45 protein-coding genes, 1 tRNA gene and 1 riboswitch (1 of these 47 only partly in view) are annotated in these 56,466 nt (G+C 67.7%); of the genes, 30 read left to right on the top strand and 16 right to left on the bottom strand.

Annotated features, from left to right (window positions below; translation table 11 throughout):
* The 7 genes from TSB10GB4_RS05700 to phoB all read left to right on the top strand — a co-directional run.
* Positions 1-554, top strand: the 3' portion of a protein-coding gene (locus tag TSB10GB4_RS05700) for an ATP-binding protein (RefSeq protein WP_186394935.1). Its footprint begins 859 nt before the window's first position; only the last 554 of its 1,413 coding nucleotides appear in the window; the start codon falls outside the window, past its left edge; its stop codon occupies positions 552-554.
* Positions 555-663: 109 nt separating this feature from the next.
* Entirely contained in the window at positions 664-1,695 is a 1,032-nt protein-coding gene (locus TSB10GB4_RS05695) for a substrate-binding domain-containing protein (RefSeq protein WP_186394934.1), read from the top strand.
* An 83-nt stretch (positions 1,696-1,778) separates the two neighbouring features.
* A complete protein-coding gene (pstC, locus tag TSB10GB4_RS05690) occupies positions 1,779-3,248 on the top strand; it encodes a phosphate ABC transporter permease subunit PstC (protein ID WP_186394933.1) in 1,470 nt (489 codons plus the stop codon).
* Positions 3,245-4,597, top strand: coding sequence for a phosphate ABC transporter permease PstA (pstA, locus tag TSB10GB4_RS05685; protein ID WP_186394932.1), 1,353 nt, complete (start codon positions 3,245-3,247; stop codon positions 4,595-4,597). The genes pstC and pstA overlap by 4 nt, the downstream gene beginning before the upstream one ends.
* 16 nt (positions 4,598-4,613) lie before the next feature.
* The gene (pstB, locus tag TSB10GB4_RS05680) at positions 4,614-5,411 is read left to right on the top strand and encodes a phosphate ABC transporter ATP-binding protein PstB (protein WP_186394931.1); all 798 of its coding nucleotides are present in this window, start codon (positions 4,614-4,616) and stop codon (positions 5,409-5,411) included.
* A 92-nt stretch (positions 5,412-5,503) separates the two neighbouring features.
* Positions 5,504-6,214, top strand: coding sequence for a phosphate signaling complex protein PhoU (gene phoU / locus TSB10GB4_RS05675; RefSeq protein ID WP_186386860.1), 711 nt, complete (start codon positions 5,504-5,506; stop codon positions 6,212-6,214).
* Between the two features lie 133 nt (positions 6,215-6,347).
* On the top strand, positions 6,348-7,046 hold the full coding sequence (gene phoB / locus TSB10GB4_RS05670) for a phosphate regulon transcriptional regulator PhoB (RefSeq protein WP_186386859.1): 699 nt from the start codon (positions 6,348-6,350) through the stop codon (positions 7,044-7,046).
* Between the two features lie 157 nt (positions 7,047-7,203).
* On the opposite strand, the gene TSB10GB4_RS05665 is transcribed toward phoB, so the two are convergent.
* Complete coding sequence (locus TSB10GB4_RS05665; RefSeq protein ID WP_186386858.1) at positions 7,204-7,746, bottom strand: GcrA family cell cycle regulator; 543 nt, start codon at positions 7,744-7,746, stop codon at positions 7,204-7,206.
* A gap of 488 nt (positions 7,747-8,234) precedes the next feature.
* Here TSB10GB4_RS05665 and TSB10GB4_RS05660 point away from each other — a divergent pair, with 488 nt between their 5' ends.
* From TSB10GB4_RS05660 to TSB10GB4_RS05650, 3 genes are read left to right on the top strand one after another with little or no spacing between them, the layout of a single operon-like run.
* Positions 8,235-9,434 carry an aspartate aminotransferase family protein gene (locus TSB10GB4_RS05660; RefSeq protein WP_186386857.1) on the top strand — a complete coding sequence of 400 codons (1,200 nt, stop codon included), beginning with the start codon at positions 8,235-8,237 and terminating at the stop codon, positions 9,432-9,434.
* Positions 9,434-10,366: an ornithine carbamoyltransferase gene (gene argF / locus TSB10GB4_RS05655; RefSeq protein ID WP_186386856.1), complete on the top strand. Its 933-nt coding sequence runs from the start codon at positions 9,434-9,436 to the stop codon at positions 10,364-10,366. Before TSB10GB4_RS05660 ends, argF begins: the two co-directional genes overlap by 1 nt.
* A gap of 7 nt (positions 10,367-10,373) precedes the next feature.
* Positions 10,374-11,363, top strand: coding sequence for an Hsp33 family molecular chaperone (locus TSB10GB4_RS05650; protein WP_186386855.1), 990 nt, complete (start codon positions 10,374-10,376; stop codon positions 11,361-11,363).
* Positions 11,364-11,372: 9 nt separating this feature from the next.
* Here TSB10GB4_RS05650 and TSB10GB4_RS05645 read toward each other — a convergent pair whose 3' ends face one another.
* Positions 11,373-11,675: a hypothetical protein gene (locus tag TSB10GB4_RS05645; RefSeq protein WP_186394930.1), complete on the bottom strand. Its 303-nt coding sequence runs from the start codon at positions 11,673-11,675 to the stop codon at positions 11,373-11,375.
* 307 nt (positions 11,676-11,982) lie between these two features.
* On the opposite strand from TSB10GB4_RS05645, the gene TSB10GB4_RS05640 reads away from it, so the two are divergent.
* The gene (locus TSB10GB4_RS05640) at positions 11,983-13,374 is read left to right on the top strand and encodes an efflux RND transporter periplasmic adaptor subunit (protein WP_186394929.1); all 1,392 of its coding nucleotides are present in this window, start codon (positions 11,983-11,985) and stop codon (positions 13,372-13,374) included.
* Positions 13,375-13,377: 3 nt separating this feature from the next.
* Positions 13,378-16,791 (top strand): efflux RND transporter permease subunit, encoded by a 3,414-nt coding sequence (locus tag TSB10GB4_RS05635; protein WP_186394928.1) that lies wholly within the window; start codon positions 13,378-13,380, stop codon positions 16,789-16,791.
* Between the two features lie 71 nt (positions 16,792-16,862).
* On the opposite strand, the gene TSB10GB4_RS05630 is transcribed toward TSB10GB4_RS05635, so the two are convergent.
* Complete coding sequence (locus TSB10GB4_RS05630) at positions 16,863-17,513, bottom strand: alpha/beta family hydrolase (protein WP_186394927.1); 651 nt, start codon at positions 17,511-17,513, stop codon at positions 16,863-16,865.
* 109 nt (positions 17,514-17,622) lie between these two features.
* Here TSB10GB4_RS05630 and TSB10GB4_RS05625 point away from each other — a divergent pair, with 109 nt between their 5' ends.
* Entirely contained in the window at positions 17,623-18,498 is an 876-nt protein-coding gene (locus TSB10GB4_RS05625) for a sterol desaturase family protein (RefSeq protein ID WP_186394926.1), read from the top strand.
* On the opposite strand, the gene TSB10GB4_RS05620 is transcribed toward TSB10GB4_RS05625, so the two are convergent.
* Positions 18,492-19,241: a transporter substrate-binding domain-containing protein gene (locus tag TSB10GB4_RS05620; RefSeq protein ID WP_208984469.1), complete on the bottom strand. Its 750-nt coding sequence runs from the start codon at positions 19,239-19,241 to the stop codon at positions 18,492-18,494. The two genes, TSB10GB4_RS05625 and TSB10GB4_RS05620, sit on opposite strands and share 7 nt — an antisense overlap.
* A gap of 503 nt (positions 19,242-19,744) precedes the next feature.
* Here TSB10GB4_RS05620 and TSB10GB4_RS05615 point away from each other — a divergent pair.
* The 4 genes from TSB10GB4_RS05615 (at position 19,745) to TSB10GB4_RS05600 (ending at position 27,654) form a co-directional block, all read left to right on the top strand.
* The gene (locus TSB10GB4_RS05615) at positions 19,745-21,544 is read left to right on the top strand and encodes a glycosyltransferase family 2 protein (RefSeq protein ID WP_186394924.1); all 1,800 of its coding nucleotides are present in this window, start codon (positions 19,745-19,747) and stop codon (positions 21,542-21,544) included.
* Positions 21,545-21,587: 43 nt separating this feature from the next.
* Positions 21,588-22,832 carry a DNA repair exonuclease gene (locus TSB10GB4_RS05610; RefSeq protein WP_186394923.1) on the top strand — a complete coding sequence of 415 codons (1,245 nt, stop codon included), beginning with the start codon at positions 21,588-21,590 and terminating at the stop codon, positions 22,830-22,832.
* Between the two features lie 5 nt (positions 22,833-22,837).
* Positions 22,838-26,347, top strand: coding sequence for a YhaN family protein (locus tag TSB10GB4_RS05605; RefSeq protein ID WP_186394922.1), 3,510 nt, complete (start codon positions 22,838-22,840; stop codon positions 26,345-26,347).
* 98 nt (positions 26,348-26,445) lie between these two features.
* Positions 26,446-27,654, top strand: a complete 1,209-nt coding sequence (locus TSB10GB4_RS05600; RefSeq protein WP_186394921.1) for an NAD(P)/FAD-dependent oxidoreductase — start codon at positions 26,446-26,448, stop codon at positions 27,652-27,654.
* Positions 27,655-27,674: 20 nt separating this feature from the next.
* On the opposite strand, the gene TSB10GB4_RS05595 is transcribed toward TSB10GB4_RS05600, so the two are convergent.
* Positions 27,675-27,962 (bottom strand): YciI family protein, encoded by a 288-nt coding sequence (locus tag TSB10GB4_RS05595; RefSeq protein ID WP_186394920.1) that lies wholly within the window; start codon positions 27,960-27,962, stop codon positions 27,675-27,677.
* 28 nt (positions 27,963-27,990) lie between these two features.
* The gene (locus TSB10GB4_RS05590) at positions 27,991-28,566 is read right to left on the bottom strand and encodes a TetR/AcrR family transcriptional regulator (RefSeq protein ID WP_186394919.1); all 576 of its coding nucleotides are present in this window, start codon (positions 28,564-28,566) and stop codon (positions 27,991-27,993) included.
* Between the two features lie 596 nt (positions 28,567-29,162).
* On the opposite strand from TSB10GB4_RS05590, the gene TSB10GB4_RS05585 reads away from it, so the two are divergent.
* From TSB10GB4_RS05585 to TSB10GB4_RS05575, 3 genes are read left to right on the top strand one after another with little or no spacing between them, the layout of a single operon-like run.
* Positions 29,163-29,555 carry a hypothetical protein gene (locus tag TSB10GB4_RS05585; protein WP_186394918.1) on the top strand — a complete coding sequence of 131 codons (393 nt, stop codon included), beginning with the start codon at positions 29,163-29,165 and terminating at the stop codon, positions 29,553-29,555.
* Positions 29,552-30,859 (top strand): KGGVGR-motif variant AAA ATPase, encoded by a 1,308-nt coding sequence (locus TSB10GB4_RS05580; protein WP_186394917.1) that lies wholly within the window; start codon positions 29,552-29,554, stop codon positions 30,857-30,859. Before TSB10GB4_RS05585 ends, TSB10GB4_RS05580 begins: the two co-directional genes overlap by 4 nt.
* A complete protein-coding gene (locus TSB10GB4_RS05575) occupies positions 30,856-32,355 on the top strand; it encodes a hypothetical protein (RefSeq protein ID WP_186394916.1) in 1,500 nt (499 codons plus the stop codon). Before TSB10GB4_RS05580 ends, TSB10GB4_RS05575 begins: the two co-directional genes overlap by 4 nt.
* 287 nt (positions 32,356-32,642) lie before the next feature.
* Here the strand turns inward: TSB10GB4_RS05575 and TSB10GB4_RS05570 are convergent.
* Positions 32,643-32,716 (bottom strand) — tRNA-Gly (locus TSB10GB4_RS05570).
* 226 nt (positions 32,717-32,942) lie between these two features.
* Between TSB10GB4_RS05570 and TSB10GB4_RS05565 the strand changes: the two genes are divergently transcribed.
* Positions 32,943-33,737 carry an ion transporter gene (locus TSB10GB4_RS05565; RefSeq protein ID WP_186394915.1) on the top strand — a complete coding sequence of 265 codons (795 nt, stop codon included), beginning with the start codon at positions 32,943-32,945 and terminating at the stop codon, positions 33,735-33,737.
* A 22-nt stretch (positions 33,738-33,759) separates the two neighbouring features.
* Here TSB10GB4_RS05565 and TSB10GB4_RS05560 read toward each other — a convergent pair whose 3' ends face one another.
* Together TSB10GB4_RS05560 and TSB10GB4_RS05555 are read right to left on the bottom strand one after the other, a co-directional pair.
* Positions 33,760-35,727: an adenylate/guanylate cyclase domain-containing protein gene (locus TSB10GB4_RS05560; RefSeq protein WP_186394984.1), complete on the bottom strand. Its 1,968-nt coding sequence runs from the start codon at positions 35,725-35,727 to the stop codon at positions 33,760-33,762.
* Between the two features lie 396 nt (positions 35,728-36,123).
* Positions 36,124-37,215 carry a 2'-deoxycytidine 5'-triphosphate deaminase gene (locus tag TSB10GB4_RS05555; protein ID WP_186394914.1) on the bottom strand — a complete coding sequence of 364 codons (1,092 nt, stop codon included), beginning with the start codon at positions 37,213-37,215 and terminating at the stop codon, positions 36,124-36,126.
* A 201-nt stretch (positions 37,216-37,416) separates the two neighbouring features.
* Here TSB10GB4_RS05555 and TSB10GB4_RS05550 point away from each other — a divergent pair, with 201 nt between their 5' ends.
* The 4 genes from TSB10GB4_RS05550 (at position 37,417) to TSB10GB4_RS05535 (ending at position 42,760) form a co-directional block, all read left to right on the top strand.
* Positions 37,417-37,617: a DUF2892 domain-containing protein gene (locus tag TSB10GB4_RS05550; protein WP_186386837.1), complete on the top strand. Its 201-nt coding sequence runs from the start codon at positions 37,417-37,419 to the stop codon at positions 37,615-37,617.
* 11 nt (positions 37,618-37,628) lie between these two features.
* Complete coding sequence (locus tag TSB10GB4_RS05545; RefSeq protein WP_371328863.1) at positions 37,629-38,603, top strand: efflux RND transporter periplasmic adaptor subunit; 975 nt, start codon at positions 37,629-37,631, stop codon at positions 38,601-38,603.
* On the top strand, positions 38,600-41,833 hold the full coding sequence (locus tag TSB10GB4_RS05540) for an efflux RND transporter permease subunit (RefSeq protein ID WP_186394913.1): 3,234 nt from the start codon (positions 38,600-38,602) through the stop codon (positions 41,831-41,833). The genes TSB10GB4_RS05545 and TSB10GB4_RS05540 overlap by 4 nt, the downstream gene beginning before the upstream one ends.
* Positions 41,834-42,007: 174 nt before the next feature.
* Positions 42,008-42,760 (top strand): WecB/TagA/CpsF family glycosyltransferase, encoded by a 753-nt coding sequence (locus TSB10GB4_RS05535; RefSeq protein ID WP_186394912.1) that lies wholly within the window; start codon positions 42,008-42,010, stop codon positions 42,758-42,760.
* A gap of 43 nt (positions 42,761-42,803) precedes the next feature.
* Here the strand turns inward: TSB10GB4_RS05535 and TSB10GB4_RS05530 are convergent, their stop codons facing one another.
* Positions 42,804-44,471 carry a lysine--tRNA ligase gene (locus tag TSB10GB4_RS05530; RefSeq protein ID WP_186394911.1) on the bottom strand — a complete coding sequence of 556 codons (1,668 nt, stop codon included), beginning with the start codon at positions 44,469-44,471 and terminating at the stop codon, positions 42,804-42,806.
* Between the two features lie 225 nt (positions 44,472-44,696).
* Here TSB10GB4_RS05530 and TSB10GB4_RS05525 point away from each other — a divergent pair, with 225 nt between their 5' ends.
* A complete protein-coding gene (locus TSB10GB4_RS05525; RefSeq protein WP_186386833.1) occupies positions 44,697-45,110 on the top strand; it encodes a tellurite resistance TerB family protein in 414 nt (137 codons plus the stop codon).
* A gap of 113 nt (positions 45,111-45,223) precedes the next feature.
* On the opposite strand, the gene TSB10GB4_RS05520 is transcribed toward TSB10GB4_RS05525, so the two are convergent.
* Positions 45,224-47,329: a bifunctional diguanylate cyclase/phosphodiesterase gene (locus TSB10GB4_RS05520; RefSeq protein WP_186394910.1), complete on the bottom strand. Its 2,106-nt coding sequence runs from the start codon at positions 47,327-47,329 to the stop codon at positions 45,224-45,226.
* A gap of 295 nt (positions 47,330-47,624) precedes the next feature.
* Complete coding sequence (gene apaG / locus TSB10GB4_RS05515; RefSeq protein WP_186394909.1) at positions 47,625-48,017, bottom strand: Co2+/Mg2+ efflux protein ApaG; 393 nt, start codon at positions 48,015-48,017, stop codon at positions 47,625-47,627.
* A 137-nt stretch (positions 48,018-48,154) separates the two neighbouring features.
* Between apaG and TSB10GB4_RS05510 the strand changes: the two genes are divergently transcribed.
* On the top strand, positions 48,155-48,757 hold the full coding sequence (locus TSB10GB4_RS05510; protein WP_186394908.1) for a CDP-alcohol phosphatidyltransferase family protein: 603 nt from the start codon (positions 48,155-48,157) through the stop codon (positions 48,755-48,757).
* On the opposite strand, the gene TSB10GB4_RS05505 is transcribed toward TSB10GB4_RS05510, so the two are convergent.
* The 4 genes from TSB10GB4_RS05505 to TSB10GB4_RS05490 all read right to left on the bottom strand — a co-directional run bounded on the left by TSB10GB4_RS05505 (position 48,754) and on the right by TSB10GB4_RS05490 (position 53,859).
* Entirely contained in the window at positions 48,754-49,950 is a 1,197-nt protein-coding gene (locus TSB10GB4_RS05505) for an O-succinylhomoserine sulfhydrylase (RefSeq protein WP_186394907.1), read from the bottom strand. The genes TSB10GB4_RS05510 and TSB10GB4_RS05505 overlap by 4 nt on opposite strands.
* Before the next feature lie 42 nt (positions 49,951-49,992).
* A riboswitch (SAM riboswitch) is annotated at positions 49,993-50,072 on the bottom strand.
* Positions 50,073-50,214: 142 nt separating this feature from the next.
* Positions 50,215-51,921 (bottom strand): methyl-accepting chemotaxis protein, encoded by a 1,707-nt coding sequence (locus TSB10GB4_RS05500; protein ID WP_186394906.1) that lies wholly within the window; start codon positions 51,919-51,921, stop codon positions 50,215-50,217.
* A gap of 244 nt (positions 51,922-52,165) precedes the next feature.
* Positions 52,166-53,155, bottom strand: a complete 990-nt coding sequence (locus TSB10GB4_RS05495) for a thermonuclease family protein (RefSeq protein ID WP_186394905.1) — start codon at positions 53,153-53,155, stop codon at positions 52,166-52,168.
* A 38-nt stretch (positions 53,156-53,193) separates the two neighbouring features.
* Positions 53,194-53,859, bottom strand: coding sequence for a helix-turn-helix transcriptional regulator (locus tag TSB10GB4_RS05490; protein ID WP_186394904.1), 666 nt, complete (start codon positions 53,857-53,859; stop codon positions 53,194-53,196).
* A 283-nt stretch (positions 53,860-54,142) separates the two neighbouring features.
* Between TSB10GB4_RS05490 and TSB10GB4_RS05485 the strand changes: the two genes are divergently transcribed.
* From TSB10GB4_RS05485 to TSB10GB4_RS05475, 3 genes are all read left to right on the top strand, one after another.
* Entirely contained in the window at positions 54,143-54,484 is a 342-nt protein-coding gene (locus TSB10GB4_RS05485; protein WP_186394903.1) for a DUF952 domain-containing protein, read from the top strand.
* Entirely contained in the window at positions 54,484-55,596 is a 1,113-nt protein-coding gene (locus tag TSB10GB4_RS05480; protein ID WP_186394902.1) for a quinone-dependent dihydroorotate dehydrogenase, read from the top strand. Before TSB10GB4_RS05485 ends, TSB10GB4_RS05480 begins: the two co-directional genes overlap by 1 nt.
* A 227-nt stretch (positions 55,597-55,823) precedes the next feature.
* On the top strand, positions 55,824-56,300 hold the full coding sequence (locus TSB10GB4_RS05475; protein WP_186394901.1) for a Panacea domain-containing protein: 477 nt from the start codon (positions 55,824-55,826) through the stop codon (positions 56,298-56,300).
* The last annotated feature ends 166 nt before the right edge of the window (positions 56,301-56,466 follow it).

The raw sequence follows: 56,466 nt of genomic DNA, 5'->3' as shown, positions 1-56,466 counted from the left end.
CCGTACTGGATCTCGAGGCCTTGCTGCGTCTCGCCTGCGACGCCTTGAAGCCCGTTGCCGACGAGGCCGGCGTCGTTCTCGACATCGAGACACCGCCTGCGCCCTGCCTGGTGAGGGCGGATCGGGACGAACTGATCGAAGTGATCGAGAATCTCGTCGAGAACGCCATCAAGTATGGCGCCAGCGGCAAGCGGGTGGAAATCCGCCTGGTGCCGGTTCCGCCGGCGGGCAGGGAGGCGTCGTGCGGGCCAGGCACCTTCGTCCTCAGCGTGCGCGACTTCGGCCCCGGCATCGCGGCGGAGCACCTGCCGCGCCTGACTGAGCGCTTCTACCGGGTGGATGCGTCGCGTAGCCGGGAAACCAGGGGCACCGGCCTCGGCCTTGCCATCGTCAAGCACATCCTGACCCGGCACAAGGCGCGGCTCGAGATTGACAGCACCCCCGGCGAGGGCGCGACCTTCACTGTTAGGTTTCCTGTCGCAAAAGACGCCGTGGCGACTGTTTTCGAGAAAAAAGACGTTTCAAGTCAAAGGCTTGAATTGTCACAAAAGTGATACCTGATCTTCATATAAGCATCACGGGCCAGGACTAGGGTGCCCTCGACCTCGCGGGAATAAGTCTGCGAGGTAACGTGAGAAATCCTGAAATCCAGGGAGAGGTCAGGTGAACATCAAAGCTCTTCTCAGCGCGACCGCGGTCGCTTCGGTCGCCTTCACTGGCGCCGCCATCGCTCGCGACCAGATCCAGATCGCCGGCTCCTCAACGGTTCTTCCCTACTCCTCGATCGTTGCCGAGGCGTTTGGCGAGAACACTGATTTCCCGACCCCGGTGGTTGAGTCGGGTGGTTCGTCTGCCGGTCTCAAGAAGTTCTGCGACGGTGTCGGCGAAAACACGATCGACATCGCCAACTCGTCGCGCCCGATCCGTGAAGGCGAGGTCAAGGCCTGCGCCGAGGCCGGCGTGACCGACATCATCGAGGTTCGTATCGGCTACGACGGCATCGTCTTTGCTTCCGACATCAACGGCGCTGACTTCGTCTTCACCCCGGTCGACTGGTACAAGGCGCTCGCCGCCGAGGTCGTCGTGGACGGCAAGCTGGTTCCGAACACCGCGACCACCTGGAGCCAGGTGAACGACGCGCTGCCGAACCAGGAGATCCAGGCCTTCGTTCCGGGCACCAAGCACGGCACCCGTGAAGTGTTCGAAGAGAAGGTCATGATGCACGGCTGCGAGGACAGCGGCGCGCTGAAGGCCATGGTCGATGGCGGCATGGACAAGAAGGATGCCGCCAAGAAGTGCCTGGTGCTGCGCACCGACGGCCGTTCGGTCGACATCGACGGCGACTACACCGAGACGCTTGCCCGTCTCGATGCCAACAAGGCCGGCATCGGCGTGTTCGGTCTCGCCTTCTACGAGAACAACACCGACAAGCTCAAGGTCGCGACCATGTCGGGCGTGACCCCGTCGACCGAGACCATCGCGTCCGGCGAATACCCGGTGTCCCGTCCGCTGTTCTTCTACGTCAAGAAGGCCCACATCGGCGTGGTTCCTGGCCTGAAGGAATTCGCCCAGTTCTTCGTCTCCGACGAACTGGCTGGTCCGGACGGCCCGCTGGCCCAGTATGGCCTGGTCTCCGATCCGGAGTTGGCCAAGGTCCAGGAAGCGGTTGCTGCCGAGACCACGCTCACGCACTGAGCCGGTCGGAAATAGCAAGGGGCGGCGAGCAGTAACGGCTGTGCCGCCCCTTTTTTCTTCCCCGAGGTCCGGATTTCAGTCTCATGTCCTTGCCGCTGATTGCTCTTGTGATATTCGCCCTTGCCGCGGCCGGTTTCGTCCTGGGGCGTGTCCGTGCAATGGCCAGCGCTGGCGGCGATATCCGCCTGCTGCATTCCCTGCCGGGCTACTACGGATGGAACGTCGCGCTGGCCGCGACAATCCCGTCGTTCCTGGTTCTCGTTCTGTGGCTCGCCATCCAGCCTATGGTCATCAACGGCCAGGTGTCGTCGATGATCTCCCAGGAAACGAGCGGCAGGAGTTCGCTGGACCTGGTGATGAGCGACGTGCGCCGTGTCGCCCGCGGTCTCGATACCGCCGTTGCCGCCGGAGCGCTCTCCGCCGAGCAGGCCGACTCGATCCGCACAGAGTTCACCGACGTGCGTGAGCGTCTCGGCCGGGTCGGCGTCGCTCTCGGCTCCGGGGTCACCTCCGAGATCTTGCGCGCCGCGCAGCGCTACCGCGCGCTGTCCGCGATTGGCGATCTGGGTCGAGCTCTCGTCGTGATTGGCGTCGCCGTTCTTGGGGCTGCCTTCGCGTGGAGCCGCTCCGGCAAGGACTTCCGGGCCCGCAACTCGGTGGAGCGGGTGGTGCGTTGGATTCTCATTGCCGCCGCCTCCATCGCGATCCTGACGACGCTCGGCATCGCGTTGTCGCTGGTGTTCAACACCTTCGAGTTTTTCCGCCTCTATCCGGCGGCCGACTTCTTCTTCGGCCTGACGTGGAGTCCGAGCTTTGGCGGGGGCTCTCAGCTCGGCATCGTGCCGCTGCTCTGGGCGACCCTCTACATCTCGCTGATCGCGCTGATAGTGTCGGTGCCGATCGGCCTGTTCGCCGCGGTCTATCTGTCCGAATATGCCAGCCCGGCGGTGCGCTCGGTGGCCAAGCCGATGCTCGAAGTGCTCGCCGGCATTCCGACCATCGTCTACGGTCTGTTCGCACTTCTCACCGTCGGCCCGCTGCTGGTCAGCTTGTTCGGCAACGGCGGTCTGTTCGGTGTCAACTGGATGGCCGGCGGCACGGCGGTCATCACCGCCGGACTGGTCATGGGCATCATGCTCATTCCCTTCGTCAGTTCGTTGTCGGATGACATCATCAACGCCGTACCGCAGGCCCTGCGCGATGGCTCTCTCGGCCTCGGCGCCACCCATTCGGAGACGGTCAAGCAGGTCATTCTGCCAGCGGCCCTGCCGGGTATCGTCGGTGCCATCCTGCTGGCGGCCTCGCGGGCGATCGGCGAGACCATGATCGTGGTGCTCGGCGCCGGCGCCGCTGCCAAGCTCAGCCTCAATCCCTTCGAGGCGATGACCACCGTCACCGCCAAGATCGTCAGCCAGCTCACCGGCGACGCCGACTTCGCCTCGCCCGAGGCGCTGGTCGCCTTCTCGCTCGGCATGACCCTCTTCGTGGTCACGCTGGGGCTGAACATCTTCGCGCTCTACATCGTGCGCAAATACCGGGAGCAGTACGAATGACCGAGACGGCCACGACCTATCCCGCGGGCAAGGAGACCGGGCAGGCTGTCCGCCGGAAAACCTCGCTGCTCAAGACGGATGCCCTGACCCGCCGCCGCAATGCAGCCGAGAGCCGGTTTAAGGTCTATGGCGTCCTTGCCATTCTGATCGGCCTGTTCTTCCTTGTGGCGCTGCTCTACGCGATCTTCAGCAACGGCCTGACCGCGTTCAATCAGACCTTCATCTCCGTTCCGGTGACGCTGGACCGCGAGGCGGTGGAAAAGGCCGAGGCCTCGGTCGTCAAGACGTCCGGGTACAACGCGATGATCGATACGGCGCTCGTCGCCGAACTCGATCGGGCGGGCATCGCCACCGACATGCGCCCTGCCGATCTGCGCAAGATGCTTTCGTCCGGCGCCGCCGCCCAGATCCGCAGCTTCGTCCTCGCCAATCCTGGCAGGATCGGCCAGACAGTAACATTCGATCTGCTGGCCTCGTCCCGCGTCGACGGTTACCTGAAGGGCCGCGTCACCCGTGAGGCGCTGGTCAACGACCGGAACCTCGACGCTGCCCATCTCGACTTGGTCGATGAAATGCAGACCAAGGGCATCGTTGAGAAGCGCTTCAACGTGGACTTCATCACTGGGTCCGATGCTTCCGACTCCCGGCCGGAGCAGGCGGGCATCGGTGTGTCCATGCTCGGCTCGCTCTACATGATGCTGGTGGTGCTGTTCCTGTCGCTGCCGATCGGCGTGGCCGCGTCGATCTACCTTGAGGAGTTCGCTCCCAAGAACCGCTTGACCGACCTGATCGAAGTCAACATTTCCAACCTGGCGGCGGTGCCATCCATCGTCTTCGGCATTCTCGGCCTTGCGGCCTTCATCCAGTTTGCCCATCTGCCGCAGTCCGCTCCTATCGTCGGCGGCCTGGTGCTGACGTTGATGACCCTGCCGACCATCATCATCTCGACCCGCGCTTCGCTGAAAGCGGTGCCGCCGTCGATCCGCGATGCGGCACTCGGCGTCGGCGCCTCGAAGATGCAGTCGGTGTTTCACCACGTCCTGCCGCTGGCGATGCCCGGCATCTTGACCGGCACGATCATCGGCCTTGCCCAGGCACTGGGCGAAACCGCGCCGCTGCTGCTCATTGGCATGGTCGGGTTCATCGCCTCCAACTATCCGAGTGGTATCGCCTCCGGCTTCCTGGATCCCAATTCGGCAATGCCGGCGCAGATCTACGAGTGGGCCAAACGCGCGGACCCGGCCTTCTACGAGCGGGCATGGGGCGGAATTATCGTCCTTCTGTTCTTTCTGATGACCATGAACATCGTCGCGATCATCCTGCGCCGTCGTTTCGAGCGCCGCTGGTAAGGGGGCTCTCCAAGCCATGAACCAAATGACCAATCCCGAGAAAGTCGCCGCCATGAATGACGCCAAGATCGAAGCAGAGAAGGTCCAGGTCTTCTATGGCGATACCCACGCCATCAAGGATGTCAGCATCCGCATCGAGGAAAAGACCGTTACCGCCTTCATCGGCCCATCGGGCTGCGGCAAGTCGACCTTCCTGCGCTGTCTCAACCGGATGAACGACACGATCGACATTTGCCGCGTCGAGGGGCAGATCCTGATCGACGGCGAGAACATCTATGACCCCAAGGTCGATCCGGTGCAGTTGCGCGCCAAGGTCGGCATGGTGTTCCAGAAGCCGAATCCGTTCCCCAAGTCGATCTTCGACAACATCGCCTATGGGCCGCGCATCCACGGACTTGCGCGCAACAAGGCGGCGCTGGAGGAGATCGTTGCGTCAAGCCTGCAAAAGGCCGGCCTGTGGAACGAGGTCAAGGACCGCCTCGACGAGCCGGGCACCGGCCTGTCCGGCGGCCAGCAGCAGCGTCTGTGCATCGCCCGCGCCATCGCGGTCAGTCCCGAGGTCATCCTGATGGACGAGCCCTGTTCGGCGCTCGATCCCATTGCCACCGCCAAGGTGGAGGAACTGATCGACGAGTTGCGCGAGAACTACACGATCGTCATCGTCACCCACTCCATGCAGCAGGCCGCCCGCGTGTCGCAGCGCACGGCCTTCTTTCACCTCGGCAATCTCGTCGAGGAAGGGGCGACGAAGGACATCTTCACAAATCCCAGGGACAAGCGCACCCAGGACTACATCACCGGCCGCTTCGGCTAATCTGGATCTGGTCGAGAACGGGCGGGAGGTTGCGTCCTTTGCGGCGCACCCCGCCGGAAGGGGCGACCGCCGCCCCCGGATGGAGACGAGACATGAGTGAACATACCGTATCCTCCTTCGACGAGGAACTGAAGGAGATCGCCGGCCGGGTGTCGGAGATGGGTGGCCTTGCCGAGGTCATGCTGAGCGATGCCGTGTCGGCGCTGGTGCGCATGGACAAGGACCTCGCCCGCCGGGTCATCGGCCAGGACAAGCGGGTCGACGTCCTGCAGTTCGAGATCGAGGAGCAGGCGATCCTGATCATCGCCCGCCGCCAGCCGGTGGCCAGCGACCTGCGCGACGTCATCTCGGCGATGCGCATCTCCAACGACCTGGAGCGCGTTGGCGATCTTGCCAAGAACATCGCCAAGCGCGTCATCGCCATCGAGGGGACCTTCGATTCCAAGAAGTTCGCCCTCGGCGTCGAGCACATGACCGAACTGGCCCAGGCGCAGTTGAAGGACGTGCTGGATGCCTATGCCAGCCGCGACAGCGAGGCGGCGGCCGCGGTGCGCGACCGTGACGACGAGGTCGACGCGCTCTACACCTCGATCTTCCGCGAACTCCTCACCTATATGATGGAGGATCCGCGCCAGATTTCGGTCTGCGCCCATCTGCTGTTCTGCGCCAAGAACATCGAGCGGATCGGCGATCACGCCACCAACATCGCCGAGAACGTCATCTACATGTCGACTGGCGTTCTGCCGACCGACGAGCGCCAGAAGGTCGACGAGACCGGCGTCGAAACCGACATCGTGCCCTGACGCGGCTGCGGTCGAGACTTGCGCGGGCGATCGGATCGCCCGCTGCTGCTGACAACGAAAGCCGGCAAGGCGGTGCGAGTGAAAAGCCGCACCAAGGCCTTCCGGCCGGGTCGATAGGACAAGGGTAAACATCATGCCGAAGGTCCTGATAGTGGAGGACGAAGAGCCTCTCATCATGATGCTGCGCTACAATCTCGAGGCCGAGGGCTACACGGTCGAGACCTGCATGCGCGGCGACGAGGCCGACCTGCTGCTGCGCGAAAGCCAGCCGGACCTGCTGCTTCTCGACTGGATGTTGCCGGGCCTGTCCGGCATCGAACTGTGCCGCCGTCTGCGCTCGCGCGCCGAGACCGAGCGCCTGCCGGTGATCATGCTCACCGCCCGCGGCGAGGAGCAGGAGCGCATCCGGGGCCTTGCCACCGGCGCCGACGACTATGTGGTCAAGCCGTTCTCGATCCCCGAGCTGATGGCGCGGGTGCGCGCCATGCTGCGCCGGGCAAAGCCCGAGGTCGTGTCCTCGCTGCTGCGCGCCGGTGATCTGGAACTCGACCGCGAGACCCACCGGGTGCGCCGCTCCGGCCGCGAGGTTCATCTCGGCCCGACCGAGTTCCGACTGCTTGAATTCCTGATGACCTCGCCCGGCCGCGTCTTCTCGCGCGAACAACTGCTCGACGGGGTCTGGGGCCACGATGTCTATGTCGACGAGCGGACGGTCGACGTCCATGTCGGCCGCCTGCGCAAGGCGATCAATCGCGGCAAGGTGCAGGACCCGATCCGCACCGTGCGTGGTGCCGGCTACGCCTTCAACGACCAGTTCGCCGTCGCCTCCTGAGGCGGGCCACCGATATGGAAGGAGCCGGAGTGCCTGGCACGGCGCTCCGGCGATCCCCGTCGCGGACGCTCCACCGATGCAGACGCGAAAAGGCCCGCCGCGGAAACCGCTGGCGGGCCTTTCTCGTCAGAGCCGCCCCCTGGAGGGGGACGCTGCCTCAGCCGTTGGCGACGTTGCGGTCGCGGCGGCGATCGCTCGCCGGCTGATAGGCGATGCGGCAGTGATAGGGGCAGTAGGGCACGCCCGGGTTCGACGGGTGGCCGCAGAAGTAGAAGTCTTCCTTGGTGGGGTCGCCGATCGGCCATTTGCAGGTCCGCTCGGTCAGCGTCAGGATCGTTGCCCGCTTGGCGATCGGCACCAGTTCGGCGACGGGCTTGGCTTCCGGCGCGGGGGCGGCCACCGGCGCGGCCTCGATCTTCAGCGCGGTGGCGCCGATGGTCTGCGGTGCGGACGGGGCGCCGCCGCCCTGCTGCTGCGCCGCCGACGCGGCCGCCTCCTCGGCGCCGCTCCGGGCCGGCTTGCTGCGCGCCTTCTGGGCGGCCGCCGGCGCCTTGGCGCGGCCTGACAGGCCGAGGCGATGCACCTTGCCGATCACCGCATTGCGGGTGACGCCGCCGAGCTCCGCTGCGATCTGGCTGGCGCTCAGTCCATCGGTCCAGAGCTTCTTGAGAAGGTCGACGCGTTCGCTTGTCCAGGACATGCGCTCAACTCCGTGTTGGATCGGGCCCCGACATCTGGTTAATAAAAGGTTATCGGCACACCGTAAGGGGCGCCCCGCTCATCGCCGGATTTTGAGGCTATTGTGAGTCGGATACACGAGATGTCGTATTTCTTGACTGGGAAGCTACAATATGCCGGCTTTCCGGTTCAAGGTGAGGGGGCGATTCACCTGGGGATTGATCCGGTTTTCCCCAGAAAAGGCCGCTTTCGGCCGCGTTGCGGGTGCGCATGCCGCCCGCCAATTCCGTTGACTTTTCCGCGTCCGCGCGGTGTATAACGGGGCTTCCTCGCCGTGCCGCCTCTCGTGGGCGGCATAATTGCTTTCGGGAGCGCCGTCCGCATCCTTCGCAGCCCTTTGCGGCAGCGGGAGGGCAGCGGTTCGCAAGGCATCGCGCGGGGCTCGGGGCGGGTTCGCCCGCCAAGGCATCTCGCCGGTCGATGGGACCGGTCAATGGGAGCAGGAAGGACATGGAAGGCTCATCTCTCTATCAGACCTACAGCCGCGCGAACCTGGAGTTCGTGCGTGGCGAGGGTGTGTGGCTGGAGACTTCCGATGGCCGACGCTTTCTCGATTGCGCCGCCGGCATTGCCGTCAACTCGCTCGGCCATTCCCATCCCGGTCTCGTCAAGGCATTGAAGGACCAGGCCGACAAGCTCTGGCACGTGTCCAACGTCTATGCCATCGAGGGCCAGGAGACGTTCGCGCGCAAGCTGACGCAGGCGACCTTCGCCGACCGCGTGTTCTGCACCAATTCCGGCGCCGAGGCGCTGGAATGCGCGATCAAGACGGCGCGGCGCTACTTCTATGCGAAGGGCGAGCCGGAGCGGATCGACATCATCACCTTCGAGGGCGCCTTCCATGGCCGCACGCTGGCGACCATCGCCGCCGGCGGCCAGGAGAAGTATCTGGAAGGCTTCGGCCCCAAGGCGCCGGGCTTCATCCAGGTGCCGTTCGGCGACCATGAGGCGCTGCTCGCCGCCATCGGCGACACCACCGCCGGCCTGTTGATCGAACCGATCCAGGGCGAGGGCGGCGTACGTCCCGTGCCGACCGAGTACCTGCGCGAGATGCGCCGCCTGTGCGACGAGCACGGCATCCTGCTGATCCTCGACGAGGTGCAGACCGGCGTCGGGCGTACCGGCAAGCTCTTTGCCCATGAATGGGCCGGCATCACGCCGGACATCATGGCGGTTGCCAAGGGCATCGGCGGCGGGTTCCCGCTCGGCGCCTGCCTTGCGACCGAGGAAGCGGCCTCCGGCATGAAGCCGGGCACCCACGGCACCACCTATGGCGGCAATCCGCTGGCCATGGCCGTGGGCAATGCGGTGCTCGACGTGGTGCTGGCCGACGGCTTCCTTGAGAGCGTGCAGAAGAAGGGCCTGCTGCTGAAGCAGAAGCTGGCTGCCGTTGTCGACGGCCATCCGGCGATCTTCGAGGAGATCCGTGGCAAGGGCCTCATGCTCGGCCTCAAGTGCCGGGTTACCAATACCGAGCTGCTGTCGCATTTCCGCGAGGCCGGCGTTCTGGCCGTGGGCGCGGGCGACAATGTCCTGCGCATCATGCCGCCGCTGACCATCACCGAGGCGGAGATCGAGGAGGCCGTGGCCCGCATCGACCGGGCCGCCGGCGCCATGGAAGCCGGGCTCGAACGGGGAGCGGCAGAGTGATGACCATCCAGCCGCGCCACTTCCTCGACCTCACCGACGTCGACGCCAGCGAGCTGCGCTTCATCCTCGACGGCAGCCGCCGCATCAAGCAGGCGCGCGGTCCCGTGCGTGTGTCCGGCGGCGGGCCGCTCGCCGGCCGCGTGCTGGCCATGGTGTTCGAGCAGCCCTCGACCCGCACCCGCATCTCCTTCGATGTCGGCATGCGCGAGCTTGGCGGCGAGACGTTGATGCTCACCGGCGCAGAGATGCAGCTCGGCCGCGGCGAGACTATCGCCGACACCGCGCGCGTGCTGTCGCGCTATGTCGACGCCATCATGATCCGCATCCTTGACCATGATGCGCTGACGGAACTCGCCGAATACGCCACCGTCCCGGTGATCAACGGCCTGACCAAGCGCACCCATCCCTGCCAGATCATGGCGGACGTGCTGACCTTCGAGGAGAAGAAGGGCAAGATCGCCGGGCGCAGCGTCGCCTGGACCGGCGACAGCAACAACGTTCTGGCCTCCTGGGTGCATGCGGCGACGAAGCTCGACTTCGCCCTCAACATCGCCACCCCGTCGGAGCTGGCGCCGCCGGCCGACCTCATCGCCGCCGCCCGCAAGGCGGGAGCAGAGATCCGCATCACCGACGATCCGTTCGAGGCGGTGAAGGGTGTCGACTGCGTCGTCACCGACTGCTGGGTCTCCATGGGCGACGACGACGGCGATCGCCACAATCTGCTGCGCCCCTACCAGGTCAACGAGCGTCTGATGGCGGAAGCCGACCGGGACGCCATTTTCATGCATTGCCTGCCTGCCCATCGCGGCGAGGAGGTGACGTCGCAGGTGATGGACGGCCCGCAGTCCGTCGTCTTCGACGAGGCGGAAAACCGGCTCCATGCACAAAAGGGCATCCTCGCCTGGTGTCTTGGGGCCCTGCAGAACGCATAGGACCGACATGAGCGTTCAGGACGAACTGGAACGGCTGGGCGTCACCCCGGCCGGGCGCGACGCCGTGCTTCCCTTCGCTGTGGAGCCGCTGGACGTGCGCGGCCGCGCCGTGATGCTCGGCCCGGTGCTGGACCGCATCCTGGAGCGCCATGCCTATCCGGCATCGGTCTCGCGCCTGCTCGGCGAGGCGGCGACGCTCGTCGCCCTGCTTGGCACCTCGCTGAAGTTCGACGGCCGCTTCACCCTGCAGACCACCACCGATGGCCCGGTTTCCATGCTGGTCGTCGATTTCCAGACGCCGGACGGCTTGCGCGCCTGCGCCCAGTTCGACGCGGAGGCGGTGGCGGCGGCGGAGGCGGCCGGGCGCACCGACACGCCCTCGCTGCTCGGCCATGGCCATCTCGCCATGACGGTCGATCAGGGCGCCGCGATGAATCGCTATCAGGGCATCGTCGCGCTGGACGGCATCACGCTGGAGGAGGTGGCGCATCGCTACTTCGCCCAGTCGGAGCAGATCCCGACCGTGGTGCGCCTTGCCGTCGGCGAGGTTCTCGACCGCCGGGCCGGCGACAAGCCCCGCCACTCCTGGCTGGCCGGCGGCGTGCTGGCCCAGTTCCTGCCCGAGGCGCCGGAGCGCATGCGCCAGGCCGACCTGCCGCCGGGCGATGCGCCGGAGGGCGCGATGGAACACGAGTTCGAGGAAGACGACGCCTGGCGCGAGGCCCGCGCCCTGGTCGAGACCCTGCGCGACGACGAACTCGGCGATCCGGATATGACCGCCGAGCGGCTGCTGTTCCGCCTGTTCCACGAGCGCGGTGTGCGCGTCTTCGCGCCGCAGCCGCTCGCCGACCGCTGCCGCTGCTCCGACGAACGCATCCGGGCCATGCTCAAGGGATTCACCCTGGAGGAGCGCGACGACATGACCGTCGGCGGTCGCATCGAGGTGACCTGCCGCTTCTGCAACACCCGCTACGACTACAGCCCCGGCGAGTTCTGAGCTCTCGCGTCAGTCGTCCTTGGGCACGGTCTGAGTGCCCGACGCCAGATCGCCAGTACCGGAGCCGACATCGGGCGTGCCCGACCCCACGTCCGGCGTGCCGGATCCGATATCGGGCGTGCCGGAACCGATGTCGGGTGTGCCGCTCGCCGGTGGCGGCGGGGGAGGAGGCGGCGGATCCGGGTAAAGGATGGGATCGGGACCGACCGGATTCATCCAGCCGAGCGCGACTTCCGGTACGGATGTATCAGTGATCACGGGCGGCGTGCTTGTGTCCGGGTTGCCGGGTTCGTTTTCGGGCTGGGACGTCATGACTGGCTGAACTCCCTGCTGCAGATCCCCTTAAGATTGCGGGATCAGCGTGGCACACCTCGAACGGGCGGGTGTTGACGTACATCAAGCCGGCCTGCCGTCGTTGGCGGAAACGGAGCGAAAATCGCGCTCTCCTGTCGCCGTCTGTGGCAGGAGTCGCCCTGGGCACAATTTGATACACTCTTCATCTTGCAAGCGCGTTGCGCCGCTAGAATAGTTCGCACCTGCGGTATTTGCGTCCGCGAAGCAATCCAGTCCGCGCCGGAATGCCTATAGGGCATGAGGACGCGCGCAAGAGAGCATTCGAGTGGAAAAGAGTGTCATGCTGAAATCGGTCGACGAGGCGAACCGCACTCCCAGGGGCGAGGTGGCGTTCGAGCGCCCGGCAGACCGCCCCCGCTCGGCCCGCCGCACCGGCATCCTGGCCGTCAAGCTTGCGTTGCAGGCGGCCATCGCGCTGGCGATCCTTCTGGCCGCCTATGTCGGCATGAACCGGCTGATCCTCGCCAAGGACCCGGTGCCGGTGCGCCCGGCCCGGGAGACCTCCTATATCGTCCAGACCATGCCGGTGGAGGTGCGTGACCACGCGCCGATGCTCTCCCTCTATGGCGAGGTGACGGCGGCACGCACCGCCGAATTGCGCGCCCTGGTGGCGGGCGAGATCGTCCGCGTCAACCCGGCGCTGGAGGCCGGCGCCATCATTTCCGCCGGCGAGGACCTTGTCGCCGTCGATCCCTTCCAGTACCAGGGCGCGGTCACCGAGGCGCGCGCCAATCTTGCCGAGGCCCGCGCCGCCCTTGTCGAGGCGCGGGGCCGCGTTTCCACCGAGGAAGGCAATGTCGAGCGCGCCCGCGAGCAGCTCGAGTTCGCCGAGCGTGACCTGCAGCGGGCCGAGCAGTTGATGGGCTCGGGCGCCGTCACCGAGCGCGCCGTCGACGAGCGCCGCCTGCTGGTGTCCCAGCGCGGCCAGGCGCTCGAGCAGCGCCGCTATGCGCTCGATGTCGAGAAGGCCCGCGTCGAGCAGCAGCAGGCCGCCATCGAGCGCCTGCAATGGCGCCTGTCGCAGGCCGAGAAACACCTTGCCGACACCGTGCTGAAGGCACCCTTCGACGCCGTGGTGCGCTCCGAGAATGCCGCGATCGGCCGGCTCGTCGGCGTCAACGACGTGGTCGCGACCCTTTATGCGCGCGACGCGCTGGAGGTTCGCTTCACTCTCTCCGATAATCAGTATGGCCGCATCCTGGCCGACAGCGGCACCGTCGTCGGCCGTCCCGTCGAGGTGCTGTGGTATATCGGCGGCGAGCCGGTCGCCTATCGCGGCGAGATCCGCCGGGTCGGCGCCGAGGTGGCGCTGGCGCGCGGCGGCATCGATGTCTATGCCAGCGTCGAGGTGGAGGAGGGGCAGCCGGCGCTGCGGCCCGGCGCCTTCGTCGAACTGCGCCTTGCCGACCGCACCTATCCGGCCTCGGCGCGCATACCGGAAGGAGCCATCTACGGCACCGACCATGTCTTCGTGGTCGATGCCGACAACCGCACCCGCCGCCGCGACGTGCGCCTGCTGGCCTTCGACGGCACGCATGTGATCGTGTCGGGCGAGCTTGCCACCGGAGACCGACTTGTCTCGACCCGGCTGGACAAGGCGGGCGAGGGGCTTCTCGTTTCCGAACCGCGCCAGCGCGGCGCCAACAGGGGCGGCTGAGCCATGCGTGATACCGGCTTCGTTCCGCGCGGCATCATCGGCCATTTCCTGCGCCATCCCAATGCCGCCAACCTGGTCATGGTGCTGATGATCCTGTTCGGCGCCTTCGGCCTTGCCCGGCTGAACGCCGAGTTCTTCCCGCAGATCGTCATCGACCGCATCTCAGTCTCCGTCTCCTGGCCGGGGGCCAGCGCCGAGGACGTGGAGAAGAACATCCTCCAGGCCATCGAGCCGGAACTGCGTTTCCTCGACAATGTCGATGAGATGATCTCCTACGCCCGCGAAGGTTCGGGAACGATCCGCCTCGAATTCCTCAAGGGCGCCGACATGCAGAAGGCGATGTCGGACATCGAGCAGGCGGTCGCCGGCGTCACCACGCTTCCCGAGGATGCTGAGCGGCCGGTCATTTCCCTGTCCAACTGGTTCGACCGGGTCGCCCGCGTCGCGCTGCGCGGGCCGTTCAGCGAGGAGGCGCTGAAGGCCTTCGCCCGCCAGATCCGCGACGATCTGATCGACCGCGGCATCGACAAGGTCTCCTTCAACGGCTTTCGCGACACCGAATATGTGATCAAGGTGCCGGAGCGCGAGCTGCGCCGCCTCGACATGACGCTTGCCGACATTTCCGAGCGCGTGGCCGCTAACACCCGGGACCTTCCGTCCGGCGACCTGCAGGGCGGGGTCGAGCGGCAGGTGAGGGCGGTCGCCGACACCACCTCGCCGGAGGCGATCAGCCGCATCGTCGTCAAGTCCTTCCCGACCGGCGAGAAGACCCAGCTCCGCGATGTCGGCGAGGTGTCGCGCGGCTATGACCGCACCCAGGTCATCGGCTATTCCGACGGCATGCGCGCGGTGGAGATCAATGTCGAGCGCTCGGCCCGCGCCGACCAGTTGAAGGTCAACGCCATTCTCGACCGCTACCTGGCCGAGATCGCGCCGCAGCTTCCCGCCTCGCTGGAACTGGTCAAGTACGAGGTCCGCGCCGAGGCGCTCACCGACCGCATCATGATCCTGGTGCAGAACGGCATCTCCGGCCTTTTCGTCGTGGTGATCGTGCTGTTCGCGTTCCTCAACGGCCGCATCGCCCTGTGGGTGGCGGCCGGTATTCCGGTCGCGATGATGGCAACGCTCGGCTTCATGTGGATGTCCGGGCAGACCATCAACATGTTCTCGCTGTTCGCGCTGATCATGACGCTCGGCATCATCGTCGACGACGCCATCGTCGTCGGCGAGCACACCGCCACCCGCATCGCCATGGGCGACAGCCCCTATCTGGCGGCGGAGGAGGGCGCCGGGCGCATGCTCTGGCCGATCATCGCCGCCTCGACCACCACCATCGCCGCGTTCATGCCGATCACCTTGATGGGCGACACGATCGGCCAGCTCATGGGCGTGCTGCCGCTGGTCGTCGTTGCGGTGATCGCCGCCAGCATCATCGAGTGCTTCTTCGTCCTGCCGGGGCATCTTGCCCATTCGCTGGCACGCCCGCCGTCATGGAACTGGTGGCGGGTGGTGCTGCTGGCCGGCGTGCCGGGCCTGTTCGTCATCGGCCTTGCCGGGCGCGAGGACATCACCGTGCCGGTCTGGCTCGACTGGCTCGCCGTTCCGGCCCGTGGCGGCCGCGAGGCGCTCAGTGAGATCGTCTTCGATGTGGCCGTGCTGGTGGCGCTGTTCCTGGTGGCCTCGGCGCTGGAATTCCTGCTGCTGCTGATGCGCCGGGCGCGCAAGCAGCGGACCTTCGACGAGCAGCCCGGCTGGTTTCGGCGCAATTTCGACGCGGGCTTCGGCTGGTTCCGCGACGTGCCGTTCCGTGCGTTCGTGCGCTCGGCCTATGGCTGGCGCTATGTCACCGTCGCCATTGCCGTGGCGATGCTGCTGCTGACCGCCGGCCTGATGCGCGGCAACCATGTCGGCTTCCGCTTCTTCCCCTCGCCCGAGGCGGAAAACATCCGCGCCACCATCGATTTCGTCGCCGGCATTTCCGTCGAGGATGCGGAAAAGGCCTTGCTGCGCATCGATGGCGCCCTGCGCGAGGCCGAGACACGGCTGACGGCCGACAATGGCGAGACGCTGGTCGTCGCCTCCTATGCAACGCTCGGCCAGTCCGGCAACAGCCGCGGCAACAATGTCGCCAGCATCGACGTGCAGCTCACCACCTCCGAGCAGCGGACGATCCGCACCCCGGAGATCGTCCAGGCCTGGCGGCGTGCCATTCCCGAGATCGCCGGCACCAAGCGTGTCGCCGTCTTCGAACGGCGCGGCGGCCCTCCCGGGCGCGATCTCGACATCCGTCTCGTCGGCGACGACACGCGGGCGCTGAAGGAAGCCTCGCTGGAGCTGCAGGAACTGCTCACCTCCTATCCTGGTGTCGATGGCGTCGCCGATGACCTGCCCTATGGCAAGCCCGAACTGGTGATCGAACTCAGCCCGCGCGGCAAGGCGCTCGGCTTCACCGTGGAGAATGCAGCCCGCCAGATCCGCTCGGCCCTCGAAGGCTCGATCCCGCGGCGCTTTGCCCGTGGCGAGGAGGAGATCACCATCCGCGTCATGCAGGAGGTGGCGCTTGGCGGCGGTGCCCTGCGCGAGCTGTCGCTGCGGGCTCCGAGCGGCGAGTTCGTGCCCTTGAGCGAGGTGGTGACGCTGGACGAGCGCGAGAGCTTCTCGGTGATCCAGCGCCGCGACGGGCGCGTCACCGTCTCCGTCTCGGCCGATGTCGATGCGGATGTCACCTCCAACATCGAGATCGTCCGCGACCTTGAGACCGGCAAGATGCAGGAACTCGCCGGCAAGCACGGTGTCGGATACCGCTATTCCGGCCGCGAGGAGGAGCGTCGCGCCGCCTTCTCCGACCTGCAACTCGGCATGGTCGCCGCCCTGTCGATGATCTATCTGATCCTGGCCGCGATCTTCGCCAGCTATTTCAAGCCGCTGGCGGTGATGTCGATCATCCCCTTCGGCGTCGTCGGGGCGGTCTCGGGCCACTACCTGATGGGCTACGACCTGACCATCCTCAGCTTCGTCGGTCTGCTCGGCCTGTCGGGCATCCTGGTCAACAACTCGATCATCCTGGTCGACCGGTTCGAGGATCATATCAAGGATGGACGCAGCATCGCCGAGGCGGCGGTCGCCTCCGCCCAGGACCGTCTGCGCGCGGTGCTGCTGACCTCGCTGACGACGATCGGCGGCCTCGCGCCGCTGCTGTTCGAGACCAGCCTGCAGGCCCGTTTCCTAATGCCGATGACCATCACCATCGTCTTCGGCCTGGCCACCGCCACGCTTCTCGTGCTGGTGCTGGTGCCGGCGCTGATCGGTATCGGCGACGATTTGCGGCGGATGGTCAGCGTGCAGCGCGACCCGCATCGCGATGGCGGTGGCGACACCGGCCGCTCCGGCCCGCCGGCGCAGGTGCCGGCGGAATAGGCGGCCGCATTTTCAAGCGGGCGCACAGCGCCGCGTCGTGAAAATGCGGCAGGGAAAAAGGCGCGTCGGCCCTACGCATTCGCGAGCCGTCTTGCGAAGTCGGCAGCGGCTTGCGCGGCCAATGCGAGATTGCCGTCCCAGGTGGCCGGCGACGCCCCGCGCGGGGCAAGATCGTGGTTGCCATCCTCCAGCCAGACAAGCTCGACATGGGCCGGCAGGCTGACCTCGGCGAGCTCAGCGGCATTGCCGAAGCCGTCGCGGTCGCCCTGCGCGATCAGCACCGGCCGGCGCGCGCCTTCCAGCGGGGCCATCCGCCAGTCGTCCGGCTTGCCCTGCGGATGGAAGGGATAGCCGAGGCAGACGACGCCCAAGACCCGTTTCGGCAGCGAGCCGCCGGCGGCCAGCATGGCGGCGACGCGCCCGCCCATCGACTTGCCACCGACCAGAACCGGACCCTCGACGCTCTTCAGCACCTCCTGCAGCGCGGTCTGGTACTCTCCGACCAGCAGATCTGCCTTGGGCGGCGGCCGCTTCGCCCCGCCGTTGCGCCGTCCCGCCATATAGGCGAACTCGAAGCGGGCGACGGCAAGGCCGGCCGCCGCATGCCCGGCGAAGCGGTTCATGAAGCCGGAATCCATCGCCGCGCCGGCGCCATGGGCCAGCAGCAGCGTCGCCGCGCGCGGTGTATCACCTTGCGGGAGGGTCCAGAGTAGCTCGGTCATCCGTGGCCCTTGGTCGCGATCTGTTGATTGAGGTTCGGTCGCTCCTGTCTCACGGGATGGAGTAGGGTGCAAGCGCCGTTCTCAACCGGCGAAGAAAGATGAGGAGCCAATGAGCGAGGCAACCGTCAGGCTGCTGCTGTTTCTCGGCGTCTTCGCCGTCATGGCGGGGGTCGAACTGGTGTTGCCGCGCCGCGAGCGGCTGTTCTCGCGGGCCCGCCGCTGGACCACCAACCTTGCCATCGTCGGCACCGACACGCTCGTCCTGCGCATCGTCTTCCCGATGGCCGCCGTCGGCGTCGCGCTGTGGGCGAGCGAGCGTGAACTCGGGCTCTTTCCCGCGCTCGGCCTGCCGCTGTGGCTGGCCGGTTTGCTCGGCTTCATCCTGCTGGACTTCGCCGTCTGGGCCGCACATTGGGCCTCGCACAAGGTCCCGCTGCTGTGGCGCCTCCACCGGATGCACCACGCCGACCGCGATTTTGACGTGACCACGGCGCTTCGCTTCCATCCGCTGGAAATCATCCTCTCGATGCTGTGGAAGGCGGCGATCGTCCTCGTCTTCGGCATTCCGGCGGTTGCCGTGCTGGTTTTCGAGGTGGTGCTGAACGGCGCGGCCATGTTCAACCACGCCAATGTTCGCCTGCCGCTGGCGCTGGACCGCTGGTTGCGGTTGCTGGTCGTCACGCCGGATATGCACCGGGTCCACCATTCGGTGATCCGGACGGAGACGGATTCCAACTACGGCTTCAACCTGTCCGTCTGGGACCGGCTGTTCCGCACCTATGTCGACCAGCCGGCCGACGGGCACGAGGCGATGGTGATCGGCCTCGACGAATACCAGCACGACGGGCCGACCCGCTATCTGTGGTCGCTCGCCCTGCCGTTCACGCGCCTTTATCCCGACAGCGGCCTGCGGCCCCGGATATCCCGGCCGGCGGCGGAGCCCGAACCGTGCCGCGAGGCGCCGCCCCGCGATGCCGCTCAGTAGAAGCTGACGGGGAAGTAGCGCAGGTACAGTTCGCCATAGACGCCCTTCACCTGCAGCCGATAGAGCGCGTGGTTCACCGCCTCCTGCCGCAGCGCGTCCTCTTTGCGGAAGGCGATGGTCATGCCGCGGTCGAAATAGCCCGGCTCGATCCACGGCTCGCCGACGAAGGCGCAGCAGTCTCCCGAGGTCTTGCCGTTCAGCCAGAACGACAGGGATAGCCCGTCGCCGAAATGCACCACCGCTTCCTCGGTGCCGAGCGCCGCGCGCGCTTCCGTTGCGCTGTCGAACGGGAGGATCTGCGCATCGGAAAAATAGGCGCGCAGAAAGCGCTCGTGCACCGTGCCGGCGACGACGGAGATCTTGCGTCCCGCCAGCGCCTCCGGCGTTGTTTCGATCTCGACGTCCTGCAGCGCCACGAACCGCGCCGGCAGGCCGATATAGGGATCGGAAAACAGCAGCGTCTTGACGTTGGCCGGGTTCATGGCGAGGCCGGAGATGACGGCGTCGCCCTCCTCGCGCACCAGGGCCGGCACCAGGGCGTCGAAGGACTTGATGCGCAGAGAGCAGGCCGCGTCTAGTTCCTCGCAGATCGCCCGCGCCAGGTCGATGTTGAAGCCGGTCAGCCGCCCCGTCCCGTCGCGAAACGAGAAGGGTGGGAAATCGTCGCTGGCAAGGAAGCGGATCGTCTCTGGCGGCACCGCCGGCCGGTCGCCGCCGCTGCGCGGATCCCAGAAATTCGGCACGGTGACCGTAGGAGGCCCGTCCTGCGCCGCGGCCGGGCAGGCGAAAGGTCCGGCGAAAAGGGCGAATCCTGCAACCGAAATGAAAGCAAAGGTTGCAATTCTCAAGGTCCTGCTATCAAATCGCATCACTGTCTTGGCCGTTTGTCGGGGGGCGAACCGCAATGAAGACCAGAGGCTTGCGCCTCCACCGTGCCGCGCCGCCGGCCTGTCCGTCGCCGCTGCGCTCTCCGGCGGGCCATGGCGCGCCCGCATGCCGTCGTCTCCGCTCTCTCATGCCTGCCTGTTGACGGGCCTGCACCTTGGTGGCCGACGGGCAGTTTCCCGATCCCGCGCTTCCTCAGGTCGCCCGCGCCGCCGCGATCCTATCACATCGATCCGTGTCCGCGTCCAGCCATCCGTTGCGCGTGGTCAGACCTCGGCCCTCCGCTTCGCCGAGCCTGGTCGGCCAGATCGTTCGGGCTCTGCCGGCCTCGGCGCGGGCGCTCCCGGAGGAGCTCGAGCTGTTGCGCGGACGCGGCCTTGCCGATGCGCATATGGTGGCGCTCGCCCGCCGGGTCGGTCCGCGCGAAGGCGCATTGGCGCGGCTGCTGATGGAGGAGGGGCTGGTGGCGCCCGAGGCCTATTACGCCGCGCTCGCCCAGTCGCTCGGTCTTCCTTTCCTGCCACGGGGCAGTTTCCGAGCGGATGCGCAGCTTGAGCTTCTGCCGCCGCCCGGCTTTTCCGGCCCGCTCTTCTGCGGGCGCACGCCGTCCGGCGAGCGGCTGGCGGTGTTCGCGCCGCTGCCCGAGACCGTGCCGGCGATCCGCGCCCTGCTGGCGCGGACCCCGTCCTTGCGGACCCGGCTGGCCATTGCCACGCCGGCGGCGCTCGATCTGGCTGCCCGCGCCGCCGTGCCCGGCCTGCGGCTGGCGAGCGAGCGGCCCGAGGTCAGCGCCCGCGCGGTGCTGACGCGCGGACAGATCGCCGTCGCCGGCCTTGCCTTTGCCGCCTTCTGCCTCGGGCGGCTGCTCAGCGTCGAGGCGCTGGTCATCTTCGTGTCGGTGCTGGTGACGTTGCTCGGCATGCTGCTCGGCGCACTGCGGCTTGCCGCCGGCCTCAGCCAGACGCCGAGCCCACGCCCCAGGCGCCTGCTGCCGCCGGGCCGGCTGCCGCGTTACTCCGTGCTGGTGCCGCTCTACCGCGAGGCGCGGGTGGCGGCGAGCCTGGTCCGCCATCTGGAGGCACTCGACTATCCGCGCGATCGGCTGGAGATCCTGTTCCTGCTGGAGGAGGACGACAGCGAGACCCGCGCTGCGCTGGAGCCGCACCTGGCGCCCTGTATGCGCGTGCTGACGGTGGCCGGCGCGGGGCCGCGCACCAAGCCGCGCGCGCTCGTCCATGGCCTTGACCATGCGCGCGGCGAACTGATCGCCATCTATGATGGAGAAGACCGGCCGGAGCCGGACCAGTTGCTGTTGGCCGCTGCCCGCTTCGCCGAACTGCCGCCCACCGTCGCGGTGCTGCAGGGGCATCTGGCGATCGACCATCGCGGCCATCGCTTCTTTCCGCGCCAGTTCCTGCTGGAATATGCCGGTCTCTTCGACTGCCAGTTGCCCTGGTTCTCGGCGCGCGGCCTGCCGTTTCCGCTCGGCGGCACGTCGAACCACTTCCGCCGCGCGGCGCTGGAGGCGGTGGGAGGCTGGGACCCCTACAACGTCACCGAGGACGCCGACCTTGCCGTGCGGTTGGTGCGCGCCGGCTGGTCGATGCAGGTGCTTGCCTCCACCACTTTCGAAGAGGTGCCGCTTGCCTGGCGCGCCTGGCACGGCCAGCGCAGCCGCTGGCTCAAAGGCTGGCTGCAGACCCTGCTGGTGACGCTGCGCGACCCCTTCCGCCTTGCCGGCGAGGTGCGGTGCACGCGCCTTGCGGTGCTGCTCGTCTACCTGCTGGCGATGGTGGTGACGCTGGCCGCTCACCCGTTCTTCGTCGCCATCCTGCTGCTCTACGGCTCGGGCATTGCCGGCCTGCTGCCGCGCTTCGACGTGCTCGGCGGCGTGGTGCTGACGCTGGCCGGCGCCAGTGTCGCACTCTGCTATGCCAGCATGACGCTGCTGGCGATCGCCGGGGCGGCGGCCCGCTCGCGCCTGCCCTCGCTGCTCGACCTGCTGCTCATCCCGGCCTATTGGCTGGCCCAGAGCTGCGCCTTCTATGCCGCCGTCGTCGACCTGGTGCGCCGGCCGCATCGCTGGCAGAAGACCGAGCACGGCCTTGCCCGTCGCCCCTCCGGCCTGCCGGGCGTTCAAAGCGGCGGCAAAACCCACTAACCTGACTTTTCGTTTCCCTCGTGATTCCCGACTGGTGCGCGACGTGTCGTCCTTTTCCTTCGTTCATGCGGCGGACCTGCATCTCGGCAGCCCCCTGACCGGGCTCGCCCTGCGCGACCCCGCCATCGCCCGGCGCTTCGGCGAGGCGACCCGCACCGCGCTGTCCACCCTCGTCACCCGCACCATCGAGGCGGGGGCGGCCTTCATGGTCATCGCCGGCGACGTCTATGACGGCGAGTGGCGCGACAATTCCGTCGGCCTGTTCTTCGCTCGCGAGATGGCGCGGCTGCAGCGCGCCGGCATTCCGGTCTTCATCCTGCGCGGCAATCACGACGCCGAAAGCGTCGTCACCCGCGCCGTTACCCTGCCGGACAACGTCACGAGCTTCGGCACCCGCCGTCCGCAGACGCATGTGCTGGCGGACCTGCGCGTCGCCCTGCACGGCCAGAGCTTCCCCGACCGGCAGGTCGGCGAGAACCTCGCCGCCGCCTATCCAGCGCCGCTGCCGGGTCATTTCAACATCGGCGTGCTGCACACCTCGCTGACGGGCCGCCCGCCTCATGCCGACTACGCGCCCTGTTCCCTCGCTGATCTTGCCGCGCGCGGCTACGGCTACTGGGCGCTCGGTCATGTCCATGCCTTCGAGGTGGTGAGCGAAGACCCGCCGGTGGTCTTTCCCGGCAACATCCAGGGCCGCTCGATCCGCGAGACCGGCGAGAAGGGCGCCGTGCTGGTCACGGTCACCGACGGCGAGGTGTCCGGCATCGAGCGAATGATCGTCGACGAAGCGCGCTGGGCGCGCGTCGAGATTGCGGCCGGCGGGGCGGAGGATCTCGCCTCCCTCGTCGCTGCGGCCCGCGAGGCGCTGCGCCCGCATGTGGCGGCGGCCGAAGGGCGCCCGCTCGCCCTGCGCCTGCGGCTTTCCGGCGAGAGCCCGCTCCATGGCTGGGCACTCGCCAACCGGGCGCTGCTGATCGACGAGATGCAGAACGCCTGCCATCAGGCCGATGCCGAGGCCTGGCTGGAGAAGCTGGAACTGGACCTCGCCCCGCCCGCCGATGCCCGCCCGGTCGTGCCGCTCGATCCCTCGCTCGACCTTGCCGCGCTGCTTGCCGAGGCGGCCGAGGATCCGGCCTTTCGCGAGGAGGCGGCCGGCCAGGTCGCCCTGCTCGTCAACAAGCTGCCTGCCGGCCTGGTCGATCCGGCCGCTCCCTTTGGCGAGGAACTCGACACGCTGGTCGCCGAGGCGCGGGCGCTGCTCGCCGAGCGCATCGCGGCAGGGAGCTGAGCGCCATGCGGATCGAGCGGCTGCACCTCTTGCGCTACGGAAGCCTGACCGACCGGGAGCTGTGCTTTCGCCCCGGCGCCGGCCTGCATCTCGTCTACGGTCCCAACGAGGCCGGCAAGAGCTCGGCGCTCGCCGCCATCTGCGACCTGCTGTTCGGCTTCAGCGAGAAGCGGCGAGCGGCGGACGGCGCGGAGGAGCGGCGCTACGATTTCCTGCATGAGGCGCCGAGCCTGCGCGTTTGCGCAACGCTCGTCGATGCGCGCGGCACCCGCCTGTCCCTGCGCCGACGCAAGGGCCGCAAGAACACCCTGCTCGCCGACGACGAGGGCGAGGCGCCGCTCTCCGACGATGCCTTGGCGCCCTTTCTCGGCGGGCTGACGCGCGAGGTGTTCCAGCTCGCCTTCGGGCTCGATTCCGCGCGCCTGCGCGAGGGCGGGCGCCTGCTGCTGGCCGGCGACGGCGAGGGCGGCGAGATCTTCGCCGCCGCCTCGGGCCTGCACGGGCTCAATGCCCTGCGTGCCGATCTCGACCGCGAGGCGGACGGCCTGTTCGCCCCGCGCGCCTCCGGCAGCCGGAAGATCTATCAGGTGCTTGAGCGTCATAACGCCGCCCGCCGCGAGGAGCGCGAGCGCCAGTTGCGCGAGGGCGAATGGAAGGCGCTCAACACGGCGGTCGAGACGGCGAGCGAGGCACTGGCCGGGGCCGAGGCGCGGCTCAGCAACGCCCATGCCCGCCGCGAGCGCCTTGCCCGTCTGGTCAGTCTCAAGCCGCTGCTTGCCAGGATCGAGGTGAGCGAGGCCCGCCTTGCCGCCTTTGCCGATCTGGCCGGCGTGCCCCGTGGTCTTGCCCGGCGGTTGGAGGAGGCGCTTGCCGCCGCAGCCATGACAGCCGAGGCGCAGCGCGAGGCGGCCCGCCGCCTGCGGGAGGCGGAAGAGCTGGCGCGCGGCATTGCGGTCGATCGCCCGCTCATCGAGGCCGCGGCCGAGGTCACCGCGCTGCATGCCGAGATCGGCGCCTTCCGTCAGCGCCAGCGCGACATTCCGCGCGTGACGCGCGAGGCGCGCGACCTGAGCGATGCGCTCAGCGCCCAGTTGCGCCGTCTCGGCCTTGCCCTGGAGCCGCAGGACAGCGAGGCGATCCGCGCCCGCCAGCCCACCGACGCGGCCCTTGCCGATCTCGCCGCGCGCCTTGCCGAGGGTGAGGAGCTGCGGCGCGAGCGAGCCGACCTCGCCGCCATGCTGGAGGAGGAGCGCGCGGCCTTCGAGCGCCTGTCCGCCGGAGCCGGGGAGGGGCCGCCCGCTGATCCGGCGCCCTTGCGTGCCCGGCTGGCCGCGCTTGCCCCGCAGATCCGCCTGCTGGAGGAGCGCGACCGGCTGCTGCCCGAGCGCCAGCGCCTGGCTCGCCGGCTGGCCGAGGCCGCCGCGCGGCTGACCCCGCCGGTCGCCGATCCGGAAGGCCTTGCCGCCGCGCCGCTGCCCAGCCTCGAGCTCATTGGCGAGCATCGTCTCCGCTTCGAGGAGATCGGCGAGGCGCTGCGCCGCCATCGCGAGCAGGAGGCCGTGTGGGCGGAGGACCTTGCCCGCCTCGATGCCGCCATAGCCGAAAGCGAGCGCGGCGGCGACATGCCCTCGCGCGCCCGCATCGATGCCGCGCGGCGCGAGCGCGACGAGGCGCTTGCGCAGGTCCCGGATGGCGGCAAGCCTGCTCTGGAGGCGGCGCAGCCCTTGCTGCGCGAGGCGGACCACCTCGCCGACCGGGCCATTGCCGAGGCCGACCGCGTCTCGCGCCATGCGGCGGACGTCGCCCGGCGCGAAGCGTTGCTGGCGCGCCGCGCCGAGGCCGCACCGGTCGGCGCGCAGCTCTCCGCCAATCTCGCCGCCGCCAAGGAGGCCTGGGCCGCGCTGTTCGCGCCGCTGGCGCTGGCGCCGGCCGGCCCCACCGCCATGACCGACTGGCGAAAGTCGGTCGAGCGCTGGCTGGAGCAGCGCGAGGAACTGGCCGATCTCGTCTCCAGGATCGACGACCTGGAGACCCGCTCCACCCGTGCCGTGCCGGGCCTTGCCGCCCTTGCCGGCGAATTGGGGTTGGCCGTGGCGGCACCCGGCGATCCGGCGGGCGACGGGCTTGCCCTGCTGCGGCTTGTCGAGGGCGAGTTGGAGCGCCGGGCGGACGCGTTCCAGCAGGGCCGCGCGCTGGCCGCCCGTCTCGGCGATGCCGCGGCGCGCCTCGACCGCTTGACCCGCGAGACCGCCGCCGCCGACGAGGCGCTTGCGACCTGGCGGCAGGGCTTCGATGCGGCGCTTGCCGGCGTGGGTCTCGATCCCGGCGCCTCGCCGGAGGCGGCCGGCGCCGCGCTGGAGGTCTGGCGCGCCCTGCCGGCCGCGCTCACCGAGCGCGACAAGCTCGCCCGCCGGGTGCGCGGCATGCAGCGCGACAACGAGGCATTCTCGACTGCGGCCCTCGACCTGCTGCACCGTGTCGCCCCGAGCCTTGCCGAGGGTGCGGCGGGCGAGGAGACCGACCGGCTGGTCGAGGCGTTGCAGCGCCGCCTGGCCGAGGAACGCGCAGCGCTGACCCGCGCGGAAGGGGCAGGCGAGGCGCTCGCCCGGGCCCGTACCGAACTCGCCAGGGCCGACGAGCGGCAGGCGGGCGCAGCAACGCAGCTTTCCGACCTGTGCGGCGACCTTCCCGAGGCGCTGCGGGCGGGCGACATGACCTTGCTCGCTGCCCGTCTGGCGGAGCGCGACGGCCTTGCCGCCACGCTCGACGAGGCGCTGGCGCTGTTTGCCGAGATCGCCGCCGGCGAGCCGCGCGAGGCGATCGCCGAAGAGCTGGCGGATCTCGATGACGGCGCCGCCCAGGCCGGGCTGGAGCGGCTTGCCGGCGAGATCGAGGCGCTGACCGCCGGCATGAAGGAGGCGCTCGCCGCCCTCCATGCGGCGGTTGCCGAGCGCGAGCGGGCGGAGGCTGGGGAGGGGGCCGAGCGTGCCGCCTTCGAGCGGCTTGCCGCCGAGGCGGAGCTGCAGGACCTCGGCCGCCAGTGGCTCGTCACCCGGCTCGCCTCGCTGCTGCTGTCCGCCGGGCTGGAGCGGCACCGCGCCCGCCAGGACGATCCGCTGCTGGAACATGCCGGCCGGCTGTTCGCCGATCTCACCTCCGGCTCCTTCGACGGGCTGACCCGCCGCTTCGGCGAGGACGATCGGGCGGAGCTGCTGGCGCGGCGCCCGGAGGGCGCCACCGTCGGCCTCGTCGGCTTGAGCGACGGCACCTGCGACCAGCTCTATCTGGCGCTGCGCCTTGCGTTTCTCGCTGACTACGCGAAGCGGGCGGAGGCCGTGCCCTTCATCGGCGACGACCTGTTCCAGACCTTCGACGACGTGCGCACCGCCGCCGGCCTGCGCACGCTGGCGGGCCTTTCGCAGACGCTGCAGCCGATCCTCTTCACCCACCATGCCGGCGTCGTCGACATCGCCCGGCGCGAACTCGGCGAGCGGCTCGACCTGCTGGAGATGTGACCCCGGAGATGTGAAAGGCGCTTCCAGCGTGTTGCCAGCGGCCGCGCGATCCGGCATGGCTTGCCGCATGATCGCACGTTCCCACCTGGAAACCCGCCATGCGCCTTGAGCGCTTCGACACCGTCATTCTCGGGGCCGGCGCCGCCGGTATGATGTGCGCCGCCCATGCCGGCGCGCGGGGCGGGCGCGTGCTCGTCGTCGACCACGCCAAGGCGCCGGGCGAGAAGATCCGCATTTCCGGTGGCGGGCGCTGCAACTTCACCAATCTCGGAGCATCCGCCCGTAACTTCCTGTCCGATAACCCACATTTCGCCAAGTCCGCGCTCGGGCGCTACACCGCCCGCGATTTCCTGGCGCTGGTCGAGCGCCACCGGATTGCCTGGCACGAGAAGACGCTGGGTCAGCTCTTTTGCGACAATTCTGCCAATGATATCATAGCGTTGCTGCGCTCGGAGATGGGCGCGGCCGGCGCCGAGCTGCGGCTGTCGACGACGCTGGAGGAACTGGAGCGCGGGGACAACGGCTTCCGCGTCACGCTGGGCGGCGAGGGCGCGGCGACTGTCGCCTGCCGCCAGTTCGTCGTCGCCTGCGGGGGTAAGTCGATCCCCAAGATGGGCGCGACCGGCCTTGGCTACCGCATCGCTGAGCGCTTCGGCCTTGCCGTCACAGAGACCCGGCCTGCTTTGGTGCCGCTGACCTTCGCCGAAGACATGCTGGCGGGCTTCCGCGAGATCGCCGGCGTCGCGGCGCCCGTGCGCGTCTCCTTCGGCAAGACCTCGTTCGACGAGGCGATGCTGTTCACCCATCGCGGCCTGTCCGGCCCGGCGATCCTGCAGATTTCGTCCTACTGGCGCGAGGGCCAGCCGATCCGCATCGCCTTCCTGCCGGACCGCGAACTTTTGGCCGAACTGCGCACCTCGCGCCAGGACAACGGCCGCCGCAGCCTTGCCAATGCGCTCGCCGAGATCCTGCCGAAGCGCCTCGCCGGCTACATGGCCGCCCGCCACGGCTGGACGGGCCAGATGGGCGAGACCGGCGACCGCAAGCTTGCCGCCATCGCCGCGACGCTGCAGGGCTTCGAGGTGATGCCGCTCGGCAGCGAGGGTTACCGCACGGCGGAGGTGACGCTCGGCGGCGTCGACACGGCCGGCCTCAATTCGAAAACCCTGGAGGCGAAGGCTGTTCCCGGCCTTTATTTCATCGGCGAGGTGGTCGACGTCACCGGCTGGCTCGGCGGGTATAACTTCCAGTGGGCCTGGTCGTCGGGCTGGGCCGCCGGCACGGCGATCGCCGAAAAGGGCCTCTAGCCAGCGCGCCCGACCGAAGCTCAGGCGAGCAGGGCGGCAAGGCCTTCGTGGGTGCGGCCCGGCGCGATCTGGTGGATCTCGGCGCTGACGACGCCCTCCTTGACGAACGGGTCCGCGGCAACGCGCACTTCGAGCGCCTCGCGGGGCTCGCCGCGGGCGAGAACCGCGCCCCCGATACCCGGCACCAGGCTGCCGGCGAGCAGGAAGACGCCGTCCTCGAAGCCCTGGCGGATCCAGGCGTTGTGCCCGTCCATGTGGCGGGGCGCCTCCGCCCGGTTGGCGGCGAATTTCAAGAACACGACGAACATGGCTTTCTCCCTGTAAAAGTGAGACCGATCAGGCGCTTGCCGGCACGGTGCGGTCGAGCCAGCGGGTGAGACCCTCGACTTCCCGGTCGACGAAAGCCGCGTCACCGAGGGCATTGGCAAGGGTCGCTATCCCCTGGCTGCGGGCGATCAGATGCAGCGCCAGACGGTCGGCATCCGGGCCAAGGCCGAGCGCGGTGAACTGGCGCGCCAGCCAGTCGCGGAACAGGGCGAAGAGACGGCCGGCATCGCTCAGCGCCGGATGGTCGATCTTGGCAAGCTCTGCGGTCAGCGTGCCGACCGGGCAGCCGTGGCGCAGGATCTTCGCCCGGTTGGCGATCAGGATGCGGATGAAGCAGCGGATGCGCGCCGGCGGACTGTCGCCGGCCTCGCTCTCCCAGGCCACTAGGAGAGCGCGCGTTGCCTCCAGCCGCCGGTCGATCACAGCAACGAGGATTTCGTCTTTCGTCTTGAAATGATGGTAGAAATTGCCGCGTGAAATGCCGACCGCCGCCGCGATATCGGCAAACGAGGTGTGCTCGAACCCCTGCTGGTAAAACAGCCGGTCGGCCTCGCCGACGATCTGGTCACGGGTCGCGCGCGCCATCTCCCACACCCTTCCTCTGGTTGCTGCCCGGACAGGGAATAGTGCCTGTCTGGGACGATTGTCCTAATGCTGATTTAGGACGAGCGTCCCAATCCTGTCAAGCGGGGACAACTGGGATGGCGGGGGACGGGCGAAGGAAGGACGTGCGGCAAAGCGGCGCGAAACGCCCGAAACGGCGGCGCGGCGGCAGGAATCTCCGGCTAACCAACTGAAAACAGGCGTATTTTTGTCGCTACGGAAAATTGAGAAATTTTGCGCGGAATTTTGCAAAATCCCGTCTCAAAAAGCCCGAAAATTGCGACGGGCGTCGCAAACGCTCCGAAATTGGCCGGTCGCCCGAAATCGGCAGGGCAAGCCGAGGCGTTGGTCAGGAGAGGGACCGGGTACCCGGCCCGGCCGCCCGCCCGCCGACCGGACCGCCTGCCGGGCGGAGAGGGGAGGCCGAGAGGAGAGGGCCGGATTGTTATCCCCGGCCCGGTTTTTCATGAGAGAGTCTGGGGTGCAGGAACGGCCCGGCCGCGACCCCGAGACCGGCTCGACCGGCTGGCCTAAGCACGAGGCTTGGCAACAGGCGCGCTAGATATTAACAGAGTTCCATGAGCCAATTCACGTCCAACATGACCAAGGCTGCCCATCGAAATTGGAATGCTGCTGAGCGCCTCAGGAATGCAGCAGCTCCCGACCGCACGACCGCGGGCTATCTTTATGGGATTGCTGCAGAGTGTGCGATCAAAGCATTGTACCGTGAAATCCCTTGGACCACTGATAGTAAAGACGGGCCCGTCTACGCCCATTTTCCTATTCTCAAAACCAAACTCCGTGACGCTATTTCAGGGCGTGTAGCTGCACAGTTTACGAGGTTTACCGATCCGCATTACATGGAAGGCTGGGCTATCGACATCCGCTATAGCGACGGCACGCGTCCTGACGCAGCAACTCTGGACCGTTGGCGCTCTCACGCAGACGAAGCTCGGGCGGCCTTGCCATGAAGTACCCCATTCGTTTCGATGACAGCCTCCCGCAACTCGTCGCGAGCCTCAATGCCGCGTATGTTGGAGATCTGGCCGCCGCAGCCCCTATCGTGATCCGGGACTTTGAGGGGCGCCTGGGGGTCATTCTGGACGTCGCTCCTGCCGCAGATCTTGACCATTTGAACAGTGCGATTGCAGAGCGCCTTGGCCCCTATGCGCGGCCCGAAGATCCGGTGCGCGGGCGCGACGCGCCGGGCGTCTCCCGGATCATCGACGAGGCCCATGCCGCACCCGTTCTGACAATCAACGGACTGAAAATCCGACTTCTCGACCGCCGTATTGTCGGTGCGGATTGGATGGCGCGCCCTGTGCTCAAGCCAGGAAAGATCCCGCGGATTGCATTTGTCAGCATCAAGGGCGGCGTGGGCCGCTCCACTGCCCTTTCTATCGCGGCGACGCATCTGGCCCAGGCAGGCTTGCGGGTGCTCACTGTGGATCTCGACCTCGAAGCTCCAGGGCTCGGTGCAACGCTCTTGAAGCCAGAAGAACTACCCACTTACGGTGTCGTAGATTGGCTTGTCGAGAATGGGATATCCGGTACTGACAATACGTTTCGCGCCGATTGCATTGGCAAGTCTTCGCTTTTGGACGGCATCTCCGTCGTGCCCGCCTTTGGCAGCCAAACCATGGCACATCCAGCCGATGCGCTTGCCAAGATCGCCCGGGCAAGCTTGGAAGACATCCGCGATGGCGCGCCCGTTCCCCTTCGCGTTCAACTGCAAGAAATGCTTGAGAGTTTTGAGGCAACCGGCGACTATGATGTGGTGTTGATCGACGGGCGTGCTGGCCTGCATGAAACCACGGCGGCTCCGGTCCTTGGGCTCGGGGCGAAAGTGCTTCTTTTTGGCATAAATGAGCCGCAGACCTTCCAAGGCTACGCCTTGCTCTTGGCCCACATCCGCGAACGCCTTCCCGGGGGGGAGGCCTGGGAAGAGAACGCATGGTTCGTACAGGCCAAGGCGGATCCTGCGGACGAGAAGATCGCTCAGGAGCGTTTCAACGCTCTCTGGAACATGGATGAGGGTTCGCTCGCACAGCCCGAAAAGCTCGGGCCGGACGATCTGGATCTGGTCTGGGCGGACAGTGACGCGCCGGCCCCCCTGCCCAAGGAGCCGGTGCCCGTGCTGCGCATTCTCAATGACGAGCGCTACCGCAGCTTTAATCCGGTTGAGAACCGCGTCCAGCTCGATGAACGGCTCGTGCGCTCGACCTTTGGAGACCTTCTGGATTGGCTCGACGAGCAGATGGATTTGCCCAAATGAGCGTTCGCCAAAGGTCTCACCCTCCAAAACCAGAGGACATCACCGCTATCCGTGAGGCCATAGCGCGGTTTGACCCTAGCGCGTCGACGACGATTGTCGGAGCGGACAAGGCCAAGCTGCGGGACGTCTTCGCGCCCATGGCACATAGTAAAGCGCTCGATCCGGCGACCACGCTTGTTCTGGGCGCACGGGGGGCCGGTAAGAGCTTTTGGGCGAGTGTGCTCTATAACAAGGAAACCAGAGAACTCGCCTCCGAGCTCTACCCGCGCTTGGGCCTCGACAGGCTCCAGGTCCAGATCGGATTTGGCGGTGTGAGCCGCGCGGGCGTGTCGAAGGGCGAAATTGACCAGTACGTGCCAAATGGCCGAGAAAAGGTCGCTGCAGATCGCTTTTGGCAAGCCGTGATTGTACGCGCGGCAATAGCCGTAACTGAGCCTAATACAAGGTTCAATATCAGGGAAATGCTTAACCGTTTTGCGGATCCCGAGGATTGGGCCGAAATCATGGCGGAGGTTGATGACGTCCTTACCAATCGGGGCGAGACTCTCCTCATCGTCTTTGATGCGCTCGATGCAATCTCGGAGGATTGGGGACGGCTTAGTGCGCTTATCGACGCTCTGATGCGTGCCGTTTGGGAATTACGCGGGTTCAATGCGATCCGGGCCAAGCTCTTTATGCGTCCGGACCAGTTGAGCGAGCTCACGTTAAGATTTGTGGAACTGCCCAAGCTCCGCAGCGGCGCGGCGAAACTCGGGTGGAGGCAGTCAGATCTCTACGGGCTGATGTTTGCGAGATTGGCCTTTGATGAGGATGCCAGCGAAGCCTTCGCTCGGTTCCTCAAATCCTGTGGCTTGGGTACGCCGCCAGAAAAACAAGAGAAGCTGCGGACTTGGAAGCTGTCCAACGATGAGACAGAGCAGCAAAAGCTTTTCGAGTCCATGGCGGGCCAATTCATGGGCGCAGGACCGCGAAAGGGGAAAACCTTCGACTGGCCATATAACCATCTGGCAGATGGTCTCGGAGATGTTACCCCGCGCAGCTTTCTCATCCTGATGCAAAACGCTGCGGAACGGTCCCAATCCCGAGATGCGGGCGCTCTCGTCCTTATGCCGCAAACGATTCGCGATGGGCTCCGGGAAGCCTCGAAAGTCCGCATCGAACAGCTCAACACGGAATATCCCTGGATCAAGCGGGTTCTGCAACCGCTCGCGGGTCTACGGGTGCCAGCAGAGCCACAGGTGTTCTTCGACGCTTGGATAGAGAACGCGACAGTGGCAGCTGCCGTGAAAATTGCGACAAGAGAGAATGCTCTTCCACCTGTGCTGATCGCTTCTTCTCGGAAGTCTGATCTATCGGATAGAGAGCGCGACCTCGCCGAGCGCCTAACCAAGATGGGCGTCCTTACGAGCCGTCCAGACGGGCGCTACGACATGCCCGATCTCTTCCGTATCGGCGCATCGCTTCTGAAAAAAGGCGGTGTGACGCCCAAAATCTAAGGCGCTTTAAGGTGCTTCTCTTTTACCGGAAACTCGCTCGGTTCAGGATCGCCCACCGGCTGACCAAGGATTGCCTAGTAAACACTCACTGTCTTGTAGATTCTGCATCGTAGAAATGCTCGGATCAGCGATCCGTATCTTAGTATGCGATGAAGGGTCACCCCATCCGCGCCTCAGCACACTATCCCCGCGCGCAAATTCCGCGAGCAAATATCACCACCCGCACCTCACCCCACTGCGCCACTCGCGCGGGCGGGCGATCTGCAAAAACATCCGGGGGGAGGGCGTGGAGCGGGTGAAGGGAATCGAACCCTCGTCTGGAGCTTGGGAAGCTCTCGCTCTACCATTGAGCTACACCCGCATCGCGGGTTCTATATCGACGCGGGGCAGGCAAGCTGTCAAGCGCCTCGCGGGCGGCTGTTGACGGCTCTCCCGCGAAATTGCTTTCTCCTTGATTTTGCGCTGCCGATGACCCCTTCTCGTGCCGGCCGGCGCGGGCGCCGGACGGGCCCGGCCGGCTTGGCGAAGGCGCCAGGACGGTATCGGGGAAGGTATCGGGCCCCTGCAACGTGTTGGAGAGTGAAGACATGCGTGAACGGCTCAAGGCCCTGGTCCAGTCGCGCCGCTGGGAAGCGGCGATCATCTCGCTGATCATCCTCAACGCGGTGACGCTGGGCCTGGAAACCAGCGAGCGGGCGGTCGCCGCGGTCGGCCCGCTGCTCTCCGCCTTCGACACGCTGATCCTGACGGTCTTCACCATCGAGATCGCCCTGCGGATCATCGCGCATGGGCCGGCCTTCTTCCGCGATCCCTGGAGCCTCTTCGACTTCGCCATCGTCGCCATCGCCCTGACGCCCTCCAGCGGCGCCTTCTCGGTGCTGCGCGCCCTGCGCATCCTGCGCGTGCTGCGCCTGATCTCGGTGGTGCCGTCGCTGCGCCGGGTGGTCGGCGGCCTCGTCGCGGCGCTGCCGGGAATGGGCTCGATCGTGCTGCTGCTCGGGCTCGTCTTCTATGTCTTCGCGGTGATGACGACGAAGCTCTACGGCGCCTCCTTCCCCGAATGGTTCGGCACCATCGGCCGCTCGTTCTACACCCTGTTCCAGGTGATGACGCTGGAAAGCTGGTCGATGGGCATCGTCCGGCCGGTGATGGAAGTCTATCCGCTGTCCTGGCTGCTGTTCGTGCCCTTCATCCTGTGCACCGCCTTCACCGTGCTGAACCTTTTTATCGGCGTCATCGTCTCGGCGATGCAGCAGGAGCATGAGCACACCGCCGAGGCCGACCGCCAGGCGATCCACGACGAGACCGGGCTGGTGCTGGCCGAGGTGCGGGCGCTGCGGGAAGAGGTGCGCGAGCTGCGCGGGCGCCTCGCCGAGCGCTGAGCGGGTGGTTCAGGCGGGCGTTTCAGGCGGGCGTTTCCGGCTTCGCCAGGAGCTCGTAGACGGCGATCTCCGCCGCCCGGCCCTTGACCCGGGTGCTGCCGAGCGGGCGGAAGAGGAAGGCGCCGTCTCGGGCAGCCTGGCGCACCGCCTCGCTGGTCATCGCCGTGGTGCCGAACTCCTTGTTGAGCCCCTCCAGCCGCGAGGCGACATTGATCGTGTCGCCGATGGCGGTGTATTGGCGCCGGGTCGAGGCGCCGACGCTGCCGACGACGGCAATGCCGGTATGCAGCCCGAAGCGGGTGACGAGCTCGGGCCGGCCGGCCGCGCGGCCTTCCGCGTTGAAGGCGGCGACCGCCTGGGTGAGCGCCAGGGTGCAGCGGCAGGCATCCGCCACATGGTCCGGATTGCTCTCCGGCGCGTTCCACATGGCATAGATGGAATCGCCGAGAAACTGCACGATGACCCCGTCATGCGCTTCGACGATGCGGTTGAGCAGCTCGAAATAGTCCGAGAGCAGGGCGACCACCTCCTCCGGCGCGTGCTGCTCCGACAGGGTGGTGAAGTCGCGGATGTCGGTGAACAGCACGGTGACGTCGCGCCGCTCGGCCGAGGCCGGGTCCTGGCGCCCGGCAGCGACGACCTTGCGCACCAGCTCGCGCGGCACATAGAGCGCGAAGCTGGCGATGGCGGTGCGGGCGGTGGCGAGCGCGCCGGCCAGCGTGTTGATCTCCGCAACCAGCGAGGAGACGAGGGGGCGGGTCTCAAGGTCGAGATCGCCGATGCGCGCGGCATCGTCCGCAAGCTGGGTCAGCGAGCGGCTGACCAGGCGCGCGACCAGCAGGGCGGAGAGCACGCCGAGCACGATCAGACCGAGCGAGACGGCGAGCGCGCGGGCGACGAGCAGCCGGCTTTCGGCGGTGAAGTCGGAGAGCGGCGCGGCAACCGCAACGACGGTGCCGGCGAGCTCCGCCGCCCCGCGCACCGGCTCCAGCGCCAAGAGATAGGTCTCCCCGCCCGCCTCGATCCGGTGGAGGCCCGGCGCGCGCGCCCCCGCCAGCAAGGGCTGGATCGCGGGCAGAAGCGGGTCGTCGACGCTGACCGCGACATGGCGCGAGCGGGCCGAAAGCTGCGGCAGCAAGGCGGCCATCATCGCCGGATCGGAGTGGACGATCAGCCGCATGGCCTCGTCGAAGACATAGCCGCGCGCCCGCGGCGACACCGCCTCGCGCGACAGCAGATCGCTCAAGGTCTCCAGCAGCAGGTCGGCGCCGATCACCGCGCCCGGCGCGTCGGGCGCCTCGACGGCGATGGTGAGGCCGAGCTGGCCGGTCGTCGCCATCGTGTAGGGCCCGACGGTGACCGGCGCGCCGCCGGCCGCGGCCGCCGCCCGGTACCAGGGCCGCCGGCGTGGGTCGAAACGGGTGGCGCCGTCGTCGCGGCGGGCAAGCTCGCGCCCGTCGATGGTCAGGAAGCGCCAGACGGAATGGCGGGCGCCGTCTTCGCCGGCCGGCTGGATGCTGCGCACCGCGTGGTCGGTGCCCTGCGGCGCGTCGAGCGCCCGCCGCCAGGCCTCGGTATCGCCGACCCCATGCAGGAAGCTGCCATCGGCATGGGCGGCGTAGAGCCCGTCGATATGGGGCGAACTGTCGAGCACCCGGTCGAGAAACAGCGCCTTGCCGGCCATGTCGCCGGTGGGGTCCTCCAGCAGCGTGTCGGCGGCGGCGGCGAGCATCACCGCCGTGCGCCCGTCCCTGAACACCGCCTCGTACTGGGCGGCGACGCGCTGGCCGAGCAGGCTCATGCGCTCGCTCGCCGCCGAGGTGGCGAGCCGTGTGCCCTGGTCATGGGCAAGCCAGGTGAGCGGCAGCGAGATGCCGAGCAGCAGGGCGACGATCACCGTGCTGAGGTGAAAGCGCAGCGGCCGCGCCCAGTCGCGCCGCCGCGCCGCGCGCGCCGACAGCCCGTCGGGGGCCTGGTCCCGTTCTCCCATCACGTAGCGTCAGCCTCCCCGCCCGCTTTCGGAAGCGCCAGAATCACCGGCACTCCTCGCGCGGGATGCTAGCACGGCGATTGCCGGGACGGGGCGTTGGCCGGGATCGGCGAGCCGGGGGCCTATGGGCGCGCTCCCGCCGGACTCCACCACCGCTTCCGGCTCCCCGGTCCCGGATCATCGGCCTTCGGCCTCGTCCGGGAAGACGCGCAACTGGGGCACTCGGCCTCACACCTGCTGAGGGCGCCAATGGTTCCCGGCTCGCGCTGACGCGCGGCCGGGATGACCTCCTGAGAGGGAGGCACCGCCTCGCCCCACCCTCCGAGGTCACCCCGGCCGCAGGCGAAGCCGCGCGCCGGGGTCCATTCGTTCCCAGAGCGGTGTTGGGCGCCCGCTTCAGCGAAAATGCTTCGACAGCTTGAGGCCCTGGCCCTGGTAGTTGGAGCCGATGCCCTCGCCATAGAGCGTCGCCGGGCGGGCGAGCATGTGCTCGTAGACCAGCCGGCCGACCGTCTGGCCGTGCTCGACAATGAAAGGCACCTCGTGCGAGCGCACCTCCAGCACGGCGCGCGAGCCGCCGCCGCCGATCTCCGAATGGCCGAAGCCGGGGTCGAAGAAGCCGGCATAGTGGACGCGGAACTCGCCGACCAGCGGGTCGAAGGGCACCATCTCGGCAGCATAGAGCGGCGGTACATGCACCGCCTCGCGCGAGACGAGGATGTAGAACTCATTGGGATCGAGGATCAGGTCGCGGCCGCTGCGATTGACGATCGGCTCCCAGAAGTCGAGCGGGTCCTGCCCGGCGCGCAGGTCCATGTCGATGACGCCGGTATGGCGCTTGCCGCGATAGCCGATCAGGCTGCCTTCGCCCGCGCCCTCCAGATCGATGGTGAGATGCACGCCGCCGCCGATGGTCGCTTCGCCGCCCGAGACGAGGCCGTGCCGCGCGTGGACCAGGGAAAGGGCGGCATCGTCCAGCACCGGCTGGCCGCGGCGGAAGCGGATCTGCGACAGGCGCGAACCCTCGCGCACCAGCACCGGGAAGGTGCGCGGGCTGATCTCGGCATAGAGCGGGCCGCGATAGCCGGCCGGCACCGTGTCGAAGGCGCGGCCCTCGTCGGTGATCACCCGGGTGAACACGTCGAGGCGGCCGGTCGAGCTCTTCGGATTGGTGGTGGCCGAGACGTCCTGCGGCAGCGCCAGCGCCTCCATCAGCGGCACGATATAGACGCAGCCGGTCTCCAGCACCGCGCCGCGCGTCAGGTCGAAGGCATGCAGCTTCAGCCGCTCGAGCTTTTCCATCACCTTCGCGCCGGCACCCGGCAGGAAGCTGGCGCGCACCCGATAGGCGAGCGGCCCGAGCCGCAGATCGAGGCTCGCCGGCTGGATCTGGTCGTCGTCCGGACGGCGCGGCGCACTGATCTCGCCGCGCGCGAACATCTCGGCGACGGCCTGCGCCGGCAGAATGCCGTGGTCGGCTGCGGTCATGTGGCTCCCCTCGCTTGCCTGACTGCCGTGATTAACAAAGCAGGTCGCGATTGGCCAACGGGTTTTGCGGCAAGTCCCCCGAAGGGTGCGACATTTGGCCCCTCCACGCGGAAATCGCCTCACCTCCGCAATGGCCCGTATTGACGCAATTTTAGAAGTTACTAATATTTGAACACATAACTTTCCCTGGAGGCTGTTCCGATGACTCTCGACCGTGCCGTTCTTGCCTTTGCCGGCGTCATGACGCTGTTGTCCGTGGTGCTGACGCTGACCGTGTCGCCGCTCTTCGTGTGGTTCACCGTGTTCATCGGTGTCAACATGCTGCAGGCCGCCTTCACCGGCTTCTGCCCGGCGGCGATGATCTTCCGCCGTCTCGGCATCGCGCCGGGAACGGCGTTCTGACGGAGACCGGGATGATGCTGCGTGCCGCAGTGCTGGCAGCATCGGTCGCCGCGTTCGCGGGACCGGTGCTGGCGGCGGAAACCATGACCGTGGAAACACGCGCCGTGACCGAATGGAAGGCCGTGTTCGGCACCGTCGAGGCCCGCGACCAGGTGCCGGCGCGCGCGCGCATCGGCGGCACCATCGCCGAACTGGCGGTGGAAGAGGGCGACAGCGTGCGGGCCGGCGAGCGCATCGCCGTTGTAACCGACGAGAAGATCGCCTTCCAGGTGGCGGCGATCGACGCGCGGCTGCGCGCCCTGCAGAGCCAGCTCGAAAACGCCGAGGCGGAACTTGCCCGCGCCCAGACCCTGGTCGAGCGCGGCGTCGTCACCCGCCAGCGGCTGGAGCAGCTCTCCACCTCCGCCGAGGTCATCCGCAACCAGATCTCCGCCGCCGGCGCCGAGCGCTCCGTCGCCGTGCGCCAGGGCGAGGAAGGCGAGGTGCTGGCCCCGGCCGACGGGCGCGTGCTCACCGTTCCGGCGACACGCGGCGCGGTGATCATGGCCGGCGAGACCGTGGCGATGCTCGGCAGCGGCGGCACCTTCCTGCGCCTTGCCATCCCCGAGCGCCATGCGGCCAGCCTCAAGGACGGGCTCGCCATCGAGATCGGCGCCAACGGCACCGCCTTCACCGGCCGCCTCGCCAAGGTCTATCCGACGATCCAGGCGGGCCGGGTGATCGCCGATGTCGAGGTCGAGCGGCTCGACACCGACTTCATCAACGCCCGCGTGCTGGTGCGCGTGCCGGTCGGCGAGCGGCAGGCGGTCCTGCTGCCCGCCGCCACGGTTACCACCCGCGCCGGCCTGGACTTCGTGCGCCTTGCCGGGCCGGACGGGCCGGTCGAGCGCACCGTGCTGACCGGCGGCACCGTCCGCCTCGACGGCGAGGCCTTTACCGAAATCCTCTCAGGGCTCGCGCCCGGCGACGAGGTGCTTGTCCCATGACCACGCCACCCGGCGGCGGGCTCGGCATTGCCGGCGGGCTCACCCGCGCCTTCATCGTCTCACCCCTGACGCCGCTGTTCCTGCTCGCCTCGCTGGCGCTCGGGCTGATCGCCCTCGTCACCCTGCCGCGCGAGGAGGAGCCGCAGATCTCCGTGCCGATGGTCGACATCCATGTCGACGCCAGCGGCCTGAGGGCGATGGACGCGGTGAAGCTCGTCACCGAGCCGCTGGAGACCATCGTCAAGGGCATCGACGGGGTCGAGCACGTTTATTCGCAGACCCGCGACGACGGCGTGCTGGTGACCGCGCGCTTCCTTGTCGGCACCTCGTCGGACGCGGCGGTCTTGCGCGTGCACGACAAGATCCGGGCCAACATGAACCGCATCCCGGTCGGCATTCCCGAACCGCTGGTGGTCGGGCGCGGCATCGACGATGTCGCCATCGTCTCGCTGACGCTGACCCCGGCGCAAGGGACGGGAGACGCGATCACCCCGGCGGCGCTGACCCGCATCGCCCGCGAGTTGCAGGTGGAGGTGTCGAAGGTCGAGAATGTCGGCCTCACCTATCTGGTCGGCGCGGTCGGCGAGGAAATCCGCATCAACCCCGATCCGGAACGGCTGGCGCTGAACGGCGTGACGCTGCAGCAGCTTGCCGGCAAGGTCGGCGGCGCCAACCGCGCCTTTCCGAGCGGCCGGGTGCGCGCGCTGCAGGACGGCGCGGCCCGCGAGGTGAGCGTGGTCGCCGGCGAGACGCTGTCGAGCCCGCAGGAGATCGGCAATCTGGTGCTGACCACCCGCGACGGCCGGCCGGTCTATGTGCGCGATGTCGCCGATATCGCCATCCTCTCCGAAAGCGACGCGATCACCGCGATGTATGCGCGCGAGGGGGAGGGCAGCCGCCTGCCGGCGGTGACGCTGGCGGTCGCCAAGCGGGCCGGGGCCAATGCGGTCACCGTCGCCGAGGCGGTGCTCACCCGCGTCGAGGCGCTGAAGGGAACGCTGGTGCCGGCCAGCATGACCGTCACCGTGACCCGCGACTATGGCGAGACGGCCAACGAGAAGGCCAACGAGCTGCTGTTCCACCTGGGGCTGGCGACGCTCTCGATCATCGCGCTGGTGATGGCGGCGATCGGCCGGCGCGAGGCGCTGGTGGTTGCCGTGGTGATCCCGGTGACGATCCTGCTGACGCTGTTCGCCGCCTGGGTGATGGGCTACACGCTGAACCGGGTGTCGCTGTTCGCGCTGATCTTCTCCATCGGCATCCTGGTCGACGACGCCATCGTGGTGATCGAGAACATCGCCCGCCACTGGGCGATGGGCGATGGGCGCGACCGGCGAACGGCCGCCATCGAGGCGGTGGCCGAGGTCGGCAACCCGACCATCGTCGCGACGCTGACCGTCGTCACCGCCCTGCTGCCGATGCTCTTCGTCTCCGGGATGATGGGCCCCTATATGAGCCCGATCCCGGCCAATGCCTCGGCGGCAATGATCTTCTCCTTCTTCGTCGCGGTGACGGTGACGCCCTGGCTGATGCTGAAAGCCGCCGGCAAGGCGCCGGTGCATGGGGGACATGGCACGGGGCACGATACCGGGCATGGGGCCAGTTCGGGTGGCCGGCTGGGCCGCGCCTATCTGGCGGTCGCCCGCCCGGTGCTCGCCTCCAAGGCGCGGAGCTGGATCTTCCTGCTGCTGGTCGGCGTGGCGACGCTTGGCTCGATGGTGCTGTTCGCCACCAAGGACGTGACGGTCAAGCTGCTGCCCTTCGACAACAAGTCGGAACTCTCCGTCACCATCGACCTGCCGGAGGGCAGCACGGTGGAACAGACCGATGCGGTGGCGCAGGCGGCGGCGCGCATCGCGATGGCGCTGCCGGACGTGGTCTCGGCGACGACCCATGCCGGCACCGCCGCGCCCTTCGACTTCAACGGGCTGGTGCGCCACGCCTATCTGCGCCAGGAGCCGCAGCTCGGCGATGTCGCGCTGGTGCTGGCGCCCAAGGGCGAGCGCGAGCGGGCGAGCCATGCGGTGGCGCTCGACCTGCGCCAGAAGCTCGCCGCGCTCGACGTGCCGGCCGGCACGGTGCTGAAGGTGGTGGAGCCGCCTCCCGGCCCGCCGGTGCTGGCGACGCTGCTTGCCGAGATCTACGGGCCGGACGCACAGACGCGCCGGGCGGTGGCGGAGAAGGTGCGCGAGGCCTTCGCCTCGGTTCCCTTCATCGTCGATATCGACGACAGCTATGGCGTGCCGGCGCCGCGCAAGCGGGTGACTGTCTCCACCGACGAGCTCGACTTCTTCCGCGTGCAGGAAAGCGACGTCTTCGACACGCTGGCAATCCTCGGCGGCGGGCGCACGCTCGGCTATTCGCATCGCGGCGAGGGGCGGGCGCCGATCCCGATCCGGCTGGAGCGGGCGCGCGGCGACAAGGTGCTGGACGAGCGGTTTCTGGCGACGCCGATCCCGGCCGACGTGCTGCCCGGCAGCACCAGCGTCGTCGAACTCGGCGATGTGGTGAAGGTGCGCGAGGAGGTCTCCTCGCATCTCATCTTCCGCCACAACGGCCGCTTCGCCGACATGGTGACGGCGGAGCTCGCCGGCGACTTCGAGGCGCCGCTCTACGGCATGCTGGCGGTGCGCGACGCGCTCGACGCGATGGACTGGGGCGACCTGCCAAAGCCCGTCATCCGTCTCAACGGCCAGCCGGAGGACGAGAGCACGGTGACGCTCTTGTGGGACGGCGAGTGGGAGGTGACCTGGGTGACCTTCCGCGACATGGGCGCGGCCTTCATCGTGGCGCTGCTCGGCATCTATATCCTGGTCGTGGCGCAGTTCGGCTCGTTCCGCCTGCCGCTGGTGATCCTGACCCCGGTGCCGCTGACCTTCATCGGCATCATCGGCGGCCACTGGCTGTTCGGCGCGCCGTTCTCGGCGACCTCGATGATCGGCTTCATCGCGCTTGCCGGCATCATCGTGCGCAACTCGATCCTCCTGGTCGACTTCATCCGCCATGCGCACAGGCCCGACCAGTCCTTGATCGAGGTGCTGCTGGAGGCCGGGGCGATCCGCTTCAAGCCGATCCTGCTGACCGCGCTGGCGGCGATGATCGGCGCGGCGGTGATCCTGACCGACCCGATCTTCCAGGGCCTGGCGATCTCGCTGCTGTTCGGCCTCGCCTCCTCGACGCTGCTCACCGTTCTGGTGATCCCGGCGATCTACCGGGTGCTGCGCACCTAGCGCTTTTGCCGAAACGTCGATCCTGCGCGCGCTCCTCGTGGGCGCGCGCAGGGCCGTTTGCGACACTGCTCGAGGATCAAAATTCTGGCCCGGACACGCCGGCCGTGGCATAGGTGAGCTGCACCGCACACCGCCCGCCCGCCATCCGAGCCGATCCGCCCGAAAGGTCCTCGATTGGAATTCAGCTTCCCGCCCTACCGCATCGCCATCACCCATGCCGATGCCGCCGCCCTGCTGGAGGAGGTGTCCGCCCGGCTGCGGCGCGGCGAGGGCTTCGCGCTGGCGACGATCAATCTGGACCATCTCGCCAAGCTGCGCTGCGACGAGGCCTTCCGCGCCGCCTATGCCGCGCAGGACCTGGTCGTCGCCGACGGCAACCCGGTGGTCTGGCTGTCGCGTCTGGCCGGGCGGCCGGTGAGCCTGGTGCCCGGCTCGGACATGGTGGTGCCGATGGCAGAGGCGGCGGCGCAGGCCGGGGTGGGAGTGGCGCTGCTGGGCGCGACGCCGGCCGCGCTCGATGCCGCGGCCGAGGCGCTGACGGCGCGGGTACCAAGGCTCGCCATCGTCGCGCGGCTCGCCCCGCCGATGGGCTTCGATCCCAACGGCGCCGGCGCCGATGCGCTGATCGACGAGCTGGCGCGGTCGGGCGCGCGGCTGTGCTTTCTGGCGCTGGGCGCGCCGAAACAGGAGATTTTCGCCGCCCGCGCCCACCGGCGCCTGCCGCAGGTTGGCTTCGCCTCGATCGGCGCGGGGCTGGATTTTCTCGCCGGCACCCAGCGCCGCGCCCCGGCCTGGATGCGGGCCGCCGCGCTGGAATGGCTCTGGCGCATGCTGTCCAACCCGGCCCGGCTGGTTCCGCGCTATGTCCGCTCGGCGCTGACGCTGCCGGGGCAGGCGGTGGCGGCCTGGCGGCTGCGGCGGCGATAGGCCGGGCCGACAGGCCGTTGCAGTCCCCTCAGTTTCAGTTCCCTCAGTCGCCGGACGAGACGAGCTCGCCGGAGATCGCTTTCGCGATAAGCTCCCGGGTCTCCGGGATGCCGTAGAGCGCAACGAAAGACCCGAAGCGCGGCCCCTTCTCCTGGCCGAGCAGCAGCTTGTAGAGCGCCGAGAACCAGGCGACCGAGACGCCCGGCCCGCCGTCCGGGCTCTTCTTGCCCGGGTCCTGGTAGCGCTCGATGGCGCGGGCGACATCCAGCACCGCGTCCTGGATCGCCGATCCGTCCGCATCCTCGGGCAGGCTGGCGAGCTCGTCGTCGAGCGCCTTGAGTGCCTCCAGCTCGACCTCATCCGGCGCATGGAACACCTTGGCCGGCTTCACGAAATCCTCGAAGTAGCGGATCGCGTAGCCGACCAGCTCGTCGAGCTTCGGGTGGCTTTGCGGTGTCACGCCCGGCACATGGCGCAGGATCAGCGCCCACAGCACGTCCTTGGTCTGCGCATTGGAGGCGGAGACGAGGTTGAGCAGCATGGTGAAGGAGATCGGCACGTCCACCTTCGGCGGATGGCCGGAATGGATGTGCCAGGCCGGATTGGCAAGCTGCTGCTCCACCGGCATCGACGGATATTTCTCGGCGAAGGCGAAATACTCGTCGACCGCCTTGGGGATGATGTCGAAATAGAGCTTCTTGGCGGTCTTCGGCTTGGTGAACATGTAGAGCGCCAGGCTCTCCGGCGAGGCATAGGTCAGCCACTCGTCGATGGTCAGGCCGTTGCCCTTCGACTTGGAGATCTTCTGGCCGACCTCGTCGAGGAAGAGTTCATAGACGAAATGCTCCGGCGGGGTGCCGCCCAGCACCTCGCAGATCCGGTCGTAGATCGGCTGGTTGGTCAGGTGGTCCTTGCCGAACATCTCGAAATCGACGTCGAGCGCCGCCCAGCGGGCGCCGAAGTCCGGCTTCCACTGCAGCTTGACGTTGCCGCCGGTGACGGGGAGCGTCACGTCGGTGCCGTCCTCGTCCTCGAAGGTGACGGTGCCGGCCTTCGCGTCGACCGCCTTCATCGGCACGTAGAGCACGCGGCCCGAGATCGGCGAGATCGGCAGGAACGGCGAATAGGTCGCCTGCCGCTCCTCGCCGAGCGTCGGCAGCATCACGTCCATGATCTCCTGGTACTTCTCGGCGGCCTTGAGGAGGATCGCGTCGAAGCGGCCGGACTTGTAATAGTCGGTGGCGCTGGCGAACTCGTATTCGAAGCCGAAATGGTCGAGGAAGCGGCGCAGCATGGCGTTGTTATGCGCGCCGAAACTGTCGTAATCGCCGCCGAACGGGTTCGGCACCGCGGTCAGCGGCATGTGCAGATAGGGCTCCAGCGCGGCGCGGTCCGGCACGTTTTCCGGGATCTTGCGCATGCCGTCCATGTCGTCGGAAAAGCACAGCAGCCGGGTCGGGATACGGTCCTCGCTCAGCAGGCGGAAGGCGGTGCGCACCATGGTGGTGCGGGCGACCTCGCCGAAGGTGCCGATATGCGGCAGGCCCGAGGGGCCGTAGCCGGTCTCGAACAGCACCGGGCGGTCGATCTTCGCCTTCTCCACACGTTTCAGCAGCTTGCGCGCCTCCTCGAACGGCCAGGCCTTCGAGGTCCGGGCGGCCTCGACGACGGCGGGGGACAGATCGAGTTCGGGCAGCGAAGCTGTGGTCATGTGCGGACCGTTGTCTTTGTGTGGAATGGCAAGGGATGCCGGTCTGGCATACCGGTCTGGCGGCGCGCGAGACTAGTGCGTTTCCGGACGGAACGGAACCTTCGCATTGCAAAAAATCGCCGCAGCCGCCAAAGCCGGCGCAAGCGCCGCTTGCGCTCGCCCGGTCAGGGCATTAGGGGAAACGGCAACCGCCAACGGCAAGGTCAAGAAAGGTCCGCAGATCCGATGAGCGAACGTGTCAGCCTCCAGGAAGCCCTGATCTATGTGATGGTGATGGTGTCGGCCTCCGACAGCAGCATGACCGACAAGGAACTGCACTCGATCGGCGAGCTCATCAAGACGCTGCCGGTCTTCGCCAGCTTCGATCAGGAGCGCATCGTCGCCGTGGCGCAGGATTGCGGCGAGCGGCTGCAGGCCGAGAACGGCATGGCCGACACCTTCGCGGTGATCGCCGCCAGCGTGCCGGCGAGCTACCGCGACACCGCCTATGCGCTGGGCGTGGAGATCGCCGTCGCCGACGTGTCGGTGGCGCAGGAGGAACTGCGGGTGCTGCAGTTGCTGCGCGACGCGCTCGGCCTCGACAAGCTGACGGTTGCGGCGATCGAACGCGGCGCCCAGGCCCGCTTCCGCACCGCCTGAGCCGGCGGGCGCAGGAGACGGCCGGGAAGGGGCCCCGGCCGCAGGGTCAGGCGGGCAGCAAAGCCTGGCGCACAGGAAACTCCGGCGCACAGAAAACTCCGGCGGGCAGCAGGTCAGGCGGGCAGCAGGTCGCGGTCGCCATAGACCTGCGACCAGGGCACCGGCTTGCCGATATAGTATCCCTGCACCAGGTTGACGCCGAGGTCCCTCAGGATCTCCAGGGTCTCGAGATCCTCGACATATTCGGCGACCACCTTCACATGCATCGCCTCTGCCACCGCGACGATGCCGGCGACGATGGTCTGCTGCACCACGTCATGGCCGATATTGCCGATGATGTTGCCGTCGATCTTCAGCATGTCGACATCGAAGCGGCGCAGATAGCCGAACGACGACAGGCCGGAGCCGAAATCGTCGAGCACCACCTCGAGGCCGCGTGCCTTCAGCCCGGCGATCAGCTCCAGCGCGGTCTCCATCGACCGCACGGCGGAGGTCTCGGTGATCTCGAAGGCGAGCCGACCCGGCGCGATCGCCGCCGCGTCCAGCGCCGCCAGCAGGAAGTCGCGGAAGATCGGATCGCCGACCGACTGGCCCGACAGGTTGATCGACAGGTGAACGTCGTCGGGCAGGCCCGCCAGCCGCTTCAGCACGGTCTCCACCACCCAGCGGTCGACCCGGCTCATCAGCCCGTGGCGCTCGGCGGCGGCGATAAAGACGGCCGGCGGCAGCGGCCGGCCATCCTCGCTCAGCACCCGCAGCAGCACCTCGTGCCAGGGCGCGCTGGTGCCGTCGATCGGTGCCACCGGCATCAGGAACAGTTCGAAGCGCCCGCTCTGCAGCGCGGCCTGCACCAGTTGCAGATTGCCGATTTCCCGGAAGCGGGCCTTCATCTCGTCGTCGTCGGGATGGAACACCGACACGCGCGCGCCGCCCTTTTCTTTGGCGACGAAACAGGCCCGGTCGGCCCAGTTGATGACGTCCTGCACCGAGGGCGCCGAGGCGGCGAAGGCCTGCTGGTCGAGCAGGGCGACGCCGACGCTGGCGCCGACGGAAAAACACTCGCCCTGCCACACGAAGCCGAGCGCCTCGATCGAGTGGACGATCCGTTCCCCGAAACGGGTGGCGTCGGTCTCGGTCACCATGCCGGTCACGACGGCGAACTCGTCGCCGCCCAGGCGGGCGACGAAAGCATCCGGATCCATGCTGCGCAGCAGGCTCGCGATCTGCCTGAGCAGCGCATCGCCCGCCGCATGGCCGGCAAGATCGTTGACGACCTTGAAATCGTCGAGATCGACCAGCAGCAGGGCGGTGTTGCAGCCCTGGCACAGAGCGTTGCAGGCGCCGCAGGCCTCGATGCGGCTGCCGATCTCAAGCTCGAGCGCATGCCGGTTGGCAAGGTCCGTCAGCGTGTCCCGCAAGGCCTGCCGGCGCAGGCGCTGGTTCAACTGCGCCTCTTCGGTGACGTCGCGGGCGTTGACGACCACGCCGACGATCTCGCAATTCTCGCCCCGCAGCGGCTCCAGCCGCACCGAGACATGCGTCTCCGCTTTGCCCTCGCGCTCGCACGTGAACGTGTATCGCGCGACCCGTCCCTCGAAACAGCCTATGAGATGCGGCAGGACCCGCTCGTGAAAGGCCTCGTGGCCGATCACCTCGGCTACCGTCCGGCCGACGACCTCCTCGGTCAGGCGGTTCCACAGCCGGGCGTAGGACGGGTTGGCCCACAGATAGCGGTAGTCGGCATCGACCACGGCGAGCGCATCGGAGGTCTGGTTGATCACCTCGTCCTGCATCGACACGCGCTGGCGCAACTGGTGCAGGTCGGTGGTGTCCTCCAGCATCGAGAGGAAGCCGATCACCGCGCCGGCCTCGTCGCGAACCGGCTCGTGACGGATGCGCAGCAGCCGGCCGCGGGTGGCGCGGCGCAGGCCCCAACTGACCACCGACTGCGCCTCGCCGGCGAGCGCCGCCTCGATCTGCGGCCGGTCGCGCTCGAACACCGCCGGCCCGATCAGCTCGGCCAGGGTCTTGCCCACCACCTCGCCGCGGGTGAAGCCCTCCGTTTCGAGGAAGGTGGCGTTAACGTCGCGGACCACCATGTCGCGGTCGCAGAACAGGATGCGGATCGGCGAGGCATTGAAACACGCCTCGAAGGCGAGTTGATGCGGCTGCAACGGGTGCAGCGCCTCCGCGCCGGGCCGTCTCACCATCTTGCGCATGCGGGTTCCCCTCTGTCGACCCACTCGTTCCGCCCGATCCCCCGACCACATTCCCCGACACAATGGTAATTTCAATTTAACATATAGATTATGATTCGCATGTTTGACCGATCTTCCCTAGCGATTTTTTCCAAGGGTCACGTTCAGGGCAGGCACATCCTGCCGATCTCGAAGGAAAGATCCTGCCGGCCGCAAGGATGCACGCTCGATCTACGCAACGTGAGTTGCGATGATTGTCGCATATGCAACCAGTACGCGCGTCGATGCCGCGTCGGCGGCATGGGGAGGGGAGATCTCAGTTGAGGGTGCGCGCGGCGCCCGGGATGTCGAGCGAGAAGGCCGGGATGGCGACCTCGAAGCGCTCGCCGTCGACGGTCTCCATCTCGTAGCGGCCCTCCATCATGCCGGAGCTGGTGCGCAAGGGGCAGCCGGAGGTGTATTCGAACCGCTCGCCGGGGGCGAGCACCGGCTGCTCGCCGACGACGCCGAGGCCGCGCACTTCCTCCAGCCGGCCGAGCGCGTCGACGATGCGCCACTGGCGGGCGCGCAGGCGCACCGTGTCGAGGCCGAGATTGACGATGTCGATGGAGTAGGCCCAGACGAAGCGGCCTTCGTCGGGGCTGGACTCCTCGACAAGATAATGCGGCTCGACCGTTACCTGGATGTCGCGCGTCACCGCCCGGTACATGCGTCTCCTTTCGCCTCAGCGGCTGTTGCGGCCCGGCCCCGGTGGCGGGCGATGCGGTTGCAATCTAATCCGAAACCGGCGATTTTCCAGCCCCATCCGCAGCGGCGGCGCCCGTGCCCCGCCGAAGGAACCGCCCCATGTTCGACGCTCGCCTCAGGCCGCTGATCGACCCCATGCTGAACGCCGCCGGCCGGCGCCTTGCCGCCGCCGGGGTCAGTGCCGATGCGGTGACGCTTGCCGGCTTTGCCTGCGGCATGGGCGCGGCGCTGGCGATCTGGGCGGGAGCCCCGCTGCTCGCCGCGCTGCTGATCCTCGCCAACCGGCTGGCGGACGGGCTCGACGGCGCGGTCGCGCGCGCCCGTGGTCGCACGGATCGCGGCGGCTATCTCGATATCGTGCTGGATTTCTTCTTCTACGGGGCGGTGCCCTTCGCCTTCGCGCTGGCCGACCCGGCGGCCAATGCGCTCGCCGCCTGCGCGCTGCTGCTCGGCTTCTACATGAACGGGGCGAGCTTTCTCGGCTTCGCGATCATGGCGGAAAAGCGCGGGCTTGCGACCAGCGCGCAAGGGGCGAAGTCGCTCTATTATCTCGGCGGGCTGGCGGAAGGCGCGGATACGATCGCCGTCTTCCTCGCCTTCTGCCTGTTTCCGGCCGCCTTCGCGCCGATCGCCTGGGGCTTCGCGGCGGTCTGCGCGGTCTCGGCGACCGCGCGTCTCGTCATGGTGGCGCGGCTGCTTTAGGCTTTCTGGGCCATATCCAGCGCGGTCATGAGGTCGGCCGCGAGATCGTCCTCGTGCTCCAGCCCGACGGAGAGGCGCAGCAGCCCCTCGGTGATGCCGAGTTCAAGGCGCGCCTCTTCGGCGACCGACTGATGCGTCGTCGTCGCCGGATGGGTGATGAGGCTCCTGGCATCGCCCAGATTGTTGGACATCTTGACGATCTTGAGCGCGTTGGAGGCGAGGAAGGCGGCCGCCTTGCCGCCCTTCAGCTCCAGCGCCAGCATGGTCGAGCCGGCCTTCATCTGGCGGCGGGCCACCTCGGCCTGCGGATGGTCGGCGCGGCCGGGATAGATCAGCCGGGCGACCGCCGGATGCGCCGCCAGCAGGTCGGCAAGCCGCGCCGCGGTGCGGGTCTGGCGCTCGACGCGCAGGGCCAGCGTCTCCAGCCCCTTCAGCATCACCCAGGCGTTGAACGGGCTCATCGACGGGCCGGTATGCTTCATGAAGGGCATCACCTCGTCGGCGATCCATTCCTCGGTGCCGAGCACCACGCCGCCAAGGCAGCGGCCCTGGCCGTCGATATGCTTGGTGGCGGAATAGACGACGATGTCGGCGCCGAGCGCCAGCGGCGACTGCCAGATCGGCGTGGCGAAGACGTTGTCGACGATCAGCTTGGCGCCGACCGCATGGGCCATCTCGGCGACGGCGGCGATGTCGATCACCTCCAGCGTCGGATTGGTCGGGCTTTCCAGGAAGCAGGCGACCGTCTCCGGGCGGATGGCGGCGCGCCAGGCGTCGAGATCGGTGCCGTCGACCAGCGTCGAGGAGACGCCGAAGCGCGGCAGCAGGGTCTCGACGATATAGCGGCAGGAGCCGAACAGCGCCTTGGCCGCGACGACGTGGTCGCCGGCCTTGCAGCAGGCCATCAGCGCCAGGTTGACGGCGGCCATGCCGCTGGCGGTGGCGCGCGCCGCCTCCGCCCCTTCCAGCGCGGCGATGCGGGTCTCGAACATCGCCACGGTCGGGTTGGCATAGCGCGAATAGACGAAGCCGGGATCATCGCCGTTGAACCGCGCCTCGGCCGCCTCGGCCGTTGCGTAGACGAAGCCCTGGGTGAGGTACATCGCCTCGGACGTCTCGCCATAGGGGGAGCGTGTCGTTCCGCTATGCACCAGGGTCGTCTCGGGGTGCCAGCCGTGCCTGTTCGTCGTCATGCCGTTCTCCAGATGCAAAAACCCCGGCCGCGATGGGGCCGGGGTCTTTGCAACCCGGCCTGTTTAGCGACTTGTTTAACGTGGCTGCAAGCCGGCCGGCTCAAATCACCACGGAATTCGACAATCCTGATAGTCCAGCGCGCCAGCCGCGTCAACGGTCCTTGCATGGAACGGGCCGCCCGAGGGCGGCCCGTTGTTGTCGGAGTTGGGCCACCCGAGGGCGGCCCGTGGTTGCGGGAAGCTGGAGGGCTCGGCGGCCGCGCCTCAGGCGGCGCGCACGGTGCGCAGGAACTCGGCGACCCGGCCGCGCAGCAGTTCGGACTGCCGGGCGAGCTCGCTCGCCGAGGACAGCACCTGCGAGGAGGCGGAGCTTGCCTCCTGTGCCGCCTGGGTGACGCCGACGATGTTGGACGTCACCTCGCCCGCTCCTTGCGAGGCCTGCTGGACGTTGCGGGCGACCTCGGTCGTGGTGTTGCCCTGCTCGCCGACGGCAGCGAAGATCGCGGCCGAGATGTTGCTCATGTCCTCGATGGTGCGGCCGATGCCGGAGATCGCCTCGCTGGCCTCCAGCGTCGAGCTCTGCATCGACTTGATCTGGGTCGAGATCTCGGCGGTGGCCCGCGCGGTCTGCTCGGCGAGGCCCTTGACCTCGTTGGCGACGACCGCGAAGCCGCGGCCGGCCTCGCCGGCGCGCGCCGCCTCGATGGTGGCGTTGAGGGCGAGCAGGTTGGTCTTCTCGGCGATCTCGTCGATCAGGCTGATGATGGCGCCGATCTGGTCGGCATTGGTGCGCAGGTCGTTCATCCGGTCGGTGGTGCGGGTCGCCTCGCTGACGGCGCGGCCGGCGACCTGGCGCGACTGGTCGGCCTGACGGCCGATCTCGCCGGCGGAGCTGGCCAGTTCCTCGACCGCCGAGGCGACGGTCTGCACGTTCATCGCCGCCTGCTCGGCCGCCGCCGCGACGGAGGCCGACTGGGAGCTGGTCTCCTCGGCGGAGGCGGTCAGCGTGCCGGCCGCCGCCTGCAACTCGGTCGCCGCCGACGAGACGATGTTGACGATCTCCCCGACCGCGTTCTCGAAGTCGTCCGCCATCTGGTTGAGCGCCGCCTTCTGCCGCTCGGCGGCCAGCACCTTGGCCTGTTCCTGCTCCGCCCGCATCTGGATCGCCTCAAGACCGCTGGCGCGGAACACCTCGGCCGCCTTGGCGATGTCGCCGACCTCGTCCTTTCGGTCCTCGCCGACGATCTTCACGTCGTAATTGCCGCGCGCAAGCTCGCCCAGGGTCTCGTTGATCATGCGGATCGGCTTGGCGATGCCGGTCTGACCGATCAGGATGCCGAGGCCGAGGCCGACGATCGTCGCGCTGGCCATGACGATGTAGAGAAGGATCTCCTTGGACTGCGCGACCTTCTGGATATCGTCTTCCAGATCGTTCGCGCGGCTGATCAGCGTGGTCGTCTGCTCGGTGACGATGGCGCGCGCTGCCGTGGCGTGTTCGCCGCTTCCCAGCGCGAGATCGGCCAGTTGCCGGTCCTGCTCCGGCGTCGCGGTGCCGCGAACCTGGCTTGCGAGGGCCATCGTCTTTTCGGACGAGGCGACCAGCCTGGCGACGGCCGGTTCGGCTTGCCGCAGGAGAGCCTGGACCTCCGGCGACGTCGAGGAGCGGATCGTGTTGAGATAACCAGCGATCCGCGCGACGTCCTGCCGGTAGTCCTCGCTCACGGTCTTGATGAGATCCTCGCGCGGCTCGGCTGCGGCCAGCAGTTCCGCGCGGTTGATGGAGAGGATGAGCTGATTGAGCCGCGCCGAGGCGACAGCCTGGTCGGAAGCCTGAGCGGCATATTCGGCGTCAACCGCCACCACCCGGAGCGCCAAGATGCCGACCAGTCCGACCGCGATCATCGCAATGTTCAACAAGATGACGACGGACAGGATCTTCGGCGTGATCCGGTAGGATTTGAGCGAGAACATTCTTGTCTCCTTATGTGCTGCCGGGTTAACCCCGGTCGAAAACTATCAATATGTTGGTTAACCGCATGTTAAATTTACGGAGCTCGAAAACCGATCCCGTTGAATTTGTTTGAAAAATGCAGCGATGGATGGGTGTTGCGCCGCTTTCCTCTACCGTTGGTTGCAAGTAAGAAATATATATTATTCTTGAAGTATCATTTCTCAATTCATTCTATTTCTGTCGTTGAAAATGGCGAACGCGACGTCACCGGGCGTTGCCCGGGTGCCAGGGGGTGTCGGTAATTTCAACGGGAGGCAGATCGAGCGGCAAGACCTGTGTGCCGTCCGCGTCGCGGCCGGGCTGCTGCGGCGCCGGCCGCAAGGGATCAGGCAGCTCGCCGGGCAGGGGCAAGGCGGGTAGGGGCAAGGCGGGCAGGGATGAGCCGGGGGGCAGCGCCGGGCCATCGAGCTGCCAGATGCCGCGGCGCGCCTCGCGCGCGGCCGCCGCCGCCGCGAAAAGCTCCTCGCCGGCGCCCTCGCCGGGGCGGGCCCAGCCCTGCGCCACCAGCCAGGCGGCAAGGTCCGTGCCCTGGCGGCGGCAGCGGGCCAGCACGACGCCGGCCGGCGTGTCCTGCATGTCCTCGCAGGTGACCGCATGGCGCAGCACCAGGCCGCGCAGCGCCGTGCGCGCCCGCATGCCGCAGGGCCAGGTGCCGCCGAGCCGCGAGGGACAGGTTTCCTCCGGGCCGGGCGCGTCGATGCCGGCAAGGCGGATGGTCAGGTGCTTGGCGCGGAAGCTGCCGGCGTCCAGCACCAAGGGCTGGTGAAAGGTGATCTCGCTCGGGATCTCCCGTTCGGGCAGCTTTGGCAATTGCGGGGCGACGCGCTTCAGCGGGCCGGACACCTGGGGCGGCGGCAGGATGTCGGACGGGGTAACGTTGCGGATGCTCGTCGGGTCCGGCGCGTCGGGCAGGATCGGCGCGGGAGCGGGCGAGGGCGACGGCGAGGTGGGGGCCGTGCGGTCGTCCGCCTGCGCCTGTGCCACGGCAGGTGCCGGCTGCTCCCCCGCGACAGGCCGCTCCGCGGCATCCGCCTCCGCATGCATGTCTGGTGCCTGTGTCTGGGCCTGCACCTGTGCCGGTTCGCCAGGGGGCATGCCGGTGAGCACGGCTCTCACAAGGCCGCCGCTGCCGTAATCGGCGGCGATGGCGAGCACGCCGGCGATCAGCACTGCGATGAGGAAGGTGCGTCCCATGTCCGTTCCCGTTCTGCCGTCTTTCCCGCGGCGTGCCGCTACTGGCTCGCCCAGATGATCCGCGCCATCCAGACCACCTCGTCGGCGACGAGGCGCTCGGGCGCGCTCTCCGCGTCGAGCGGCGACAGTTCGATGCGCCCGCGCAGACGCCGGTCGAAGATCCGCGCCCTGAGTTCGCCCGAGGCGAGGCGCAGCGCCACCCGGTCGCCGCGCAGGATCGCCCGCTTCGGCGAGATGACGATGACGTCGCCCTCCCGGTAGAACGGCAGCAGGCCGTCGCCGGTGACGCGGATGGCGCAGTCCTCGCCCGGGATCTCGGACGGGCTGCTCTGCCGCTCGCCCTCCAGCATCGCCGGCAGGTCGCCGTCATGGAAGAAGCCGTTCACCGCCGGAAGGACCCCGGCCTGCGCCGTGCCGCGCGGCAACGGCAGACGGTCGTCATCGGCCATGCCGACCGGCGTGTGTTCCGGGTCCGGCCCGTTGACCAGCGCGACGAAGTCGGCGAGGTCCGAGCGGGTGGCGCCGAGGATCTTTGCGATCGACTCCATCGAGGGCCAGCGCGGCCGGCCGTCGGCGGCCGTGCGCTTCGACGGGTTGAAGGTGGTCGGGTCCAGTCCTGCGCGCCGGGCAAGGCCGGACGGCGTCAGCCCGTTGCGCCGGGCAAGCAGATCGATGGCCGACCAGAGGGTCTCATGCGAAAGCATGGTTTGGCTCCGCTGCCGCCTGCCAGGGAACGGCCCTGGCCGGGTGGCCTGTTGCTGCGGCCGCCGCGGGGCGGCCGGACGCCGGGGAGCGGTCGCGGCCGCCCGTCCCGCGCTTCCTGTCCGGGTTATCCCCGTTACGGGTATATATTCCTAATGATGGTCGAGTGCCAGTCCGGCCCGGCGCGCCGGCCGCCGCTTTCCCCCAGAGCCGCCCTTGTCTGAGCGGCCCGCAGCCTGTAATCCGGCGCGCAAGCCTTCTTCACGCACAGGAACGGGCCGCCCCATGACGTTGATCTACAAGATTTCTCCGGCCAAGGACTGGCAGCAGGCCGAGGCCGAGGGGCGGTTTTCCGGTGCGCCGGTGGACCTTGCCGACGGGTTCATCCATTTTTCCGCCGCCGACCAGGTGCGCGAGACTGCGGCAAAGCACTTCGCCGGCCAGCACGGACTTGTCCTCGTCGCGGTGGAGGCCGAGGCGCTGGGCGAGGGCCTGAAATGGGAGCCTTCGCGCGGCGGGGCGCTGTTCCCGCATCTCTACGGCGACCTGGAGATGGCGGCGGTGCGCTGGGTGCGCGAGCTGCCGCTGGGAGCGGACGGGGCCCACCTCTTCCCGGAGGCGCTGTGATGTTCTCCTCCGCCGTCGATGCGCTCGCCCGCAAGGCGCTGTTTTCTCTCGATGCGGAAACCGCCCACGGGTTGACCGTCAAGGCGCTGGCGAGCGGACTGACGCCGGCCTGCAAGGTGCCGCAGGACGGCCGGCTGGCGGTGACGCTCGCCGATCTGACCTTTCCCAATCCGCTCGGCATGGCCGCCGGCTTCGACAAGAACGGCGAGGTGCCCGACGCGCTGCTGGCGCTCGGCTTCGGCTTCACCGAGGCCGGCACGGTGACGCCGCTGGCCCAGGACGGCAATCCGCGCCCGCGCGTCTTCCGCCTGCCCGCCGACCGGGGGGTGATCAACCGGCTCGGCTTCAACAACGAGGGCCATGCGGCGCTGCGCGCCCGGCTTGTGGCGCGGCGCCATCGCGGCGGCATCGTCGGGGTCAATGTCGGGGCCAACAAGGACGCGGCCGACCGCATCGCCGACTATGTCGCCGGCATCGAGGCCTTCGCCGATCTTGCCTCCTATTTCGCGGTCAACATCTCCTCGCCGAACACGCCGGGCCTGCGCGACCTGCAGGCGCGCGAAGCGCTGAAGGAACTGCTCGGCCGGGTGATGGAGGCGCGGGAAGCGGCCGCCGCCCGCCACGGGCGTTCGGTGCCGGTGCTCTTGAAGATCGCCCCGGACATGGATGAGGCCGGGCTCGACGACATCGCCGCCGAGGTGCTGGCCGCCGGCATCGACGGGCTGATCGTCTCCAACACGACGCTGGCGCGCAATGGCCTTTCCGACCGCAAGGGCGCGGCCGAGGCGGGCGGATTGTCGGGGCGGCCGCTGTTTCGCCGCTCCACCATCGCGCTTGCCCGCATGCGCCTGCGGGTCGGTCCGCGCCTGCCGATCGTCGGTGTCGGCGGCATCGACAGCGGCGAGGCGGCCTGGACCAAGATCACGGCCGGCGCCAGCCTGCTGCAGCTCTATACCGGCCTCGTCTATGAGGGGCCGGGGCTGGTCGGCCGCATCCTGACGCATCTGTCCGCCTGCCTCGACCGGCACGGGCTCGCCCATCTCGGCGAGGCGAGCGGCCGCAATGCGGAAGCCTGGGCCAGGGCCGACCCGGACGGGCAGGGGAGCGTGTGAGGCGTTTCTTTGAGAGAGGCAAAATATCACCCATCGTTTGATGGTGTGATGTGATGTCTCATGGGCTTTGGCTGTTCCCGCAAGCCCTCAATGCTTCGATGTATTGCTAACCCTTTGATCGCCTTCATCAATTGTAAGTGATTGATTCTTAGCGCAAATTGCATATATATGCCATTATGATACGCTTTAAGTTCGCACCCCAGAAGGCACAGGCGGCCATCCATTGGATGGTTTCGCAGCGGCGTGATTTGGATCTGCACGCAGCTCTCAAGTCTTGCTATTTCGCGGACAAGTCGCACCTCAATGAGCACCGGCGGCCCATTTTCGGAGCTACCTATCGCGCCATGAGATTTGGCCCTGTGCCGCTTGAAATCTATGAAATGATGAAGGGTGAAGCCCTGTGGAAGGCGGAGCTCAACACAGAAGAATTTCCTTGGGATCTTGAAGGATATCGCCTCCGACTCGTCGGTAATTTCGAGACAGATCTAGATGTTTTGGCCGAAACGGACGTGGATCATCTGCAAAGCGGCTTTACCACTTCCATAGCTATGGATTTTAACGAGAGAACAAGCGCAACCCATGGTTCGGATTGGCAACGTGCCGAACTTGGAATTATGCGCTACGAGGACATGATAGAAGAAGGGCCGGAAAAAGAAGATATCATCTCCTATCTTCAGGCTAATTCCAGATATATGCGCTTATGATCAATGTCCTGGAGGTGATTTGGATTTCGGACGAGGAGATTAGAGGCCGTTTGGAAAATCGCGGACAGGGGTTTTTCGTTGAGGCGCTTTGTGATTCAAGCTCTGAATGTGGACAGAGCAGAGTCGTGGCCGGATGGCCAAGATCGCCAAGAAGACCAAGCGCTAC

The sequence above is a fragment of the Stappia sp. TSB10GB4 genome, from assembly GCF_900185745.1.
GTDB lineage: Bacteria > Pseudomonadota > Alphaproteobacteria > Rhizobiales > Stappiaceae > Stappia.
Note: the sequence above shows the minus strand (reverse complement) of the source record. Positions and strands in the feature narration are given on the sequence as shown.

Excerpts from the sequence above, each read along its gene's own strand:
- TSB10GB4_RS05660 (WP_186386857.1), top strand. The coding sequence starts at position 8,235 with ATGGAAGGCTCATCTCTCTATCAGACCTACAGCCGCGCGAACCTGGAG.
- TSB10GB4_RS05510 (WP_186394908.1), top strand. The coding sequence starts at position 48,155 with ATGTTCGACGCTCGCCTCAGGCCGCTGATCGACCCCATGCTGAACGCC.
- TSB10GB4_RS05530 (WP_186394911.1), bottom strand. The coding sequence starts at position 44,471 with ATGACCACAGCTTCGCTGCCCGAACTCGATCTGTCCCCCGCCGTCGTC.
- TSB10GB4_RS05650 (WP_186386855.1), top strand. The coding sequence starts at position 10,374 with ATGAGCGTTCAGGACGAACTGGAACGGCTGGGCGTCACCCCGGCCGGG.
- TSB10GB4_RS05505 (WP_186394907.1), bottom strand. The coding sequence starts at position 49,950 with ATGACGACGAACAGGCACGGCTGGCACCCCGAGACGACCCTGGTGCAT.
- TSB10GB4_RS05485 (WP_186394903.1), top strand. The coding sequence starts at position 54,143 with ATGACGTTGATCTACAAGATTTCTCCGGCCAAGGACTGGCAGCAGGCC.
- TSB10GB4_RS05500 (WP_186394906.1), bottom strand. The coding sequence starts at position 51,921 with ATGTTCTCGCTCAAATCCTACCGGATCACGCCGAAGATCCTGTCCGTC.
- TSB10GB4_RS05540 (WP_186394913.1), top strand. The coding sequence starts at position 38,600 with ATGACCACGCCACCCGGCGGCGGGCTCGGCATTGCCGGCGGGCTCACC.
- TSB10GB4_RS05575 (WP_186394916.1), top strand. The coding sequence starts at position 30,856 with ATGAGCGTTCGCCAAAGGTCTCACCCTCCAAAACCAGAGGACATCACC.
- TSB10GB4_RS05595 (WP_186394920.1), bottom strand. The coding sequence starts at position 27,962 with ATGTTCGTCGTGTTCTTGAAATTCGCCGCCAACCGGGCGGAGGCGCCC.
- TSB10GB4_RS05565 (WP_186394915.1), top strand. The coding sequence starts at position 32,943 with ATGCGTGAACGGCTCAAGGCCCTGGTCCAGTCGCGCCGCTGGGAAGCG.
- TSB10GB4_RS05605 (WP_186394922.1), top strand. The coding sequence starts at position 22,838 with ATGCGGATCGAGCGGCTGCACCTCTTGCGCTACGGAAGCCTGACCGAC.
- TSB10GB4_RS05525 (WP_186386833.1), top strand. The coding sequence starts at position 44,697 with ATGAGCGAACGTGTCAGCCTCCAGGAAGCCCTGATCTATGTGATGGTG.
- phoB (WP_186386859.1), top strand. The coding sequence starts at position 6,348 with ATGCCGAAGGTCCTGATAGTGGAGGACGAAGAGCCTCTCATCATGATG.
- TSB10GB4_RS05580 (WP_186394917.1), top strand. The coding sequence starts at position 29,552 with ATGAAGTACCCCATTCGTTTCGATGACAGCCTCCCGCAACTCGTCGCG.
- phoU (WP_186386860.1), top strand. The coding sequence starts at position 5,504 with ATGAGTGAACATACCGTATCCTCCTTCGACGAGGAACTGAAGGAGATC.
- TSB10GB4_RS05520 (WP_186394910.1), bottom strand. The coding sequence starts at position 47,329 with ATGCGCAAGATGGTGAGACGGCCCGGCGCGGAGGCGCTGCACCCGTTG.
- TSB10GB4_RS05625 (WP_186394926.1), top strand. The coding sequence starts at position 17,623 with ATGAGCGAGGCAACCGTCAGGCTGCTGCTGTTTCTCGGCGTCTTCGCC.
- pstC (WP_186394933.1), top strand. The coding sequence starts at position 1,779 with ATGTCCTTGCCGCTGATTGCTCTTGTGATATTCGCCCTTGCCGCGGCC.
- TSB10GB4_RS05555 (WP_186394914.1), bottom strand. The coding sequence starts at position 37,215 with ATGACCGCAGCCGACCACGGCATTCTGCCGGCGCAGGCCGTCGCCGAG.
- TSB10GB4_RS05600 (WP_186394921.1), top strand. The coding sequence starts at position 26,446 with ATGCGCCTTGAGCGCTTCGACACCGTCATTCTCGGGGCCGGCGCCGCC.
- TSB10GB4_RS05480 (WP_186394902.1), top strand. The coding sequence starts at position 54,484 with ATGTTCTCCTCCGCCGTCGATGCGCTCGCCCGCAAGGCGCTGTTTTCT.
- TSB10GB4_RS05560 (WP_186394984.1), bottom strand. The coding sequence starts at position 35,727 with ATGGGAGAACGGGACCAGGCCCCCGACGGGCTGTCGGCGCGCGCGGCG.
- TSB10GB4_RS05645 (WP_186394930.1), bottom strand. The coding sequence starts at position 11,675 with ATGACGTCCCAGCCCGAAAACGAACCCGGCAACCCGGACACAAGCACG.
- TSB10GB4_RS05475 (WP_186394901.1), top strand. The coding sequence starts at position 55,824 with ATGGTTTCGCAGCGGCGTGATTTGGATCTGCACGCAGCTCTCAAGTCT.
- TSB10GB4_RS05630 (WP_186394927.1), bottom strand. The coding sequence starts at position 17,513 with ATGACCGAGCTACTCTGGACCCTCCCGCAAGGTGATACACCGCGCGCG.
- TSB10GB4_RS05490 (WP_186394904.1), bottom strand. The coding sequence starts at position 53,859 with ATGCTTTCGCATGAGACCCTCTGGTCGGCCATCGATCTGCTTGCCCGG.
- TSB10GB4_RS05545 (WP_371328863.1), top strand. The coding sequence starts at position 37,629 with ATGATGCTGCGTGCCGCAGTGCTGGCAGCATCGGTCGCCGCGTTCGCG.
- pstA (WP_186394932.1), top strand. The coding sequence starts at position 3,245 with ATGACCGAGACGGCCACGACCTATCCCGCGGGCAAGGAGACCGGGCAG.
- TSB10GB4_RS05635 (WP_186394928.1), top strand. The coding sequence starts at position 13,378 with ATGCGTGATACCGGCTTCGTTCCGCGCGGCATCATCGGCCATTTCCTG.
- apaG (WP_186394909.1), bottom strand. The coding sequence starts at position 48,017 with ATGTACCGGGCGGTGACGCGCGACATCCAGGTAACGGTCGAGCCGCAT.
- TSB10GB4_RS05495 (WP_186394905.1), bottom strand. The coding sequence starts at position 53,155 with ATGGGACGCACCTTCCTCATCGCAGTGCTGATCGCCGGCGTGCTCGCC.
- TSB10GB4_RS05665 (WP_186386858.1), bottom strand. The coding sequence starts at position 7,746 with ATGTCCTGGACAAGCGAACGCGTCGACCTTCTCAAGAAGCTCTGGACC.
- TSB10GB4_RS05585 (WP_186394918.1), top strand. The coding sequence starts at position 29,163 with ATGAGCCAATTCACGTCCAACATGACCAAGGCTGCCCATCGAAATTGG.
- TSB10GB4_RS05590 (WP_186394919.1), bottom strand. The coding sequence starts at position 28,566 with ATGGCGCGCGCGACCCGTGACCAGATCGTCGGCGAGGCCGACCGGCTG.
- argF (WP_186386856.1), top strand. The coding sequence starts at position 9,434 with ATGACCATCCAGCCGCGCCACTTCCTCGACCTCACCGACGTCGACGCC.
- TSB10GB4_RS05550 (WP_186386837.1), top strand. The coding sequence starts at position 37,417 with ATGACTCTCGACCGTGCCGTTCTTGCCTTTGCCGGCGTCATGACGCTG.
- pstB (WP_186394931.1), top strand. The coding sequence starts at position 4,614 with ATGAACCAAATGACCAATCCCGAGAAAGTCGCCGCCATGAATGACGCC.